Source organism: Clostridium saccharoperbutylacetonicum N1-4(HMT), assembly GCF_000340885.1.
GTDB classification, from domain to species: domain Bacteria; phylum Bacillota; class Clostridia; order Clostridiales; family Clostridiaceae; genus Clostridium; species Clostridium saccharoperbutylacetonicum.
On sequence record NC_020291.1, the window covers coordinates 6,240,001 to 6,297,671 of the forward strand.

Sequence of the window (57,671 nt, forward strand, 5' to 3'; positions counted from 1 at the left end):
TTCTCCCCCTTTTTCCTCTTGGTATGGTGGCAATATGCTTACTCCTCCATGAGTCCTATCCAAATCCCATGCCTCACCTATACCAATATGTGCATTTAGTTCTAACGGTTTATACTGAGTCAATACCCCCACTGTATATATTCCCGAATTAGAACAATTGCTTAACGGAAAATCTATGATTCTATATTTTCCTCCAAATGGTACTGCTGGTTTTGCCAATTTCTTTGTCAATACACCTAACCTTGATCCTTGTCCACCCGCTAATATCATTGCTACAATTTCATTTTTACCCATAATATTGTCTCCTCTCATATGTTTAGTTATCATCAGATAAATTATATATTTTATGTGTATATATTTAATAATATGCGTAATTTATTTTTTCTATGTGAGTAATTTATAGCATATTACATTATCATAGTTTGATCTCAAAACGTTAATTCACTAGAATTAACAATATAATTTTTATACCTAGTCTATTATATATTCTTTTCCATAAAATTCCAATATAAATTTGAAATGTTTCCCATTTTTTATTTATCCCTATAATTACATTTCTTTAATATCTTAAAATTATTTTGAAAAACTGTAACTATACTATCTTCACCCGAAAATTTATATTTCTCACTACCGTCAAATAAATTAATATAAACGCCATTAAAATCAACACTTTTAATCAATTTAATTTCTTTTGATACATTAACTAGAACTAATATCTTCTCATTTTCATAATTTCTTTCAAATGCCAACACATCTTCATCTGTTTTAAAAAAAGTAATATCTCCCTTTTTTAGAGATTCTTCATTATTTCTTATTCCTATTAGCTTAGAATAAAAATCAATAAGATTCTTATCTTCTTTTCCCCACGGATAGCTCTTTCTATTATCCGGTTCTTTTCCACCCTTTATCCCTGTTTCATCACCATAATATATTAAAGGCACTCCAGGTAATGTAAATTGAATTACCACAAGTAATCTTAATAATGCTATACTATTATCTAAAACCGTTAATATTCTTTCAGTATCATTTGTACTAACAATATTTACATTCCCGAAAAAGCTTTCAATTGGATAATTCTCATATAGCGACATAAACTTCTTTTTAAACTTATCAGATTTTATATACCCTTTAATAAAATTAATCAAACTTTCTCTTATCGGATAATTGGTTGCAGCTTGAACTTCTTTACCATTTAAATAACTTCTCTTTTTGGAGTAGCTAACTTTATTCGATGCATCTTCCCAAATATCTCCTATAAGTACAGCATCCCTGCCAAATTCATCCATTTCATTTCTAATGAATTCAATAAATTTATCTGAAAGTTCATCTATTACATTTAATTTCCATCCACTAGCACCTAAATTTATCCATTTTTTTATAATTGAATCATTATTTCTTGCAATATAATCAATGTAACCTTCCTGCATTGAGTCTATACTAGGTCTTTCATTTATCCCCCACCATGATTCATATTGATATGGGTATCTAGTAAACTTATACCAGCCATAATATCTCGAATTTGGAGAGTTATATGCTCCTACCTCATCATAATTTCCTAATCTATTGAAATACTTACTATCAGAACTTGTATAGCCTAAAACTATATCTAATATAATTTTAATCCCCTTACTATTCGCAACTTCACATAATTCTTTAAAATCATCATTTGTACCAAACATTTCATCAACAATTTCATAATTGGCTGTATCATATTTATGACAACTTGGAGATTTAAAAACAGGACTCAATTGAATTATGTTTGCTCCAAGAGTTTTTATATAATCCAATTTTTTTATAACCCCTTTTAAATTACCACCATAAAAATCCCATCTTACAATTCTCCCAAAATTATCCTTGATATACATAGGACTATCATCCCATCTTCCATATATAAACGAATTTTCTTTTGGAGAATTTATAGTCTTATCATCATTTCCATTATAAAACCTATCTAAAAGAATCTGATATATTACTCCTTCTTTATACCAATCAGGTATATGAGACTTTTCATATACAGTTATTTGATATGGTACAGGATTATGATTATATATTTGACCCACTCCACCTAAATGCTCATCATTATTTCCGTAATATAACCTATCATATCCATCTATTAGAATAAAATAATATTCTAATAGACCCAAAGCATCAGATGTATCAATTTCAACAGAATATCTAAATTCACCATTATTTAAATATTCCTTTTGCATGCCCATATTTAATCTAGTGCCATCAAACTGTATCAATTCTATTGCAACTACTATTTCTTTATCAACATTAATAGCTATTTTTACCTTTTGACCAACCTCTACAGCTCCGAAAGGTCTCCTAAATTTTATGCTTTGTGAGTCATGTATAACCTGTATCCCGTCCATTAAATTAATCCTCCTATAGATTTTTATAAATTACTTCAGATCCCCAAATTCCTGTTGCATATTCTTCAATTGTTCTGTCAGATGAGAATATTCCTGAATGGGCAATGTTAATTCCACACATTCTTTGCCACTTACTATTATCCCTATAAAGAGCATCAACCTTATCTTGCGCTTTTAAATATGAATCAAAATCTTTTAATACAAAAAATTCATCATTATAAGTTATTAGATTTTCATAAATGCTTTTAAATTTATCTTTATCGTTATGATATTTCCCATTTACTAAATCATCAATCACTCTTTTCACTCTTACATCATTATTATAAATATCGCTAGATCTATAGCCTCCATTTTGATAGTAATTAAGTACCTCATCTTCAGTTAATCCAAATATTATTATATTTTCCTCTGTAACTTCATCTCTTATTTCAATATTAGCACCATCTAAAGTTGCTACAGTAATAGCTCCATTCATCATAAATTTCATGTTTGATGTTCCTGATGCTTCTTTTGTTGTAGTTGAAATTTGTTCACTAACATCGGTGCCAGGAATTATTTGTTCTGCTAATGAAACTCTGTAATTTTGGATAAAAACTACTTTTATTTTTTGATTTACCCTAGAATCATTATTTATTTTATTTGCTACACAATTTATTAATTCAATTGTATTTTTTGCTAAATAATATCCTGGAGCTGCTTTTCCTCCAAATATGAACGTTCTTGGTACAATATCAAAATTTGGATTATCAATCAATTGATTATACAAATCCATTATTCTTAAGCAATTCAGAATTTGTCTTTTATACGCATGAATCCTTTTAACCTGAACATCGAATATTGAATTAGGATCTATAACTAAATTTTCATTTTTTAATATTACATTAGCTAATCTTTCCTTATTATATTTTTTAATTTTTCCTAATTGTTCAAGAATAACATTGTCATACAAATGCCTCTCAAAGTTTTTCAAGTCAATTGGATGCCTTATAAAGCTATCTCCTATTGTATCTTTTATTAACTTTGTAAGTTCAGGATTACTTTTTAACAACCATCTTCTATGAGTAATTCCATTTGTTTTATTACTAAATTTATTTGGATATAAATAGTAGAAATCAGTCATTTCTTTCTTTTTCAATATATCCGTATGAAGCTTTGCCACACCATTTACACTGTGGCTTCCTGCTATTGCCAAGTGAGCCATTTTTATTTTGTCATCTGCTATTATGGCCATACGTGCAATTTTATCCCAATTTCCAGGATACCTTGCCCATAATTCTTTACAGAATCTTTCATTTATCTCTTCAATTATCATATATATTCTTGGAAGTAATTCCTTAAACATATCTACTGGCCATTTTTCTAAAGCTTCTGCTAAAATTGTATGATTAGTATATGATACTGTATTGGTAGTTATCCTCCATGCAACATCCCATTCTAATCCTTCCTCATCCAACAATATCCTCATTAGTTCTGGTATTGCAAGGGTAGGATGAGTATCATTAATATGAATTGCAACTTTTTCATCAAATAATTCTATATCCTTACCATGCTTCTTAAAATGTCGTATAATGCTTTGCACCCCAGCTGAAACAAAGAAATATTGTTGCTTCAACCTGAGTATTTTACCTTCATAAAATGAGTCTTCAGGATATAAAACTTGAGAAATTGATTCTACTGAATTCTTATACTTTAACGCTTGAAGAAAATCCCCTCTGCTAAATGATGAAAAATCAAATTCCTTAGAAACAGCTTCAGCACTCCACAATCTCAATGTATTTACAATTTCATTTTCATAACCTACAATTGGTGTATCATATGGAACAGCTAGTACTGGTTCAAAATTCACATGTGTGAAGTTCAAACGTCCATTTATCTCTGAAACTTTTATTTCTCCACCAAACTTAACGATTTCTGATTTTTCGGCCTTTCTCTTTTCCCATACATTACCTTCCTTTAGCCAATCATCAGACACCTCAACTTGTTTCCCATCAATTATCTTTTGTTCAAAAAATCCATATTTATATCTTATTCCGCACCCATTTCCTGGTATATTTAATGAGGCCATTGAATCTAAGAAACACGCTGCAAGCCTCCCAAGCCCACCATTTCCTAATCCTTGATCTTGCTCAAAGTTCTCTAATTCTTCTAAGTTTATACTTAAATCTGCCAAGGCTTCTTTGCATACATCTCTAATTCCTATATTTAATAATGCATCTCCTAACAATCTACCTAACAGGAACTCCATAGAAAAGTAATACACTTGCTTTTCACCTGTTTTATTATATTTCTTATTAGTTTTTAGCCATTCTCTTGTAACATAATCTCTAACTAAACTACCTAATGCATCATATTTTTGTTGATTCGTTCCTTCCTTTAACTCAATCCCATGCATTTCTAAAAACTTATTAACATAAGCTTTTTTAAATGACTTTTTATCCATACTTAGCATTTAATCCCCCCTCTCATAAAATCAAAGCTAATCTATTCCAGTTAATTCACGATATAGATTTAAATAAACTTGTGCTGATCTATCCCAACTATTATCTGACTTCATTGCATTTTTAACCAAACTGTTCCACTTTTTCTTATTTTCATATATATTTAAAGCATATTGAATTATATTATACAATTCATCTGCATTATAATTCTGAAAACCAAATCCATTACCTTCTCCAGTATATTCGTTATATGCAGTAACTGTATCTTTAAGTCCTCCAGTTTCTCTAACTATAGGAATTGATCCATACCTAAGTGCTATTAACTGACCTAGTCCACATGGTTCAAAAAGTGAAGGCATTAAAAACATATCACTTGCTGCATATATTTTATTTGCCAAACTATTGTCAAATTTAATATTTGCAGATACCTTGTTCCCATATCTATAATTTAACCATTTAAAATGATCTTCATAAGGCTTATCTCCTGTTCCCAAAACAACTAATTGTATATTTTGTTGCAGTAACCTATCCGAAATATTCACTAATAAATCAATTCCCTTTTGCGGTGTTAATCTAGTAACCATAGCTATCATAGGAATTTTTTCATCAACAGTTAAACCAAGCTCTTTTTGTAATTCAGTCTTATTCATAATTTTATTTTTTAAAGAATTGACATCATAATTTTTATAAATATTTTTATCCGTTTTAGGATTAAATTCATCATAATCTATTCCATTTGTTATTCCTCTTAACGCATATGCTCTATCCCTTAAAACACCATCTAACCTTTGCCCATATTCAGGTGTTTGTATCTCATATGCATAAGTATTGCTAACAGTTGTTATTATATCAGAATAATATAATCCACCTTTCATGAAACTTACACCTGCATCAAATTTCAAACATGTATTAGTATATAGCTCCATATCAAATCCAAATAATTCTGGCAATATATTGGGATCAAAAACACCTTGAAAGGCTATATTATGAATAGAATATATGGTCTTCATATTCCAATAAAACATATCATTTCTTTTATATTGAAACTTCAGTAATACTGGAATCATTCCTGTCTGCCAATCATTACAATGAATTAAATCTGGCTGCCAATCAATCTGTCTTAGCATATCAAGAACTGCTCTATCAAAGAATGCAAATCTTTCTGCATCATCATAATGTCCATATGCTTCATCCCTATTAAAATATCTTTCATTATCTAATACATAGTAAGTCACACCGTTAATATATGCTTCCCATACTCCACAAAATTGTTCTCTCCAACCAACTCTTACATTAAACCATTTAACAAATCTCAATTTATCTCGAACTTGCCAATTAAGTTCTTTATATTTAGGTATAACTACTCTTACGTCTGCATTTTTTTGTGCAAGTGCCTTAGGTAATGCTCCTGCCACGTCTCCGAGCCCTCCAGTTTTTACAAACGGACCAGCTTCTGATGCTACAAATAAAACTCTCATTACTTTTCCCCCTCAGCCTATTAAACAACAAGTTATTCTTTATATGTTTTATTAAAATCTCTTTTTAAATCTTTTGCTTTAATTTATATTTCCTCTATTACTTCTTCATCTGTTCCAATTTCCATCTTAATTTCCTTAACCTTTAACACTAAGGCTGCCATTGGTGGTACTTTTATTTGTAATGAATATGGTTGCTTGTGGAATTGTACTTTTTCAGCAATTAATGTTTCATCCATAATTTGTCCTGAACCACCGTATTTCGTATCATCTGTATTAAATATTTCTTCATAACTACCTAAGAATGGAACTCCTATCCTGTAATCATAATAAACTGTGGATGTGAAGTTAATTACAAACAAAAGGGTGTCCTCATCACTTCTACTTCTTCTTGCAAAAATTAAAATACTTTGTTCATTATTATCTGCTTCTATCCAGTTAAATCCTTTATAATCATGATCTAATTCCCAAAAAGCCTTATTATTTAAATATAATTTATTCAAATCTTTAAAGAACAATTGTGTTTTCTTATGAATTTCTAAATCATCTAACAGATTCCAATCTAATTGTGAATATTCTCTCCATTCGACTTCTTGTGCAAATTCAGAGCCCATAAATAACAACTTTTTACCTGGATGACCCATCATATACCCAATAAAAGCTCTAAGTCCAGCAAACCTATTCCACTCATCTCCCCACATCTTATCTATTAAAGATTTTTTACCATGAACAACCTCATCATGTGATAGTGGCAATAAATAATTCTCTGCATAATTGTACATCATTGCAAAAGTTATATTTTTATGATTATGTTTTCTATACTCAGGATCTATTTGAACATATTCTAAAGTATCATTCATCCAACCCATGTTCCATTTAAAATTAAACCCTAATCCATCATAGATTGTAGGTTTTGTGACATTAGGCCAAGCTGTTGACTCTTCAGCTATCATAAGAGCTGTTGGATATTCTGTGAAAACTGCTTTATTTAGTTGTTTTAGAAAATCTATTGCTTCTAAATTTCCATTTCCGCCATATTTATTTGGTACCCATTCTCCATGTGATCTACTGTAATCTAGATATAAGATGCTAGATACAGCATCAACTCTTAAACCATCAATATGAAATTCTCTAAACCAATATAATGCATTTGATATCAAATAACTTTTTACTTCCGTTCTTCCTAAATCAAAATTACAAGTTCCCCAACCTTTATTTTCAGCTCTCCATTCATCTTGATATTCATATGTTGGTGTTCCATCAAACTTATATAATCCATGTGAATCTTTACAAAAATGCCCTGGAACCCAATCCATTATTACTCCTATATTTTCTTCATGTAATTTATTTATTAACTTCTTTAGCCCTTCAAGGTTTCCATATCTGCTTGTTGGTGAATAATATCCTGTACCTTGATATCCCCATGACGCATCTAGTGGATGTTCTACAAGAGGCATAATTTCAACATGTGTATAACTCATTTCTTTCAAATATTTAGGTAACTCTTTAGTAATCTGCTCATATGTTAAAAATCCACCCTCACTATTTGTTTTCCATGATCCTAAATGTATTTCATATATATTTATTGGTTGCTCTAATACATTTATTTTATTTCTTTTAACAATCCATTTTTCATCTGTCCACTTAAACTCCTTTGGTGTATATATGATTGATGCATTATTAGGCCTTAACTCTGTTTGTATTGCATATGGATCAGCTTTATATTCTCCTCTTTCACCACTTTCTTCTATAACACAATATTTATATCTATCACCAACTTTAGGCTCTGTAAAAAATCCCTTCCATATACCATTTTCCGTAATCTTTTCAAGTTTAAATTCTTCACTTACTTCAAATTCATTAAAATCACCAACAACATAAACACCTTTTGCATTAGGTGCCCAAGTTGCAAATTGTACACCTTTTTTCCCATTTTCAGTTTTAGCGTGGGCTCCAAAAATATTATATGCCTCATAATTGTTTCCTTGATGGAATAAATATGTGTTAAAGCTTGTTAATTCTGACTTATCCAATTTATCATCAACCTTTTTATTTGTATTTCTTGCTGGTTGCTTCTTCATTTGTGATTTTACTTCTTTAGATATTTGTTTTCCCTCTGCTTTTGCCGCAATTGTTTTTTTAGCAACTGCTTTTCTTGTAGTTGTCGATTTAGTACTGGTTGCTGTTTTTTTAGTTTTGCTTGCAACTATCTTCTCTTCTGTATTTTCATCTGTTGCAGATAATTTATTTGTTCTGTCACCTTGAGTTTTCGAGGCACTATCCTGAGTTTTTTGCGATCTTGAAGAAGATTTAACAGCAGTACTTCTTTTGGCAGTTGTTTTTTTAGCAGTAACCTTAGTTTTCTCTTTTAAATCCTTGTCATCTTCTAATACGCTAATTTCCTTTTCTTTAATACCCGGTTCTATTTTAGTTTCTTCAGTTGATAAAACTTTCTTTTGAGAACTTTGCTTAGTTTTTATAGCATTTTGACCATCTGCAATGTCTTTTTTAGTAAGACCTTTTATAACTTTCTCTTCTGATTTATCTATAATACTTGAAACAATAACTTCATTTTCACTCTTACTATTTTTAGAATCTTTTCTCATTTGCCAATACCCCCATCCATATTTATTCCCTCTCATTTTTTAATTTAATTTTGATTTAATATATATCCATTTTACCAAATTTTGTGCGTAATTTCACTTATTTTTTAGAATTTTTTATAAAATTTTTAATTTAATTTATTTTAAGAATATTCAGAATGTAGATTTTTACTAATCTAATATGTACATCTAATTTCACCTTTCTTATCATAAAAATCCCTTCATATTAACACTCCTTTTCTACAAACCGTTTACAATTAAAGTTATGTTATACTAATGTTAATATATTTGTAGTTGAGTTCTAAATTAAATACTTCAAACACAAAAAAACGATAGTTATAATAACTATCGTTTTATCTTACCTCGCAACGTCCTACTCTGCCACACAGTCTCCCATGCAGTACCATCGGCGCTATAGACCTTAACTTTCCTGTTCGGAATGGGAAGGAGTGTTACCTCTATGCCATCATCACGAGATGCTAGTTCATTCCAAATCTATGATTTGGTCTAATGAACTGTACTCAGCGAACGAATGTGAGTCGAGTTTCCTTTAAAAAAGAACTCTAATTCATCGCTTATACAATTTTTCAGTAATTTTGTAATTACTTTACTTGAAAGATTTGTTCTTTCAAAATTGCACATAGTTTTTTAATGTATTTTTACAACTTAACTTATTGGTCAAGCCCTCGACCTATTAGTATCAGTCAGCTAAATATGTTACCACACTTACACCTCTGACCTATCAACCTTGTAGTCTTCAAGGGGTCTTACTAGCTTATGCTATGGGAAATCTCATCTTGAGGGGGGCTTCACACTTAGATGCTTTCAGCGTTTATCCCTTCCCGACTTAGCTACCCAGCTATGCTTCTGGCGAAACAACTGGTACACCATAGGTCAGTCCATCCCGGTCCTCTCGTACTAAGGACAGCTCCTCTCAAATTTCCTACGCCCGCGACGGATAGGGACCGAACTGTCTCACGACGTTCTGAACCCAGCTCGCGTGCCGCTTTAATGGGCGAACAGCCCAACCCTTGGGACCTACTTCAGCCCCAGGATGCGACGAGCCGACATCGAGGTGCCAAACCTCCCCGTCGATGTGAACTCTTGGGGGAGATCAGCCTGTTATCCCCGAGGTAGCTTTTATCCGTTGAGCGATGGCCCTCCCACGAGGTACCACCGGATCACTAAGCCCGACTTTCGTCCCTGCTCCACTTGTAGGTGTCGCAGTCAGGCTCCCTTCTGCCTTTGCACTCTTCGAACGATTTCCGACCGTTCTGAGGGAACCTTTGGGCGCCTCCGTTACATTTTAGGAGGCGACCGCCCCAGTCAAACTGCCCACCTAACAATGTCCTGTCACCAGTTTCATGGCATCCAGTTAGAACTTCAATACTATCAGGGTGGTATCCCAACAACGACTCCACTAAAGCTGACGCCCTAGTTTCCCAGTCTCCCACCTATCCTGTACAGACAATACCGAAATTCAATGCTAAGCTACAGTAAAGCTCTACGGGGTCTTTCCGTCCAATCGCGGGTAGCGAGCATCTTCACTCGCACTACAACTTCGCCGGATTTGCAGTTGAGACAGTGCACAAGTCATTACGCCATTCGTGCGGGTCAGAACTTACCTGACAAGGAATTTCGCTACCTTAGGACCGTTATAGTTACGGCCGCCGTTTACTGGGGCTTAAGTTCATACCTTCGCATTACTGCTAAGTATTCCCCTTAACCTTCCAGCACCGGGCAGGCGTCAGCCCCTATACATCAGCTTTCGCTTTAGCAGAGACCTGTGTTTTTGTTAAACAGTTGCTTGTGCCTATTCTCTGCGACCTGCTTTCGCAGGCACCCCTTCTCCCGAAGTTACGGGGTCAATTTGCCTAGTTCCTTAACTGCAATTCTTCCGTCGGCCTTAGGATTCTCTCCTCATCTACCTGTGTCGGTTTGCGGTACGGGCACTACTTCTCTCTCTAGATGCTTTTCTTGGAAGCATGGAATCAGATACTTCGGTTCCGTAGAACCTTCCCCATCACGCCTCAGAATTGTTGGAACGGATTTGCCAATCCCAACTCCCTAAACGCTTAGACTAGCATCCAATAGCTAGCACATCCTATCCTTCTCCGTCACACCCTCGATATTAACGATGATAGTGGTATTGGAATATCAACCAATTGTCCATCGACTACGCCTTTCGGCCTCGCCTTAGGTCCCGACTAACCCTGAGAAGACAAACTTTACTCAGGAAACCTTAGATATTCGGCCTGTAGGATTCTCACCTACATCTCGCTACTAATGCCAACATTCTCACTCGTAATCAGTCCACCGCTCCTTTCGGTACGACTTCAGCCCGATTACGACGCTCCTCTACCGCTCACGCATAAGCGTGAACCCGTAGCTTCGGTGGTAAGTTTGAGCCCCGGACATTTTCGGCGCAGGATCTCTTGACTAGTGAGCTATTACGCACTCTTTTAATGAGTGGCTGCTTCTAAGCCAACATCCTAGTTGTCTTAGAAATCCCACATCCTTTTCCACTTAACTTACACTTTGGGACCTTAGCTGACGATCTGGGCTGTTTCCCTTTTGACCATGGAACTTATCTTTCACAGTCTGACTGCCGGACTGATAGTATATGGCATTCGGAGTTTGATAAGGTTCGGTAAGCGCTATGCCCCCTAGCCTATTCAGTGCTCTACCTCCACTACTCACATTTTCCGACGCTAGCCCTAAAGCTATTTCGAGGAGAACCAGCTATATCCGAGTTCGATTGGAATTTCTCCGCTATCCACAGCTCATCCCATGCTTTTTCAACAGCAACGTGGTTCGGTCCTCCACGAGGTTTTACCCTCGCTTCAACCTGGCCATGGATAGGTCACCCGGTTTCGGGTCTACAGCATGCAACTAATCGCCCTATTAAGACTCGGTTTCCCTTCGGCTCCGTACCTTAAGTACTTAACCTCGCTACATACCGTAACTCGTTGGCTCGTTCTACAAAAAGCACATCATCACACACGTAAGGTGCTCTGATCGGTTGTAGGCATATGGTTTCAGGTTCTATTTCACTCCCCTCCCGGGGTTCTTTTCACCTTTCCCTCACGGTACTGCTTCACTATCGGTCATCAGGTAGTATTTAGCCTTGGGAGGTGGTCCTCCCTGCTTCCCACAAGGTTTCACGTGTCTCGTGGTACTCTGGTGCAGAACTGTTCATTATTATTTTCACCTACAGGACTATTACCCCCTATGGTCCAACTTTCCAGTTGTGTTCGGTTAACAATAATTTCACGTTATGTTCTGTCCGCAACCCCAGAGATAAATCTCTGGTTTGGGCTCTTTCCTTTTCGCTCGCCGCTACTAAGAAAATCGATTTTTCTTTCTCTTCCTCCAGGTACTTAGATGTTTCAGTTCCCTGGGTTTACCTTCATAAAGCTATGTATTCACTTTATGATACATGGGGTTTCCCATGTGAGTTTCCTCATTCGGAAATCTTCGGATCTCTGACTATGTGCGTCTACCCGAAGCTTATCGCAGCTTATCGCGTCCTTCATCGGCTCCTGATGCCAAGGCATTCACCATACGCCCTTTGTAGCTTGACCTATTTATTAGTCATTTCACAAAGAATATATATTCTTGGCTTTGTTGTATTTTTTATACATCAAATCTATGTGCAATTTTCAAAGAACAATTTGCTTGCTTATTACCCCCAATTGCTTCGTCAGCTGCAAATTTTATTCATTCACATACGTGAAGTACGCTTCATTTCATAAAATTTTTGCTTCCTCGCACTTGTTGCTACTAAGCTACGCAACAATTTTGCTGTTTTTTAGCAAAATTTTTTTTGAAAGACTTAGTCTTTCAAAATTGAACAGAACAAATACTTTAAGCAACCTGTCGAGTAAGTATTTTAATTTTGATACATAAATGTATCTGTACTAGCCAAACATCATGTTGGTCTAGATTTCTCCATAGAAAGGAGGTGATCCAGCCGCAGGTTCTCCTACGGCTACCTTGTTACGACTTCACCCCAATCGCTGACCCTACCTTAGGTCGCTGCCTCGCTTACGCGTTAGCTCACGAACTTTGGGTATTGCCAACTCTCATGGTGTGACGGGCGGTGTGTACAAGGCCCGGGAACGTATTCACCGCGACATTCTGATTCGCGATTACTAGCAACTCCAGCTTCATGTAGGCGAGTTTCAGCCTACAATCCGAACTGAGACTGGTTTTAAAGTTTGGCTCCACCTCGCGGTTTAGCATCTCTCTGTACCAGCCATTGTAGCACGTGTGTAGCCCTAGACATAAGGGGCATGATGATTTGACGTCATCCCCACCTTCCTCCCGGTTAACCCGGGCAGTCTCGCTAGAGTGCTCAACTAAATGGTAGCAACTAACAATAAGGGTTGCGCTCGTTGCGGGACTTAACCCAACATCTCACGACACGAGCTGACGACAACCATGCACCACCTGTCTTCCTGCCCCGAAGGGCTTCCTCCATTACAGAGTAATTCAGGAGATGTCAAGTCTAGGTAAGGTTCTTCGCGTTGCTTCGAATTAAACCACATGCTCCGCTGCTTGTGCGGGCCCCCGTCAATTCCTTTGAGTTTTAATCTTGCGACCGTACTCCCCAGGCGGAATACTTAATGCGTTAGCGGCGGCACGGAGGTCATGACAACCCCCACACCTAGTATTCATCGTTTACGGCGTGGACTACCAGGGTATCTAATCCTGTTTGCTCCCCACGCTTTCGAGCCTCAGTGTCAGTTACAGTCCAGAAAGTCGCCTTCGCCACTGGTATTCTTCCTAATCTCTACGCATTTCACCGCTACACTAGGAATTCTACTTTCCTCTCCTGCACTCTAGATATCCAGTTTGGAATGCAGCACCCAGGTTAAGCCCGAGTATTTCACATCCCACTTAAATATCCACCTACGCTCCCTTTACGCCCAGTAAATCCGGACAACGCTTGCCACCTACGTATTACCGCGGCTGCTGGCACGTAGTTAGCCGTGGCTTCCTCCTCAGGTACCGTCATTATCGTCCCTGAAGACAGAGCTTTACAATCCGAAGACCGTCATCACTCACGCGGCGTTGCTGCATCAGGGTTTCCCCCATTGTGCAATATTCCCCACTGCTGCCTCCCGTAGGAGTCTGGGCCGTGTCTCAGTCCCAATGTGGCCGATCACCCTCTCAGGTCGGCTACGCATCGTCGCCTTGGTGAGCCGTTACCTCACCAACTAGCTAATGCGACGCGGGTCCATCTCATAGCGGATTACTCCTTTAATTGCTGTACCATGCGGTACTACAATCTTATGCGGTATTAATCTTCCTTTCGAAAGGCTATTCCCCTCTATGAGGCAGGTTACCCACGTGTTACTCACCCGTCCGCCGCTAATCCATTCCCGAAAGAATTTCATCGCTCGACTTGCATGTGTTAAGCACGCCGCCAGCGTTCGTCCTGAGCCAGGATCAAACTCTCAATAAAAAGTTTAATCTTAGCTTACTCAAATAAAAATTGCTGGTTTACTTAAATGTATTTATCTTATTCTGTTCAATTTTCAAAGACCATTTTCTTTCTTACAACTTTCGCTGTAATCTTTTGTTTGTTTTTGTCACTCGTAAGCGACTTGTTTATCTTATCACTTAGTCTCAAGCTTGTCAACAACTTTTCCAAAATCTTTTTTAGCTCTTTATTTATGAGCTATTTATTCATTTGCTTAAGTTGTTTACCGCTCTCAGCGACGTGTTTTATCTTAACATATATGTTTATTATATTTATCTAGTATTATATCATTTATGACATTTAAATCTATAATTCTTCTCTTTACTTAGTTTTTCTGAATAATTCTACTAATGATACGCTTGGTATAGTTACTTTATTTTTTCATTATCAAAGTCTTCTTTTACAATATAATAAGTTGCGTGATCTTCCCATTTACCATTAATTAAAAGATATTTTTCATTTATTCCTACAAGTTTAAATCCACACTTTGTCAGTACCATTCTTGATCTTTTATTATTTATTAACGCTGATGCCTCTATTCTATGAAGGTTACATTCAGTAAATGCATATTTAAGAAATATTTTAACACTTTCCTTCATATATCCATTCCCTTGTTCATCTTCATCGATTGAATAACCCAATACTCCGCTTTTTATTGATCCATGAACAATTCTTGAAAGCTTCATCTTGCCAATTAACTTTTCTCCTTTAAAAATTCCGAGTTCAACACTTATACCATTCAAAAGTTCTTTATAACTCTTAATTAAAAGCTTTTTTTGCATTTCTAATGTGTAAAAATCAGCATCCTTTCCTGGCTCAAAAGGAGCTAAATAATTTTTATTTTTTTGATAATATTCTAGAACTTCTTGTGCATCACCTGGTGTTAAATTTCTTAAAGTAATACCTTCTCCTTTTAATTCCACAAGCGAATATTTATTAAGATTATTATATTCTATTTTAGTAATACCAAAAGATAATTCATCATAATATTCACCTTTAAAATATTGGTTCTGACTAAATACTCCTTCTAATGTAAAGCCTAAATCCAAAAATGAATTAATATCTATATTTTCATTAACTTTAATATTAACCTTAAAAATATTTTGGTCATTAAATGTAGCCTTCAATATAAATGCTAGTGTATCACTCAATATTTCATAGGCTCCTTCTCTATAGAAACTAAGCTCTATATTACATGTTTTACTTGCAGTTCTTAATTCTGAGCTGATAAATCTCCCAACAATAATATCATTTTTATCCTTTACTAAATATTCTGTTTTATTTAATTTGTCTGCTTCTATTTTTACATTACCATGTGATCCCATATATTTCTCCCTTGCATTTTCATATACATATTCTTATTCAATAATATTCATTCAACATTTATTTTAAATTTCCTTTTGCTGATTTTATATGACTGAATGTATAAATTAATATATAATTTACATTTTAATAAAAGCGCCTATTAAATTTTATCCACACAAAATATATGATAATCAATGTTTATACACAAAACCCACATTATTTTTGGTGATAATTTTCATATCATCTTCAAAATTAATGTGGGTTTATTAAAAATTATTTTAATTATTTATTTATTGTAGAATTCCGCTAGCAACGCCTAAAATACCAATTGCAAATAATCCAAATATAATTAGTAGTGGATTAACTCTTTTCTTTAATAAATACATACACGCGAATGTTAATAATAAAGGAACCAATCCTGGCATTAAACTATCAAGAACACTTTGCACTGTTGTAATTACTTCTTTACCATCAGATTGTGTATATTTTGAAAGAACAAAAGGTATATTTATACTTGTCCATTTTGAAACAAGTCCTCCTATAACAAGTAATCCAAGCACTGAAGATCCTTCAGTAAGATATCTAAGTTTATTTCCGCTCATATCTGAAACTAATTGAGTTCCTTTTTCATACCCATAAAACATTCCATACCAATTTGTTGCAAGTCTAATTGCATTGAACCCTAAGAAAAATATTAACGGTCCAATAATACTTCCTGTAAGTGCAAATCCTGCTCCTAAAGCTGCAAGTACTGGTCTTAATGTTCCCCAGAATATTGGATCTCCTACTCCAGCAAGAGGTCCCATAAGTCCAATTTTCACACCACTTATTGATGCCTCACTAATATCTGCTCCATTTGCTTTTTGTTCTTCCATCGCAGCTGTTATCCCCATGATTGGAGTAGCCATAAATGGTTGTGTATTAAAGAACTCCAAATGCCTTTTCAATGCTGCACTTAATTCATCGCCTTTATATAACTTTTTTAAAGCTGGTATTAAAGTTACGCAAAATCCTATTGATTGCATTCTTTCAAAGTTAAATGACCCTAATAGAAAATTTGAACGAATAAACATGCTTACTATATCACTTTTATTTAATTTCTTATCACTCATTGTTATATCCTCCTTCTACAATTTACATTAATTCCGAATCATCTATATCATCAATTCCAACATTGCCTGCAACTACTACTTTTCCTTCATTAGCTATAGATTTTATATGGAATATAGCACAGATAACACCTATTGCACCAAAACCAATCAAGTTAAAGTTTGTAAATGCTGCAAGTAAAAATCCTATAAAGAAGAATGGCATTAATGATTTACTATTCATCATGTTTATTACCATTGCATATCCTACTACTACTATAAATCCACCTGATACTTGGAGTCCTCTTGTAATTACTGGTGGTATAGCCGCAAGAGCTGCATTAACCGCATCTGTACCTGCAAGTATTCCTACTATTGCTGCTGGCACAGCTACACGTATTGCTTGAAGTGATAATCCCAAAATGTGGCACATCTCTATTCCTCTAGTGTTACCCTGTTCTGCATATTTATCAGCTAAGTGTTGGAAAAATACGGTTATTGTTCTTACAAAGATAGTAAGTACTTGACCTGCTGCTGCAATTGGTACCGCAACCGCTATACCAGCTCCAATTGATTGTTTTCCAACTATAACAAGTATTGCTGAAATTACACTTGCAAGCGCTGCATCTGGTGCCATTGCCGCACCAACATTCATCCATCCAAGTGCTAACATTTCTAGTGTTCCGCCTAAAATAATTCCTGTTTGAATATCTCCTAATACAAGTCCAACTAATGTACATGCAATTAATGGTCTATGAAATTGTGCTTCATCAAGAACACTAGCCATACCAGCAATCGCTGCAACTATTACCAATAAAATTAATTGTAAAGTACTCATGAAAAAATCCCCCTATTTCTTAATAATTTAAAATATATATAAATTTAAATTTATAACTAAATAAGTTTTAATTCTCTTAACCTATCCATTAAATTTACTTTAGTATCTTTTGCTAATTTTCTTACTTCTAATTCAATGCCTTTTTCATTAAGTTTCTTAAAGGACTCAATATCAGCATCGCTCATACAAAGTGCACTTGTTATTTGTTTTGTGCCATCCTTATAGCACATTCCGCCAACGTTTACAGATTTAATATCAACTCCGCCTTCAACCATTCTAAGAACATCTGTAGGATTAGTGAATAAAAATAAAGTTTTAAAACTATCATATTTAGGATTTTTATACGCTTCAATTGCCTTTTCAACTGGAATTACATAAGCCTTAATTCCTGGAGGTGCTACTTGAATTACCAATTGCTTTCTCAAATCATCTGCAGCAACCTCATCGCTAACTGCCATTATTCTATTGCAACCACTATCTTTTGTCCAAACAGTTGCCACTTGTCCATGTATTAATCTGTCATCAATTCTTACAAAACTAATTTCCATAATCTTATTCTCCTTTTTATTGTTTTTTATATAAAGTTATATTGAATAATTCAATAATCATATAACTTGCTAACTTTATAATTCTTCTTCATCAATTTCAACATTTTTAGTCAATATTTTTATAGCATCTTTCCCTGAATTCAATGCAATTTGAACTAATTCTTGTAAATTTAAAAATTCTCTGCTTCCTAACACCTCTAGAATCATTGGAAGATTTACACCTGTAACAATTTCCATATTTTCATTTTTCATTGCAATAATACTAGCTGCATTAAATGGACTTCCACCAAAAAGATCTACCATAAATAAAACACCCTCTTTAGAATCTAATCTATTAATTAGGTTGTTATATTTTTCTACTAAACTATCTATACCTTCACCCGGATTGAAAGTGACACTACCAACATTTTCTTGAGAACCAAAAATCATCTCTGCTGACTTTAAGATCTCTTCTGAGAAAATCCCATGAGTACCTACTATGACTGATATCATTACTTAATCATCCCTTCCCGCTACATTTTTATTTTGTACTAATATACTAAGCAATTATCATGCCAAAAAAAGTGTGTCATCAAGCATTAGAGTAACAACAATAAGTTTTTAGTTATATTCAACATAAAAAACTCATCTTGACACTGTAAAGCTTTTTTTGACACACTTTTTTTATTATTTTTGACACTTTTATTTTTTAAATCTAGAATTTTTAACACACATTAATTGCATCAACTATATAATATATTTCATCATCGGTTAAAGATATGGATAACGCTTCTTTAAATATTAAATTTGCCTCTCTTAATGCTTGTACATATTTGGGATTTAATTCTGATTCAGATGAATCATAAACCAATCCATTATTTAAAAGCATTCTCTCTAATGCACACGCAACATGAAAAATTATTCTAAGTTTTGTTGGATTATCATACTGTACTTCTAAATATGCTTCAATGGCTTTTACAAATCTATCTAACAAAGGATATATTTTTTCTGGATTTATAAAAGTTACTATTTCCATTAAAGTCTGCTTACATAGATTCTTTAATACAATTTGATCTTCTCCTCTGGCACTTGACACAGTTAATTTACCTTCAATTATATTTCTTAATACATTTTCTCCAGCCCCGTTAATTAATTCTTCAATAGATATAAATGGAATTCCCAAGTTAGGATTGGTTATACCAACAAGGGCTAAAATTTTATGCTTTTCAGAAATATGTTTTATCGATTCATTTAAATTAATTATTCCTGTAGGAATAACTTTAACATTACTACTAATATATATATTTTTAGTCACAGCTTCGACTAATTCTTTAAGTTTAACAGCTGCTCCTTTGCCAGTTGAACAAATAGTAACTATAACATTATCATCACCTAAATCATTTTCTGCATGAATATTATTTGTATACCCTCTAAAATCAGTAAGTAAATATGAATATACAGAATCTAAATCTGTGTCAGTTAAAGAACATTTTCTAACTGCTTCTAGCACCAATGCTGTTGATACCATATCTATGCTTTTTACATTAATGTTGGTTCTTTCGGTAATTGTTTCACCAAAGGTATTTAAAGAGCCCATATCAACCAGAAGCAATACTCCTTTTCCCTCATCAATTTGCTTAACTTTTTCAATAACACTCTCCAAAATATCGGATGGTGTTCTTTCAAGTGGCATATCAACAGCTAAAATATTGTCAGCTTCAAAAAGTTTCTTAGCTACAGCAACCATGCTAGTAGCTGTACTTGTACCATGAGCTGCCACTACAATTCCAACTCTCTCTTGATGTGATAATTCCTGAATTGAATTTAGAAGCAACGCTAGATATTCTATTTCTATTTCTGGAATTGCTATATCATATCTATCTTCTATAAGTTTATGAATTTCTTTAGCAACTTCATACTCTTTAGTATTAATTGTTGATAAAGTTAATTTAATATTATTAGAAAAAGAAACAGTATTCTTTTTGATTCTATTAAACAGCGCACTAAAGTGAAGACTTATGGCATAAATAAATCTATCATTTAAACTTTTATCTAACCTCTCCTCAGCTAAAGCTTTTATTTCTTGCGCAAAATCAACAATATCCTTGTCTACAATTTTTAATAAACCATCTTTGCGATAAGTATCACCTTTAAATTTTGCATAAAATTGTTTTAAATGAACATTTATATCAGTAGTTATATATTTTTTTATATCTTGATCACTCATTCCCTCTTCTTTAAGAACAAATGCCTTGTCTTCTATAATATTATAAATATTAAAAGGTGGTTCATAACCATCTGTTTCTATAAAAGTTCTGTTGCCATCTGGCTTTATAGTAAGTAGCTTAGGAACCCTATTCCATACTTGTCCATCATCTTTTGATTTGTTTTCAAAATTAAGCAGTCCATCTCTTATGTTAGTTGGTAGAGAATTCAAATTTATATCTATATCTTTATCTGTATTCATGCAATTAAGAAATCCTGTCGCACAAATTAACTGTATATTAGATTTCAATTGTCCAACATTCCCATAAGACGTACTTCCAATCAATGCTTTTATAGATTCAGCAGAAATTCTAATAGTCTTATTTACCCTTTGAGCCTCTTTTGAAAGTAAATAATGTATTAGTTCAAGTTTATCTTCCATTGACCTTTCTTCAAAATTAGGAATTAGTATAGTTATAGGTATTCTTCTAATAAAAGTGTTTAGCAATGTTGAGCTTGGATCTTCTGTTGTAGCACCTATTAATAGCACGTTTGCCTTACGATGTCTATCTGTTTCTCCAAGTTTATTGTATGTTCCTGTATCCATAAAGTAAAAAATCATCTCTTGCCCTTCAGGAGGAAGTCTATGAATTTCATCCAAAAACAATATCCCTCCATCAGCTTTTTCAACAATTCCTTCTTTTTCTTTATCCGCACCTGTGAATGCACCTTTGACATGACCAAATATGTAGGATAAAAGAAGTTGAGGATTATTACTATAATCGGCACAATTAAATACTACAAATGGAGCATCTTCTTGCAATTTTTTTATGTATTTAGAATATTGGTACATTATATTAACAAATAAACTTTTTCCTACTCCTGTACTACCTATTATCAATGTATGAAGTCCATTTGGGGGATATAATAATGCAGCTTTAGCCTGTTCAATTTGATTTTTAAGACTAGTATGTGCTCCAATCAAATAATTAAATGGAGACTCTTCTTCACCACCAATAGATTTATCAACCTTTACAAAATCATCAAGGTCAGATATTTCTTCTAACTCTTTTGGCAACTTAATTGATAATATTTCTTCAAAACTGCTTCTATCAAAATAGAGAACAGGTCTATTCTTTATTTTGATTATTTTCCCATCTCTACATAAAGTATTAAGTTCTCTTGACACATTACTCCTTAATATATCAAGTTTTTCTCCAATTTCTTGAGCACTAAACCCTTTAATCTCCAGAAGCTTATTCTTTGTAAAATTCTTAGAATTAGTTTCAATATAACTATAAATTCTTTCAATACGCTTCATAACTATTCCCCCAAAATTAATTGCTTTTATTTATTGCTGCTTGTTAATTTCTAATATATCTTTTATAACTTCACCAGCAATTATCATACCAGCTACTGGTGGAACAAATGAAATACTCCCTGGTATCTGCCTTTTTTCTGCACACTTTTTAGTTCCCCCAGTACAAACACAGCCAGTCTTACATGTAACTACATCTTCATAATTTGGCTTAATTGGGACTTCTTCCGAATACACAACTTTTAATTTCTCTACCCCTCTTTTCTTTAGTTCATGTCTCATCACCTTAGCTAATGGACAAATCTTTGTTTTAAATACATCTGTAACTTTAAATTGTGTTGGATCTAATTTATTTCCTGTTCCCATAGAACTCATTATCTTAATATTCTTTTTATAACAATATTCTGCAAGTCCTAATTTTGCAGTAACAGTGTCAATTGCATCTACCACATAATCAGCATCCTCAGGAATTATTTCAGATATATTTTCTTGAGTTACAAATACTTGATGTGTTATAACTGTACAATTTCTATTTATAGATTCAATTCTTTCTTTCATTACTTGCACTTTAGGTTGACTTATAGTTTTATAGGTAGCATGCACCTGTCTATTTAAATTTGTTAAACATACTGTATCATCATCAATAATTATTAATTCTCCAACTCCTGCTCTCGCAAGTGCCTCAATGGTATAACTTCCTACTCCTCCAACTCCAAAAACGACTACTTTACTTTGTCTTAATTTATCTAATCCACCTTCACCTATTAAAAGTTCAGTTCTTGATAAAGAATGTTGTACTGACATATTCTTGCTCTCCTTATTATTATATTTTATATAGAATCATAGTAATTTCTATTCCGCTATTATTATATTCAAAATATCAAATATTACGTACAATGCCAATATATATTTTGCTTTAATATTTGATATTATATCATAATTTCGTGTCATTACTACAATACATTGTTTCCCAGTTATATTTATTCTTTTATCTATCAAATTTCTCAATTAAATATTATAATATAAATTAGTTTAATGTTTATTAATACATAATATAATTAATTTTATTTAGGAGGATAATTCATATGACTATAGGAATTATTGCTGCAATGGCAGAAGAATTAGAGATTTTATTAAACGACTTAAAACTTATTGAAAAAAGAGAAAAAGCTAACATGACTTTTCATAAAGGTACTTTATATGGAAAAGATGTTGTAGCTGTAGTTTGTGGAATTGGTAAAGTTAATTCTGCAATCTGTACTCAAATATTAGCTTCAGAATATAATGTAGATAAAGTTATTAATGTTGGAGTTGCAGGAGGAATCGGTAAAGAAATTTATCCTGGCGATATAGTTGTTGCAGAAAACTTAGTACAACATGACATGGATACTACAGCATTTGGAGATAAGATGGGACAAATTCCAAGACTTGATACTTTTGATTTTAAATGCGATAAAGAAATGGTTGCAATAGCTAAAAAAGCTTGCGAACAAATCTCAGAATTAAATAGCTTTACAGGCAGAATTGCTTCAGGTGATCAATTTGTAGCAAATATTGAAAAAATCCAATGGCTTGAAAAAGAATTTGGTGCTATATCTTGCGAAATGGAAGGAGCTAGCATTGCTCAAGTTTGTTACTTAAATTCAATTCCTTTTGTAGTTATTAGATCAATTTCAGATAATGCAAATAATGGAGCACATATGGATTATCAAAAATTTGTTCCTATTGCAGTTAAAAATTCAACTAAGATATTAAAACAAATGCTTGAACTGATGTAATTTCATTTCATGATTAAATAAAGATCATACTTAATCTAGCACTCTACGTGTCCCTATAAAGTACGATCTTTATTTTTTACCATTTACATGTCTTTGAAATTTCTATTTCAATTTAAATGTATTTATTAAATTAATCAAATGCTCTGACATATTATTTAAAGAATTTGCTGAATTAGTCACACCTTCCATTGTTGCCAATTGCTCTTCAGTAAAGGCAGATACACTTTGTGTTGATTCTGCTGCAGACTTAGAAATTTCTTCAATAGTTTCAAAGTTATTTACTAATTTATCTGTACTTTCACTCATTTGCTTTGACGCCATTGATACTTCTTCTATTGTTTTTCTAAAATCATTAATTGAACTCTCTATGGTATTAAAAGAGACACCTGCAGCATGAACAGCTTCAATTCCTTCCTTAACTTGTTGTTCACTTTCTGTAACAACGCTTATTGTTTTTTCAGTTTTTAACAATATCGCTCCAATTACCTCTGATACTTGTTTCCCAGAAATTGATGTTTGTTCTGCAAGCTTACTTACTTCAGCAGCCACTACTGCAAATCCTTTTCCAGCATCACCAGCTCTTGCAGCTTCTATTGATGCATTCAAAGCAAGTAAATTAGTTTGAGATGCTATATTGGTAATTATAGCAATAATATCATTAATCTTCTTAGATTCATTTCCTAATTCATTAACTATATTTGCGATATCTGTTACTGTATACTTAACAGCATTCATTTGTTCTACAGCCTTCTGAACTGATGTATTTCCTTCCATTACAACATCAGAAGTTTTTAATGCCTGATTATTTGCATTATAAGCTTTTGAATTTATTTCATCCGCTTCATTACTCATTTCTCTTGCTGCCTGAACACTCTTCTCAACACTATCAACTTGACGTTCTGTTCCAGTTGCAACATCTTGAGAAATATTAGCTACATACTTTGTTGCTTCTGCTGTTTGATGTGCTCCAGTTGTTAATTCATCAGATGATATTGCCACCTTCGCTGCTGCTTCTTCAACTTCTGTAAGTATTTTTCGTAAATTTTTAGTCATAATATTAAAAGCATTTATCAAATCACTTATCTCATCATTACTCTTAATTTGTATCTCCTCACCAGTCAAATCCCCATTAGCAATTTTAATTGCTGTTTTTGATATTGCTACTATAGGCTTAGAAATCAAATTGCTAATCCAGTAAGCCACTCCAAATCCAATAAATAAAATAATAAAAGTAAATACAATTATTAGGATTTTTGATGAACTTATCATGCTTTCAGTTTCATTAATTTCTTTATTTAATAGAGCTTCTTGATTTTCAATAAACTTATCAGAAGTATCACTAAACTTTTGTATTAATTGATTTTGTGCTTTTGCAGTTTGGGTATATTTATCTATATTATTTTTCTTCTTATAGTCTATCATCTGGTCTGCTGAAATAACATATTGTTCTTGAATTAAATCTAATCCTTGCAGAATTTGCCAACTATCCTGTCCTTTGATTAACTCTCCTATTTTCTTGCTTTTTTCATTATATGAATCAAAAGCCTTTTGATAAGACTTAAAATAATTTGTATCTCCTGTTATAAGATAATAATTAACACTAGCCTGTTCATCACTAATTGCATTATTTAAGTCTTTAATATAGCTTACTATTGTAGTACCATTATTCACCAAGTTTGTGTATTTAGCATTTACTTTACTTGTCAATACATAGTTAGCTATAGCCACAATAACTAAAAATAAAAGTACTGCTGCAAATCCACCATATAATTTTTGACGAATAGTAATTCTCATATTACTCTCCCCCTTTCACACCGCTCAGAATTTTGTTTGCACTTGTTCTAAATTGCTTTGCTGCATCTTCTGGCATAAGTGTGCCGGCTAAAATTTCATCAGTTAATCTTTGAAGAAGTGCATTAACATTACCTGCTGTATTTGGTGTTGGTGGATCTTGAGGACTTGGATTTTCTTTAATATATTTCAAAAATAAATACTGCTGTTTATCACCTTCACTTGCTTTCTTTTCTAAATTATCACTTACCTTTGCCGAAGTTGATACTCCTCTTTCAGCCTTTAATATATCATTAACCTCCAAATCATTTGTTAAAAAATCAATAAATTCCATTGCTTCTTTTTTATGTTTAGAATACGATGAAACACAAAGATACATTGATGGTCTAATACAGCTTGTAATTTTCCCTTTTGTTTTTGATGGCACTGATATTATTTGCATACTTGTATTAGAAGTTTTATTAAGACCAGAAACTTGATTAGATACTCCCCACCAAAGTGCAGATTTTCCAGATGAAATCAAGGCATTTTTGTCCGTAATTGTAACTGGTGCAATTAAACCTTCATCTAAACATTTCTTGTAAAAATTAAAATAATCTATAAAAATCTGATCATCTTTATAACCTAATGCTGTTCCTTCTGAATTAAAATATGTGCTGCCATAAGCTCTAACGAAATTATTGTAATCAACAAAGTTAGCTAATGGATAAAAGTTCGGATCATTTATTTGAGATTTAAGCTTTTTAAGAGTTTCATATAATTCATCATATGTATATCCAGACTTAAGCATATCTACTCCAGCCTTTTCAAATACTGACGGATTTACTGCCATACAGTACGCATTAATTCCCCATGGAAGCCCATATAACTGTCCATTATCAGTTCCAGCTTCTAAGCTTGATTTATCAACATCAGATAAATTCACGATATTCTTCTCAACATAGGGTTCAAATGGTTCAAATAAGTTACGATTTGCATAATTATGTACAAAGTCATAATTAGCTTGAATAATATCAGGCATATCTTCATCTGCAGTATTCATAGCTAAGTTAACCTTTACATCCGATGTACTTGCATAACTCTTCACCTCAAATTTTACATTTGGATGCTTTTTTTGAAACAATTCAATTGCTTGTTGAGTTATATTTTTCCTTTGATCATTTCCCCACCAAATAAACTTTAGATTCACTTCTTTAGAGTCATCATCAACTTTCGAATTTGTTTTATTAAGACCATTACAACCAACACTACTAAATATAATCGCTACGATAAAAACCCCTAAAAAAATGTAACTTAATATCCTTCTCATTACCATTCCCCTTATATACTATATTTAGGTTGATAAAGGTAACCTATAACCCTTGATTAACCGTATATTTGTACACACGTATTTTGTATAATAACTTTATTAGATAGAGTGCTGTCAACTTACCCTTCTTAATATGAACTTCTGTAATTAGCTTAACTTATTCAGTATCTAATAATATATTCTTGATTTATATATCGACATTTTTCTTGGAATCTTTATCATTTTTTAGCTTATTTTTTTATTTTTATATTAATTTCTACAGTTTTCCAGCAATTTCATCCTCTTTCATTATATATTTAACATAAATAACTTCCATACATGCCTAATAAAAAAACATAAAATATTGAATCTATAAATTTCCAAATTCAATATCTTATGCTTATATACTATCTTATTATAAAAACCTTCTTGATAAAGCTACTACTAAACTTGATGTATAGAATACCCCAAGAAATGATTCTAGACTCACAATCAACTTCATCCAATTAAGAGGAGTTATATCTCCATACCCAACTGTCGTAAATGTTATTATTGTAAAATACAGAGTATTCCCAAACTTACTTATTAAAAAATGTATATCAAAATTTGAATTTATAAACATCTCAAATACTGTCTCAAATAAATTTTTCGAACTCATTGGTGCATCTTTACACATTAATAAATTAGGAAAACAGCAATAAAGCATAAAAAATGCAACTATTATTACCCCCATAGTTAATAAAGTTCTTTCCCAACTTGTATAGTACTTAGTTGTTATTCCAATTAAATAATCTAATAAAGTAAATCTATAAGTTCCTTTATTTTTCTTTTCCAAACGTTCATATTTTTTGAAATAGAAAAAAGTTGTTAAAAATTGTTCTGTCCTTCCACTAGACTTATATATATCAGATACAATCAAAAAATTCCATTTAGTCTTTTTATAATTATCTTCAAAAATCAATGGCTTGTACTCTTTATTTGTTAGTAACTCGTATTCTAAATAACATTTATCAGAAAAATTTGTTTTGTATAAGCTTATCTTTCCATTTAATTCATCAAAATCTATTTCTGATTTTTTATAAAATGAACATTGGAGAAAATTCAATTCACCATTAACTGACAACTGTAATTTGCTTAATCCTTCAAACATACAATCAACAAAATCCAAATCCTTATTTGACATAACCTTATCCATAATAAAATCATTAAATATAGTAACCTTTTGAAAAAGTAAATTATCCATTATTTGTGAAGTATTAATATTTAAGGTTCCAATTTCTGAATTTTCAAATATAACATCTTCTTTGAAAATTACATTATTAATTCTTGATTTTTCACAATTTATAAATCTTATAAATATATTTTTTTGTATAGTTGATTCATTAATTTTTATTCTCTTATAATCGCCACCCAATAATTCTATATCTGAAAAAAACTCACAATTAGTAAAACTTAAATATAATGAATCATCTAATTTAGGTTTAGAATAGCTATCGATCTTAAATCTCTTTAAAAAAATAGCATTATCAAAAATACCACAAATATTAATACATTCAAAGGTTACTAATATTCTTTTCTTCCTCTCTCCTATGTCTGTACATCCTTCTAGATACTCTAATAATTTTTCTCGTGTATCGATAACCTCATACTCTTCTTTCTTACCATCCTTTATTATAGATACACTCCTTAATCCTTCTTCTATTTCTTTGGAATTTAATTCATTAAATTCTACTCTTATCCCAACCATATTATTACCCCTTTAATAATCCTTCAATTTCCAACTCCCTGGTTCATCTATAATTTTATAACAAAATCTTAATAGAAAAAAGAGCTTAGAACTTTATAGTTATTTATGATCTTTAACAGGTGTTGTAATCTCAATATGATTACCTTCACTATCTTTAAATTCAGCTACCCAATTCGAACCAATTTGAGTTAATGGAAATACTATTTCTAATTTTGATAATTTACTTTTTAGAATATTTAGGCTATTTACCTCTAAACTTGGTAGACAGTTGCTCCCAAAAGTATGTTGTTCATTCATCTTTTGATACGCAAATAATCCTAAACGAAATCCATTAACATCAAATACACTATAAATGTCATCACGAATAGCTACCTCTTGTTCTAATAAATTCTCATAAAAATTAATTGCTCTATCCATATCTTCAACACAGAAATATAATGATTTAATACTGCAATCCATCTATCATTACTCCTATCATTCAACATTATAACTTCAAAAAATCTTTAATTTCTTTAAAATACATAATATGATCAAAACTCCTTTTCATGTGATTTAAAAAAATCATAATATGTTCGTACATTCTCTAATTCTGTCCATCTTTTCACATCAACAGGATCTTCATCAAGATCATATATTTTTGCTCCTCGCATAGCAAGTAAGAAAGGTGAGTGCGTTGATATAATAAACTGACAGTTTAAAAAGCGAGCAGCTTCCTCAATAAAACTCATTAATTTCATCTGACGTTGTGGAGAAAGACTATTTTCAGGCTCATCCAATATATATAATCCATTCTCATCGATTTTTTCAATAAAATATCTATATGCACTCTCTCCATTTGAATACTCTCTTACATTACTCATTAATTTATCCCTTACAAAACGTGATTGAGTTTTACTTCTAGTGAGATTTACCTTTTTTAATTGCTCATAATCTGATATAGAGTTCATCTGAAAACGTGAATATTTCGTATCTAAATATTCTTCAAAGAGTTTTTCCCTTTTTTGATCAATTCCTTCATTTAAATTACGTATATTTAGCATATAGTCAAATACATCATCACTAGTAATAATTCTACTATTTTTAGGAATATCATTTTCAATATCAATTTTACACATATTAACATAATCAGAATAAAAACTAGATTTATTAAATATAGAATCCCGACTTATTCCCGTCGTTTCTGCAATAACATTTAATGCTGTTGATTTTCCTGAACCATTTCCTCCATATAAAATAGTAATTTGCTCAAAATCAATTTGTTCAAGGCCATGTGCAGATAATATCTTAAATGGATAAAACGAATCATAGCAAGTTCTCTGTATACTCATAAAGAATTTAATTTCCATATATTCATCAGGAAATGTAAATTTATTTAAATAAATCATTTTTTTCTCCTCTAAATAATATTTATATACCCTAATACTTTTCTATGTAAAATTTTTTGAATTAAAGAATAAGTTAGGATTACTTAATTCCATTTATTTCTGACTTTAACCTATTAAAATATTCATCCATAAATTTTAGTCTTTCTTTACCTATTTCCTTTGCTTTTTCTGTATACAATTTATTTGGGATTTTTTTAAATTTCACCTCATATTCAATGAAAGGAGTATGTTTTGATACATCCTTCAATCTTCCATTTTCAACTGTATTAGAATTCATATATTCATTAATAGAGTAATTATCTATCAATCTTTGCCCAAATTGTCCTGCCAGCATAAAAGTACGCGCAATTCCGCTTGCTCCTATAACATCAAGTTTATCTGCATCAAAAAGTATTTTTGCTTCTATTGAATTTGGCTCATTTCCTGTTCTAAACCTATGCGCCACAATACAGTGTTTAATTTTTTCTATCTTTTCCTCTTCGTATTCTAACTTTCTTAATATATCTTCAGCCATAATGCTGCCTAAAACTGCATGATCTATTTTTCCAGTTTTATCTTGACTCTCTTCCACTCTCGCAATATCATGTAATAAAGCTGATGGAATAAGTATTTCTAAATCAACATCTTTCTCATATTTTGCAAGCAATAAGCAAAGATTGTACACCCTAAATACATGGTCTAAATTATGTGCTGAACAAGTTAATTTTTGTTCCACAATTTCTATAATTTTTTTGTACCTCTCTTCAACCTCCATATATATTACCATCCTTTTATACAAAATAATTCCATATGCACAGATTATCAAACGTATGTTCTTTTGTCAAATCATCCTATAAAATTTATAGGAGACGATAAAATGAAAAGTTAAATTCCGTATGTAAGACAATTAATTTTGAATATAAAAAAGCATTTATAAATTAACATAAATGCTCTAAAAAATATTCCATCCTTTTTTTCTGAAGGTAAAGTTATGAATTAAACCTATACCCTGTTCCCCAAAGAGTTTCAATATAATCTGGGCTTCCAGGATCTTTCTCAATCTTTTTCCTTAACTTTTGTATATGAACAGCTACAGTTGCTGTATCTCCAAAATACCCTTCTCCCCATATCCTGTCAAATAGTTGATCTTTAGTAAAAACTATATTAGGATTAGAAGCTAAAAAAACTAAAAGTTCATATTCTTTTGTGGTTAAGATAACTTCTTTTCCATTTACGAAAACCTTATGAGAATCTGTCATTATCTCTAAAGCTTTGTGAGTAATAACACTGGCTTGAGTTTTATTTCCTGATAATCTTTCATATCTAATTATATGAGATTTTATTCTAGCTACTAATTCTGCTGGACTAAAAGGTTTGGTTAAATAATCATCCGCTCCAAATCCCAATCCTTTTATCTTATCAATATCCTCACTTCTTGCTGAAACAATTATTACTGGTATTTCATATTTTTTTCTAATTTCTTCTACTATTGAATATCCATCTTTACCAGGAAGCATTAAATCAACAATAACGAGATCAAATATACCCATAAGGGCTCTTTTTAAACCTTGATTTCCATCTTGAACTATTTCTACTTTATACCCATTTAATTGAAGATATTCTTTTTCTAATTCTGCAATGTTTATATCATCTTCAATAATTAATATTTGTTTCATAGACCTACTCCTTTTTGTTGCTTATTGGAAGTTCTATTGTGAAAATACTTCCTTGCCCCATAATGCTAGTTGCATAAATTTTTCCTTCATGAGCTTCTACCATTTCCTTTGCAATTGCAAGCCCTAGACCTGTACTCATAAAATCTTTTGTACGTTCAGTATCTATGCGATAGAATCTATTAAATATATTTGAAAGTTTATCCTCTGGAATTCCAGGGCCATTATCCTTTATTTCTACTTTAATCCATTCAGCTTCATTGTTTAATCTTACTTCTATTACAGCATTTTCTTGATCCCCATACTTTACAGCATTACCTATAACATTTCTAATAACTTGATACATTCTTTTTCCATCTATGTTAACCTCTAATTCTTCAGTTAACTTATCTTCAAATTTGAATTCAATATTTTTCTCTTTAAGAATAAAATCAAATTCTTCCATAAGATCTCTCATGAATGGCCTTATTTTAACTATTTCAAAATTAAAATCTAATTTCTGCATATCTAATTTTGAAAATAAGAACAAATCATCAATAAGATTATTTATATAAACAGTATTATTATGAATTATATTTAGATAATTATTTACTTTATCTGGTGAAGTAACCACCCCATCAACTAAAGCCTCAATATATCCGTTAATTGAAGTGATAGGTGTTTTTAAATCATGAGAGATATTTGCTATAAGTGCTTTTCTATTTTCTTCATATTCCAATTTCAGCTTTTCAGAATTCTTTAAGCTTTCAGCCATTTTATTAAAATCATATATTAAAAGTCCAATTTCATTATGTATTTCATTATCAATCTTTACATCATAATTACCTTTAGCTATCTGTTCCACTCCATCTTTTAATTTTTCTATCGGTCTCATAATTCTCTTTTCCATTCTCATGGTAATATATGTCTGAAAAATTTGATGAATGATAAAAACTGCTCCAAAAAATATAGTGATTGCTTCCACATTAACGAACTTAAATATGCAAAAAATTAATACAATACTTATTAATAGTCCTATAGGCCTCATCCATCTTAAATATCTGTGTATTTTTTTAAATTCATTAAATTGCTTATGATGTGATTCATGATACAATTTTCTATGCTCGTAGAATAATTCATTACGTATTTTATTTAATTCATTGAGTTTCTCAAAATATTCCTCATGCTCTTGGTGAAATTTATTCTGAAACTTGGAATACATTCTTCTTCTAAATCTTCTAATCTTGTCCACCACCTCAAAATTAATTTTAATTATTACAATAATTATAACATTACAAAACAATTTTAAATCGATTTATTTATCATATTATTATCGCTATTATAAAAATAAGGAGTATGCCTTTATAGAATTTCATACCTACTGGTATAAAAGCATGCCCCTTTCTATTTTACTTCTTTATAAATATATAGTTTTTACTATATATATCCAAATTAATAATCAAACTTATAAATGCATCATTGAGAAATTATAATAGTAACACTACACTAGAAATCAGATACATTTTTCTGGAAGCAGGCATGTGAAATTGAGCTGATGATGGTTATTAATGGGGGCTTGTTTCATTTACAGCTTGTCCAGATTTTACATCTGGAACACGCTGAAATGGAGACAAGCCGCCATTTAGAACCTTCCAGCAAAAATTTCACTAGTCCTGTGGAAGATAAATGTATCTGATTTTGGTGGTTGTTGCATAAGTCTAATTCTTGCTTTGGATATCTATATTACCAAACCAATTCTAATAATCCATTTACAGCATCTTCACCCTTAGATGAAATTTCAATTTTCTCAACTTCATTATTTTTATTAGCATATATCTTTAATACTGGATCACTGTTTTCAGAACATAATAATTTTTTTATAAATTCATGATGCTTATGAAAACCTCTTTCATTGCATTCCTTCATTTGTTTTATATGCTCCATTATCTTTTCTTCATCCATTCCTTTATGACAGTCCTTATGCATATCTTTAATTTCTTTAAATACTTCTTTTAACTCTAAAGATATAATAGATTTTTCATCTAATTCTTCAACTTGTACATTATTTAGTAAATTTAATATAAAAGTAACTTTTGAAAGCTTACTTTTTATTCCACCATGACCATGCATTCCATGCTTATGCATATGCATTCCTCTATGGAATCCATGATGCGGACAATCCTTTATATTAAATTCAGAAATACTTTCATGTTTTACTTTTTTACCTTCTGCATCTACATCAACATTTACATTAGCTTTTGTTTCTCCACTTTTAGTATTGGTTTCAAATTCATTAGAAAATGAAAATACCTTAACATCTCCTTTAGTTGCTTCCAATTTAAATTTTCCTTTAAAAACTTCCTTTTCCTTCATTGTTTTAAATACATCATGTAATACTTTAATTTTATTCATTTATAACTCCTCCTAAATTCATCAAGGAAACCTATCTTAAAAAACTCTTTTAAATTTAATAGTCTGTTATCTCTGTTTAAGCTTTTTAATGTTTTCCTTGTTGTTATGAATTCATTATAAAATCTAACTTTAAAAATCCTTTAAAGCAATTTTAAAAATTTTATAAACAATCTTAAAATAATATGAAAGTATCATCTATTATGTACTTCTTCACCACAATAATTCTATTATCAAGTACTTTTAGAAATTTATATCTTATGAAGTAACATACTTTAATTTAATCAAAAAAACAAGTCTCCCTAATATATAGCTATTAGAGATACTTGTCTTTATATTATTACTTCAACTTGAATTTACTTATTTTCCCTTTCAATTCATCTGAAATGCCTTCAAGGCTGCTTGCATATTGTGTAAGTTCATCCATAGTGGCACTCACTTGCTGAGCCGAAGCTGTAACTTCTTCTGATATTGATGCTGATTCTTCTGAAACTGCAGCTATATTTTCAATTTGGGCTTTTACCTTTTCCTTATTTTTATGCATTTTCTCATTTAATATTTTTATATCATCAATCGAAGCAGCTAAAGGTTGTATGGATTCTACTATCTTATTAAAAATGCCTTCTGTTTCTTTTATTGCTTCACCTTGAACTTGAGATATCTCTTTGCTTTGCTCCATAGAAGCTTTTGTATTATTTCCATTAACACTTATTTCAGAAACAATAGCTTTTATCTCATCAGTAGAATTTTTAGACTCCTCCGCTAACTTTCTAATTTCATCAGCAACAACTGCAAAGCCTTTTCCAGCTTCTCCTGCCCTTGCAGCTTCTATGCTTGCATTTAATGCTAAAAGATTAGTTTGCTCTGTAATACTTCCTATTGCATCAGAAATATAATTAATTTTATTTATACTTTCTATCATTCCATTAACCATCTCTGCTGATTTGATAGAATTCTCCCTAGCATTTGTAGCTTTGTCTATTAAATCCCTAAGTATGACTATTCCTTGGTTACTTAGATCTTTTGTCTTGTTTGATAGCTTATTAATTTCATGTGTATGATTATCAACTTCATCTATTCTATTTGATAATTCTTCAGCATTAGTAGATATATCAGTAGCAAATTGTGCTTGACTTGTAGCTCCATTAGCTACTTCTTGTATTGCATTTGATACTTCTGAAACTGAAGACATAGTTTCTTCCGACATGCTTGCTATATTAACAGATGCTTCAAATAAATGTGAAGTAGTCTCCTGAACACTTTCCAATAAACCTGATAAATTATCTAACATTTTATTAAAATCCTCACCAAGCTCTTTAAATTCATCCTTAGCTGTAATTTTAATTCGTTCTTTTAAATCTCCATTTGAAGCTTTGTTAATAATTTCTTTTAATTTATTTATTTCCTTCATAAGATATAGTGCTGCAATCACCCCAACAGCAATTCCAACAATAATTAACACAATTGAAACAGTAGCCATAGTTACATATATAGATGTTACATTGTCCTTTATTTCTTTGCTATCAATTATACCTATAAGCTTCCAGCCTGTTTTTTCATTAGTTTGTTGACATGCATAAAATACATTTCCGTTACTTGTAAAAGTGTACACACCTTTATCCTCTTTCTTAGCTGAATTCCAGAATTCTAAATTACTTATGCTATCTGCTATCTCTTTATTTTTATCATTATTTACTATAATATCTCCATCACTATCTGCTAATAAAACATATCCTGTTTTTAATAAATCAATATTGCTAACATACTCTTGTACTGCATCAAGTGACATATCAATTACTATAACACCTATAAATTGTCCTGCATCACTCTTAACTGCCTGTGCAACCGTCATTACTTTCTTTCCTGATACAGCATCCTTATAAGGCTTAATATATATTATCTTACCATTTGCTTCCTTGGCTTTTTTATACCATTCTCTTTCCTTATAATTTAAATCCTTTAAAGTTAATACACCACTATCTAATACTAGCTCTCCATTTTCCCCTGCAAAACCTGCATTAATAACACCACTTACTGAAGATTTAGTATCTTTAAATATTCCTTGAACATATTTAACTATAGTTGGATGCTCTGCCTGTGGATTTGATAAATCTTGTATATCCATATTCTTAGCTATTATATCTATCTGAGTACCTAATACTTGCAGATACTGTGAAAATCCTTTATCAACTTCATTAATTGTTTGTATACTTGTTCTTTTCAAGTTATCTTCTAATGAAGTCTTTGATTTATAGGCTGAAATTCCTCCTATCAATAATACTGGTACAACAATAAATGGAATAATTCCTGCTACAATTTTTCTGAATAACTTACTTTTTTTCTTCACGTATTAATCACCTTCAAATAATTCAAATTTTCAAACTAAATTTAGCATATAATATAAATAAACTACATATGCTCAAATACTATTATTTTACTACATTAATCAATAAATTTCACTTTTATATGATCCAATAATTTTCTTCAAAAAACGTTTTCTCTATTTCTTTCTCTAAATATCATGGACTAAGTCATAAATTTATTTTTTTCTCAAACCTTTATGACATAAAATTCAACACAAGATTGAGACTAAAAAAAGTTACTCTAATCAAAAGGCTGCTAAAAATGTACTTAATCATTTTTAGCAGTCTTCTAATTTAAAGTAATATCTCTAATATGTTTATTTCCAAGATATATCAGCATCTTTTCTTGGTACAGTTCTAGCATATTTTACATTTGGATATCCAATTATCATACAAGTAACTATTTGTTTATTTTCATCTATTTGAAGTAATTCTCTTATGCTTTCATTTCCTTCTGCTGCTAATGTAAAGAATCCACTGAAAAATGTTCCAAGCCCTAAAGCATTAGTCATAAGTTCCATATTTGAAGAAGCTAAGCTAGCATTCACCGTATTATCTGATACTACAAGTATTAATGCTGGTGCATTAAAGAATAATTTATCTCCAGTTGCAGGATTTTCTTTATAATCATTATACATTTTTATCCACATTTGAGCATATCTCTTATATGGTCTAGTTTTCTCATTTAAGTTATTTAATATACTTTCTCCTCTAGCCTTAAGACTTTCTAATACCATTTCTTTAAGTTGTTCTATGTTTTCTTTAACTACTATATAAGAAACATTTTGGCTATTAGTACCTGTTTGAGTAAACCTTCCAGCTTCAATAATCTTATTAAGCTTTTCTGCTTCAACATCTTTATCTTTAAATTGTCTTGTAGTTCTTCTAAATTTTATGAAATTTAATAATCTATCTGAATCTATTTTAAATTCATTTTCATTATATTCTTTTACATCTTCCATATTGTACTCATCTGTAGATACTGCTCCCTTAGGGCAAACAGCAATGCAGTGTCCACATTTAAAGCATGCAACATTTCTAATTTTAGCCTTATTATCAACTACTTCTATATCTCTAACAAAACAATCTTTAACACAAAGTCCACACCCAACACATTTTTCATTATCAACAATCATCATATTAAAATTACTCCTTTATACTTATTTATTACAATTTATAAGTTCTTTAACTAAATTTTCAATTGCATTTTCTCTTTGCTCTTTATTATAAAAATCAAAGCCCATTTCTTTTTTTATATTTTCAGCTTTTAAAAATATGTAATTTATATATCCAGCAATTAAATAATTTTTAGTCCATACCTTATGCATATCATTATTAAAAACTTCTTTAAGGCATTTATTATAGGATTCTTCAGAACTTAATAGATGCGCAGTTCCTTGATTATTTTCTAAATCATCTAAAATTGCTATTTTAGATATCTCTGGATTATCTGCAATAAAATTTATCACTTGTTTTAAAATAAAAGAAAGCCTTTCTGCTGGAGAAACAATTTCTTTAGCTCTTATTTTCTCTCCCAACTTTCTTGTTGCACATCCCATAACTTTTTTAATTGCCACACGAATTAAATTATCTTTACTTTGAAAGTGATAATTCACCATTCCATTTCCAAGTTCTGCTCCTTCAGTGATGTCTTTAACAGTAATTTCACTCGGCTTTTTACCTTCACATATCATTTTGATGGTTACATTTATCAATCTCTCTTTAGCATCATTATCTCCTATTTATCTCACCTCTTTCTTAACATTTAAAACTCATAACAAAAACTGAATGTCATACAGTACATTATACAGTATATCATTCAGTATTTTTCTGTCAAGTAATAAAATATATTAAACAGTATTTGCTTTTTCTTAATTAAAATATTGACAAAAATTTTTCTAAAATAATAAATTCAACTGTAGATAAAGTATGGACAATATTAACTGATTTTGATTCTTATCCTAATTGGAATCCATTTATTAAATATCTAAAAGGAACTCCAAAAGAAGGTAATAAAATAGAGGTAAAAATTGTTCCTCCTAACTCTAATGGTATGATCTTTAAGCCTACTATTCTAAAGTTTACACCTAACAAGGAACTCCGATGGTTAGGTCGTCTTTTCATACCAGGGTTATTTGATGGTGAACATATATTTGAATTAATATCTAATAACGATGGAACTACAACTTTAATTCAACGTGAAAAATTTCATGGTATATTAGTACCTCTTTTAAAGAATTCCCTTTATGATACAAAGGCTGGATTTGATTTAATGAACAAAAAAATCAAGGAAATTTGCGAGATAAATTTGTAGACACTTATCACGTAAGAACTATATTCCAATTTATAAACATCTCATCACATTTGAATAAAAAAATGAGCATGAAATCAAGAATACTAGAATGTGTTTTCTTGATTTTATGCTCTATATTTTTTCTTTATGCATTTTGTTATTCCATTACGTATTTAATATTTTTTGACGTGGACAGCTATTTCAATTGATGAATAAATAATCCACTTCTTAACTTTGGTTCAAACCAAGTTGATTTTGGTGGCATTACTTCTCCAATATCAGCAACATCCATAATATCATGCACCTCTGTTGCATACATTGAAAATGCTATTTTCATATCTTTATGAACTCTTTTTTCAAGTTCCTTAAGTCCCCTAATTCCACCAATGAAGTCTATTCTGTCTGATGTTCTTACATCTTCAATACCCAAAATAGGTGTTAACACATTGTTTTGAAGTATTGCCACATCAAGACTATCTATTGGGTCTTCTGGATCATATATTCCATCTTTTGCTTCTAACAAGTACCACTTATCCTCCACATACATCCCAAATGTATGCTTTTTAGCTGGCTTAAGTGGCTCCTCACTAGTTGATTCGGTAACAATAAACTTTTCTTGAAGTTTATCTATCAACTCATCTTTAGTCAAACCATTTAAATCTTTAACTACTCTATTGTAATCCATAACCATTAAATCATTATCTGGAAATGCAACTGCTAAGAAGTAATTAAATTCTTCTTCTCCTGTATAATTAGGATTTTCTGCTCTTCTCTTTAATCCAACTTTTACAGCCGAAGCTGATCTATGATGACCATCTGCGATATATAAATAATCTATTTCCTTAAATAAATCAGTTAATTCACTTATAATAATATCATTATCTATAACCCAAACTATATGAGTGATTCCATCCTCTGCAACAAAATTATATACAGGTTTTCTTTTACTTTCATTTTCAATCCATGCCTCAATTATCTCTGATGCAATTTGATCTTCTTTATAGGTCAAGAAAATAGGCCCTGTATTGGCATCACAATAGTCAACATGATTAATTCTGTCTTCTTCTTTATCTGCTCTAGTAAATTCATGCTTCTTTATAATATTATTCATATAATCGTCAATTGACGCACAGAATACTATCCCTGTTTGTGATCTTCCATTCATTATCTGCCTGTATATATATAAACAAGGTTTTTCATCTTGGGTGAATTCTCCTGTCGTAATCATTCTATCAAGATTTTCTCTTGCTTTTTCATATACCTTTGGATCATGTATATCTATTGATGGGTCTAAATCTATTTCTGGTCTATCGACATGAAGAAACGAGTGTGGATTTCCTATTACCATCTCTCTTGCTTCATCACTATTCATTACATCATAAGGTAAAGCCGCTATTTTTGATGCTAAATCTTGAACAGGTCTTATTCCTTTAAATGCCTTAATTACTGCCATCCAAAATTCCTCCTAAGCATTATAGATTAAAGAATTCCTTAACTACTGAAACTACTTCTTCACCAATTCTTGTTTGAGCTTCTTCGGTTGCAGCTCCAATATGTGGCGTAACACTAACTTTTTCATGGTTTATTAATTTTTCGTTTTTAGTTGGTTCTTCTTCAAATACGTCTATACCAGCTCCGGCAATTTCCCCATTATTTAGAGCTTCAAGTAATGCAGCTTCATCAACAACCTTCCCTCTTGCACAGTTGATTAGATACACTGTCTTTTTCATTAATTGTAATTCCTTCTTTCCAATTAATGAACCTGCTGCCTTATCATATGGAACATGAAGTGAAATAAAATCTGAAGTTTGTAATAACTCTTCAAATGTTATAAAATCATAATCTAAATCTTCATGCTTACCTTCAATTGTATAATATACAACCTTCATTCCTAAAGCAGTAGCTTTTTTAGCTAAAGATTGACCTATTCTTCCCATTCCAACTATACCAAGTGTCTTGCCAGCAATTTCAGTTCCTTCGTATTTCTTTTTATTCCACTCACCATTTCTCATAGTGTAATTAGCTATAGCAATATATCTTGCTAATGCAAACATATGACCAATTGCAAGTTCTGCAACAGAATCTGAACTTGCAGATGGAGTGTTTCTTACTGTTACTCCCTTATTCTCTGCTGCTGGAATATCAATATTATCTATTCCAACTCCAGCTCTAATAGCTAGTTTTAAATTTCCACCTTCTTCTGCCTTAAATACATCGGCAGTAAGCTTAGTAGCTGATCTTATAACTACCGCATCAAATTCCTTTAACTTTTCACCTAGTACATCTTGATTAAAATGTTCATTGACAACTTCTGCCCCAAGTGCCTTTAAATCCTCAATCGCTGTACTTTCTAATCCATCGTTGGTTAATACTTTAATCATTTTAAAAATCCCCCTTGATTTCTATTACTTATTGCTTTTTATTTGCATAAGATTTCAAGACACACAAAAATAAACTATTATAGAATTAGATATCCTATAAAACTTATCTGAATTACAGGCCTAAAAAAAATAGCATAAATCTAAATTTCACTATATTTCTTAATAACTTTTAAATTTCTGCAATTGTAATAAAGCCTTTATATATTATAAATTTTTAAGCCCCAAATTTATAATATTTTCTGTATATTCTTAAAACTTATTTTTTTATATTCTACTACTTATTGATCCCAAATTCAATAGTTTATCAGTTAAATTATGATTTTAATTATGTTTTTATATTTTAACCCCCATAAATATGCCTAATTATTAAAAAGAGTTACCTTATTATATATTAAGATAACTCTAGTTTCACTTAAGGCACATGAAAATAAATAACAGGTCAAAAATCGCTAATATAAGTTCCGTATTGCAGCATAGCTGCTCTTTATAAAGGTGCAGAAGTTCCTTTGTTGCAGCATAGCTGCTCTTTATAAAGGTGTGTATATTTTTTTATATTTATCGTCCAAATATCTTAAGAAGTATTTTGTTGAAATATCTTCTCCAGTTACATTTTTAATTAATTCTTCTGGAGTATATCTAGCTCCATACTTATGGATCTTATCTTTTAGCCAATTATCTATATATGATAAATCTCCATTTTCTAATTCCGTAATAGCTAATTCATTATCTTTTAAAATTTGATTTAGAAATTGGCCTGCATATATATTTCCTAATGCATAACTTGGAAAATATCCAAAATCTCCAGCAGACCAATGCATATCTTGTAATATGCCTTCACTGTCTGACTTTGCCTTAACACCTAAATACTCCATATACTTCTCATTCCAAATCCTTGGTAAATCTTTAACTTCTATTTCCTTATTTATTAATTTCTTTTCAATTTCATATCTTATAATTATATGTAAACTATACGTTAATTCATCTGCTTCTGTTCTAATTAAGGATGGTTTAACATAGTTTACTGCTTCATAAAATTCTTTTAATTTAACTTTCTTAAAGCCTGAAAATTCTTTTTTAATGTATGGTAATATTATTTTTAAGAATTCTTCACTTCTTCCTATTATATTCTCATAAAATCTAGATTGTGATTCATGAATTCCCATAGATGCTCCATGTTCAAGACCAGTTCCTATTAATTCATCAGAAATATGCTGTTCATATAATCCATGACCACCTTCATGTATAATGCTAAATATATTTGATAGCAAATCATCTTCGTGATAGTGGGTTGTTATTCTAACATCCTTATTTCCTAAGTCTAGTGTAAATGGATGCGTTGTCTCTCCCAATATTCCCGCTTCTCCATCAAATTTTATTAACTCCAACAAATATTTACTCAATTTTTTTTGCTTTTTAATTTTAAATTTATCATGAAGAAAATCTCTGTTTATATTTTTATTACTGGCTTCAATATATTTTAATAAATCTAGTATTCCCTCTTTTAATTCACCAAATATCTCATCTAACTTTTTAACAGTCATTCCTTCTTCATATCTATTAAGTAAAGCATCATATACATTTTCCTCATATCCATAATACTTTGCAAATTCTACATTAAAATTAATCATCTTTTCTAAATGGGGTTCAAATATTTTGAAATCATTCTTTTCCTTAGCTTCTTCCCAAGCTGCTTCAGACAAAGATTTAGCTATTGTATATTCCTTATAAGTTTTTTCAGGAATCTTTTTTGTTTCATCATATTCCTTCTTTAATTTTTTTATCATTGCTCTATTTGTTTGTGACAGTTGATCCAACTTAGGCATAAAGTAATCTAGAAAGCCTTTAACTTCCTTTCCTGTCGATAGTTTAAATATTTCACCTGCTAAATATCCAAGAGTATTAGATCTTTGCTCTAAGGCTTTCTTTGGCATAGAAATTTTCATATCCCAATAAGCAAGAGCAGATAACTTATTTAATTCTTCAATTTTTGTAATATGCGCTTTTACTTCGTTTAACTTTTCAATTATTTCTTCTCTCATAAAGTGTCCCTCCTATTTAACTTATGCTATCAAATAAGTTCTTATATCTATATCCATTATATTCTTAGTAACGAAGCTTATCTAGATATAAACTTATACATTTTTATAAAAAAAGAAAAGCCACTTTAAATATGAAATTTATATTTAAAGCAGCTTTCTTATTAATTTATATGAATATTATTTTTTACCTTGAATATAAGCATTAGTGAAGAAAATATTTCCAAGCATATCTTTTCTTATACCTTTAACATAATCTTTTACTCCATGTGTTCTATTTGAGTACCATAAAGATATAATTGGCATATCAGCCATTAACATATCTTCAGCTTGATGTAACATTTCATATCTCTTAGTTGCATCTGCTTCTTTCTTAGCACTGCTGATTAATGTATCGTATACTGGATTATTATATCCTGCATTATTTTGTGGTGATGTTGAAACAAATAAGTCTAAGAATGTCATTGGATCTGCATAGTCAGCTCCCCAAGCATCTCTTGCTATTTGATAGTTCTTTGCAGTTCTTGTATCTTGGAATACTTTCCATTCTTGAGTTTGAAGTTCAACATTTACGCCAATTTTCTTCCACATATCTTGGATTGGTTGCATTACGTCTGCATTTCCACCTTCTGGGTTGAAAAGTAATGTAATTTGTGGTAAGCCTTTTCCATCTGGATATCCAGCTTCAGCTAATAATTTCTTAGCTTCATCTACATTACCCTTAGGATCAAAGTATTTCTTATTTTCAAAATCTTTTCCATCTGGCCCAATGATTCCTTCTGGAACAAAACTATGAGCTGCAACTTGCTTAGCTTTAAGTACGTTGTCAATGATTGATTGTCTGTCTATAGCCATACTTAATGCTTGCCTAAACTTTGGATTCTTTAATGCTTTAGCTGCTTCAGGATCTACTTGCTTATCTGAAACATTAAAGTCTATATAAGCATTTCCTAATTCTGGGAATACTGTAGCACTCTTATCTGCTATAGCAGCTGCTTTTTCAGATGTTGGTACATCATATACCATGTCAAATTGACCTGATTTATAACTTGCCCATGCTGATGTAGGTTCAGTAACTAATTTCATTGTTACTTTGCTTAACTTAACATCGTCTTTAGCTTCATAATTGTCATTCTTTTCTAATACGATTTGGTCTTTAATCTTATAATCTGTGAATTTGAAAGGTCCATTAGAAACTAAAGTTTTAGCATCTGTTGCCCAATCCTTATTAGCTTCAACAATTTTTTGATCTAATGGCATATATGTTGGAGTAGCTGTTAAGTCTAAGAAATATGCACATGGTGCTGCTAAAGTAACTACTAATGTGCTGTCATCAGTTGCTTTAATACCAACTTGGTCAGCTGTACCTTTTCCTGTGTTATATTCTTGTGCTCCTTTAATATACATCATTTGGAATGAATACTCAGATGCAGTTTCTGGATTTATAACTCTCTTCCATGCATATTCGAAATCACTTGCTTTAACTGGATCTCCATTTGACCACTTAAGATCTTTCTTTAAATGGAAAGTATATGTTAATCCATCTGCAGAAACATCACACTTCTCAGCTTGACCTGGAACTGCTTTGTTCTTGTCATCTAACTTATATAGACCTTCGAACGCATTAACTATTACTATAGATCCATCCACTGATTGGTTTAAACCTGGATCTAAAGTCTTAGGATCAGATCCTAAATTAAACATTAATTCTTGTTTGTCAGTACCAGTTGCTGCTGATTTGTTGTCAGAAGTTTTAGAACCACAACCAGCTAAAACTGAAAGTCCAAGTGTTGCTGCTAAAGCTACTGCACATAATTGCTTTACTCTGCTTTTTTTCATTTAATATTTCCCCCTTAATTAATTATTATTTATTATAATACCTGTCTAAGTAATTATTGCTAAAATTGCTTAACAGTATACTATTAACTATTTTAATTAAATTCATTAAATTTTATTCAACTTATTTCTTGCTTTTTGCTAAATTAATCATATAAATGACATGCTACAAAATGTCCTGGTTTAACCTCTTTTAATTCTGGATCAATTTCTGAACATATTGGTTTTGCATGCTTACATCTACCTTTAAATCTACATCCTGGTGGTGGATCTATAGGTGAAGGAATATCTCCTTCTAAAATAATTCTTTGATTATTTTTAGCCACCTCTGGATCTGGTATTGGTACTGCTGAAAGCAATGCTTGTGTATAAGGATGTAATCCTTCTGAATACACTTTATTACTTTCCCCTTTTTCAACCATTCTTCCAAGGTACATAACTCCTATATGAGTTGATATATGCTTAACCATCGAAAGGTCATGAGCTATAAATAAATATGTCAATCCTAATTCTTCTTGAAGCTCTTCAAGCATATTTATAACTTGTGCTTGAATTGAAACATCAAGAGCTGATATCGGTTCATCACAAACTATAAATGCAGGTTCAACAGCTAAAGCTCTTGCTATACCTATTCTCTGTCTTTGACCTCCTGAGAATTCATGAGGATATCTGTTTATATGGTCACTTGCAAGACCAACTTTTGATAAAAGACTTCTTATTCTTTCTGTTCTTGCTTCGCCAGATAACAATTTATGAACATCAATTGCTTCTCCAATTATATCTCCAACAGTCATTCTAGGATCTAGTGACGCATATGGATCTTGGAAAATCATTTGCATTTCTTTTCTTAAAGGAATCATTTGATCTTTTGAATATTTTGTTATATCTTTCCCATTAAAAATAATTTGACCTGAAGTTGGTTCATAAAGTTTCAATATAGTTCTTCCTGTTGTTGTCTTACCACATCCAGATTCTCCTACAAGTCCTAAAGTTTCTCCTCTTTTTAATGTAAAAGAAACCCTATCAACTGCTTTAACATAACTTTTACCTTTAAATAATCCTTTATTCGCAGGGAAGTACTTGCATAAATCCTTAACTTCTAAAATTATATCGTTATTAGCTTCCACTACTTCATCCTCCTTATAGGTGATTCAACTTTTGGTGCATCTTCATGACACAACCAACATGCTGTATGATGTTTTTCTCCTACTTCAAATAGTGGAGGTTGCTTTTGAAGACATACCTTCATTGCATAATCACATCTAGCTGCGAATGGACACCCAACTGGTGGATTTAATAAATCTGGTGGTTGTCCTTCTATTGGAATAAGCTTTTCTTTAACATCTTCCTTAGGGTTAGGAACACTTCTTAAAAGTCCCCAAGTATAGGGATGCTTTCCTCTGTAGAAAATATCTTCTGTAGTTCCTGTTTCTACAATAATTCCACCATACATTACATTTATTTTTGTACATACATCTGCAACAACTCCTAAATCATGAGTTATTAGTATAATTGCAGTGTCAAGTTTTTGCTTTAAATCTTTCATTAAATCTAGTATTTGTGCCTGTATTGTAACGTCTAAAGCCGTTGTTGGTTCATCTGCTATAATAAGCTTTGGAGCACAAATTAAACTCATAGCTATCATTGCTCTTTGTCTCATACCACCTGAAAATTCATGAGGATATTGTTTCATTCTCTTTTCTGGACTTGGTATTCCAACTAGACCAAGCATATTAATAGCTTCTTTTCTTGCTTCAGCTTTACTTATTTTTCTATGCTTTAATAGGGGTTCCATTAACTGGTCTCCTATTGTATATACTGGATTTAATGATGTCATAGGATCTTGGAATATCATTCCTATATCATTACCTCTTATAGTTTCCATTTCTGACTCTTTAACATTCGAGATATCTTTACCATTAAAGAAGATTTCTCCTCCTGCAAGTCTTCCATTATCAGCTAATAATCTCATAATTGACATCATTGTAACACTTTTACCACAACCTGATTCTCCAACTATACCTAATGCTTCTCCCTTTTCTAGGTCAAATGATACACCTCTTACTGCATGTACTTCCCCAGCACTAGTTTTGAAGGAGGTTTCTAAGTTCTTTACTTCTAACAACTTTTCCATTTCTCTATATTCTCCTATCTCTTGTTCTTTGGATCTAATGCTTGGCTTAATCCATCACCAAAAAGATTAAAGCATAATATTATTATACAAATCATAGCTGATGGGAACAACAATTGTAGAGGATATGTATATATAGCTTGTTGCGCATCATTAGCTAATGTTCCAAGTGATGCTCTAGGTGCTGCGATTCCAAGACCAATGAAGCTCAAAAATGCTTCTGTAAATACAGCATCTGGAATAAATAATGTTAATGTAACCATTATTGATCCTATACAGTTTGGAATTAAGTGTCTTACTAATATTCTTGAATTTGATGCACCTAGTGATTTAGCTGCAAGAACAAACTCTTGTTGCTTTAATTGAAGTACATCTCCTCTTACAATTCTTGCCATACCAATCCAAGATGTAATTGAAAGTCCAAGTACTATTGTAAAAAGTCCACTTCCATTAGCTCCTGGCTTATTTAAAACAGCCATGAAGATTACAACATATATAGTCATAGGAATCGAAGATATAACATCAACTATTCTCATTAGTATATTGTCTACTACACCTCCAAAGTAACCGGCAATTCCGCCATATACTACACCAATACATAAATTAATAACTGCAGCTAATACTGCTATAAGTAGTGAATATCTTGCTCCGAAGAAATTTCTAACGAATAAATCCCTTCCTAGATTATCTGTTCCAAACCAATGTTCTGCTGAAGGTTTTAAATAAGTATTAGCTAAGTCATTTGTTGCATAATCGTATTTTGAAAACATAGGCACAAATATAGCTCCTATTACTACCAATACTATAGCTATCAATGAAACAAGTGCCATTTTATCTTTCTTTAATCTATTCCAAGCGTCTTTCCAATATCCAATACTCGGTCTTACTGCTACACTAACTTTTTTTTCTTCCGCACTTAGAGGAGCAAATAATTCCTTATCTATTTTTATTTGATTTTCCATTTCCTTTTCCTCCCCTAAGCTTCCGTGTCTTGTAATTTTATTCTTGGATCAATTATAACGTATAATATATCTACAAAAAAAGTAAAGAATATTAACATTGTACAATAGAATACTGTTACTCCAAGTAACATACTATAGTCTCTGTTTGTAACTGATTGTACAAATTCATTTCCAAGTCCAGGAATTGCAAAAATCTTTTCTGTTACAAATCCACCTGTTAATATACCAGCTACTAATGGTCCTACATATGTAACTATTGGAATCAATGAATTTCTTAATGCATGTTTAAAAATAACAGTAGTTTTACTTAAGCCTTTAGCTTTTGCAGTTCTTATATAATCTGACTTTAAAACATCTATTAATTTACTTCTTGTAAGTCTTGTAATAAATGATAATGATGCTGCTGATAATGCTATACATGGCATTATATCATTTTTCCACTCACCAAACCCTGTTGGTGGTAATAATGCAAATTGAACGCCTAACACATAAATCAAAACTGTTCCTATTACGAAACTAGGTATTGTAATGCAAAGTGTTGCAAAAAATACTACTACCTTATCTGGCCATTTTCCACTTTTAAGTGCTGCAAGTGTTCCTAAAAGTATTCCTCCTACTATAGCAATAACTACTGCTATTGCACCAACTTCTGCAGATGCTGGGAATGATTTTCCTATAGTATCTGATACTTGTCTACCTTTAAACGTCATCGATTCACCAAAATCTCCATGAACCAAATTTCCCATATACATAAAATATTGTGTTGATAAAGGCTTGTCCAATCCATATTTTGCCTCTATATTTGCTTTAATTTGAGGTGTTAATTTATCCCCGTCAAACGGACCTCCTGGCATAAGTTTCATTAGAAAAAATGTTACTGTTATTACAACCCATATTGTTAACAGACTTATCAAAAATCTTTTTCCAATATATTTTAACATGTAGTCCTCTCCTTCTTTTTCACTGTTGTTTATATTTATATAATAAATTACAAATTTATTTTTAACAAAATTTTACTTTTATTCATTAACTATCCAGGTAGCGCTTTCATATCCATAAAAACCCTAATATATTAATGGAGTCATCAAACAAGAATATCTGTCTGATAACTCCGTTGTTATCGTAAATTTACTAAAATTTAATTTTTTTGCAATAAAATTTAATTTATTACTAATACAATATCAATATAATAATATTTTTATTTATATATGTCAAGATTTTATTTCAATTTGTTAATACAAAATTAACATATAGTAATTCTCACAAAATTTCTTCTTTACTTTTGTTATTTATACTGTTTTAGTATGTTATACATGTGAATTTAATTGTCTTCATAAAAATATAGTACTGATTCAGTTTCCCTGCAATATTTAACACACATGCATTGCGCCAATTTTCTTGGGCATTTGTAACATAAGCAATTCAAGTCTTTCCCATCACATTTCCCACTTTTTAATTCCACGCAATCTCCACAATTTACTCCATTTCCTGCTGGCATAATAAAATCACATCTCCTTAATCCTTCATTTATATATCCTCTACCAAATTGCTACTCTATCCTCTGGTCTAATATACATTCCATCTTTTTCTGTAATTCCATAAGTATCATAAAATTGCTGAAATTGAGGTAGTACAGCATTTACCCTTACCTTATTAGGAGAATGAGAATCTATCAACATAGCATAATCTGAATATTCTTTAGTAGTTAATTGTCTCCAAGTAACAGCATAACTTTGAAAAAATGTTTTATAATTAGGGTTGTCCATCGTCTTTAATATATCTAACAGACAAGATACCCCTCCTATGTCAGCAATATTCTCACCTGCTGTAAGATTTCCATCCAACATTTGACCCGGTGCAACTTCAATTTGACTGTAAAAATCTTTTACTTTCTGAGTTTTTTGCTGAAATTCCTTATAATCATCATCACTCCACCAATTATTAAGATTTCCATCAGCATCATATTGAGCACCAGTATTGTCAAATGCATGACTTATTTCATGACCAAGAATCACACCTATTCCACCTAAATTTGTCTCCTTGCCTCCATTTGGGTCATAGAAATGTCCCTGAATAATTCCTCCTGGAATTATAATCGAATTATCTGTTGGACTATAAAAGGCATTAACTGTTTGAGGTTCAACTCCATCTTTTTTCTTATCTACTGGTTTATTTAATTTGCTAAACATTTCATCTTGTGCAAATCTTCTTAATGCTATTACATTGTCAAAAAGATTACTTCCTTCTTCATAAGATTTTATATTTAACTTTGAATAGTCAACCCAAGTATCCGGATAACCTATTTTTATATTTAATTTATCCAGTTTATCAATTGCATTCTTCTTCGTTGAATTACTCATCCAAGTAAGATTATTTATTCTCTTTTTGTAAACCTCTATAATTTTTTTAGTTATATTCTCAACATCTTCTTTTACATTCTTTGAAACATATCTTTCTGAATAAATCTTTCCAATTGCCATACCCATTAAGGAATTCACTGTATCCACAGCATCATCTTCCTTTGACCCCGCCCCTTTTATTCCTAAGAGGTTATTAGAAAATTCTGTATTAGCATCTTCAAAATCTTTACTTAAATAATTTGATGCATAAATTAAGTTAACTATTTCTAAATAATTTTTTATAAGAGGTAAATTTTCCTGCGTATAGATTTTATTCAATGCCTTTAACCACTTTGGATCTTGTAACACTATCTTATTTGCATTATCTATTCCAAGTCCCTTCATAATAATTGGCAAATTCAAATTGGGTGCTAAATCCTTTAGTTCATCTAAAGTATATACATTATAAAGAGAATCAATTAAATTTGGAGTTAATGCTTTTTCACGCTTTCCCATAATATAAGGTGCTATCATTCCTTCAAACTTAAACATATTATCAGTTTTTAGCTCCGCTTCATCTTTTGTATATCCACTTAACATTAAAAGCTTATTATAATAATTCACAGTTAGCTTTTTATTTTTTGCTGTACTTTCTGTTGGGTGAGTATATTGATCAGAATCTCCCAAACTAAGTCCTGTGTGATTAATATATAGAATATTAGTCGTAACATTTTTCACATCTTTTTCCACAGCAAATTGTATTGTTGAATTAATTATTGATCTATCACTCCACAATTTTGTAATATCATCTATTGTCTGAGCAGACTTAATTTTATCCAAATTTTCTTTAACAGGTTTTAATCCTTGATTATTTCTTTCTTGTACATTAAGAACATTATTATATAAATTTATTATTTTTCTTTCATCAGTATTAGCTTCATATTTTTCTTTTTCTGATACTAAGCTTTCAATTATGCTTTTTACTTGCCCCTTCACTGTTTTCTCTACATCATCAAAAGTTGATGTAGTTGATTTTCCTTCTTCAATTTTTACTGTACTTAGCCAATCATTATTTATAGCATCATAAAAATCATCTTGCAGTCTTACCCCTTTATTATCCGAAGCTTGATTTTTAGAACTTATATCCTCTGCTCTAACCACAGTATATGATTCTGGTGACATCATTAACATGAAGAATGCCAAACTCAATATAGCACTTAGCCTTCTAATTTTTTTCATCTTTAAACCTCTCTTCTAGCATGGATTTTTAATATAAACATTATGTATAATTAATAATTTGGCTCGTCCAAATAAATATATCCATATAAATAACTTGTATCATAAATTTCTCTATAATTAAATGCCACTCCATGCCAAGTCGACTCAGATATGTAAATTTTTCCATTTTCTATTTTTTCAATAACAGCTACATGTCCACTTCCATCTGATCCCGGCAAGCTTGATTTCCATACTGCAATAGCCCCTACTTTAGGTTCTGAACCATATTGATACTTTCCACTCTTTTTGTTTGCTGCCCACCATTCATAAGCATTTCCTATAAAACCTGCATCATCTGGCTTATTCCCAGTAATCTCCCAAGCACGTCCCCATGCATACCAAGTACAATTCCCTTTAATTACCTTACCTCCACTAGAGAATGGAGGAGACAATTTCACCTTATAAAATAAATTTTCGTCTGAATAATAATATTTATTATCTAAGCTTGGCTTTGTATTTCTTATATCTCCCAACTTAACTGGTTCCAAATCCTTTTTAGGTTTTTTAGTCTTTTCATCTATTAATGATGAATCTGTATTTGTTGTATTTTCTACATCACTTGCTTGTTGATTTGTAATTAGTGGTGTTGCTATAACATTTTCTGATTTCTTTACATTAATCCATTTTGAGCTTACCCATCCTGTCTTCCCACTTAAAATTATAGGATAGAATCCATTTTTCTCATCATCAACTATCTTAACTTCAGCTCCTTTTGCAACAGTCCCTATTATGTCTGACGATAATGTCGCATCAGCTCTAACATTTAAAACGTCACTATTAGTTGATACATAACCTGTTTTTGAAGTTTCAAGATCTTTTGCATTAGCTGTACTTCCAGAAGTAGTCCTTTCTTGATTATTTGAAGTGCTGCTTAACAGTGCTCCATCATCTGAAAAAGTATAAGTCTTCTCATCTATTTTAATAGTTCCAGTCTGCATTTCACCATTTAAATTTGTAAAATATTGAACACCATTATCATTAATCCATCCAATCTCCATTTGCCCGTCTTCATTAAAATGATACCATTTCCCATTGATAGATTTCCAACCAGTAGTAATTTCTCCACTATCAGATAGGTTGTACCAAATCCCCTTATCCTTTACCCAACCTGTTTTCATTAAGCCATCTTCATTAAAATAGTACCATTTACTATCAATTTTCTTCCATCCAAATGCTTTTTCTCCATCTTCAATCCAATTCCAACCACCATTTGAATCTTCACTCCATTTAGCTGAAGCCGATATACTATACATATTCGTAAATATTAACGTTGCCATTACGCTAACAACTATCTTCTTAAGAAATTCCCTTTTCACCTATCGTGTCCCCTTTATCAATATTTTTTATCTCATTAACTCCAAGCAAATTACTCTTCTTATTTTAAATATTAACTTAAAACTTAATAATTAACAATGAAAATTCAACATAAAAAATCAAACGCCCGTCCATTAATTATAAAATTTATCATTTCATAACTAACTAGATTGGCGTGTTGATTTACTACTATTAAATTTTGTAACACTTCAAATTCCTCGAAACAAAAAATCTTAATAACTACAAAAACAATCCTATTATAATTAAAACAATAACACCAGGAATCCCAAAAAATCCTGCAATAAGAGCTGTAATTGGATTTATTGCTAATGAGAAATTAGTATTAATTCCAATCAAGCCAAGATGCGCTATGATAAAATTTGCTACGTATAATGTTATAACTCCTATTATCCCATTTATAATTATTTTTATTGGCCATTTTAATAATTTTAGTACTAAATACAGTACTGCTATTCCGACCAATCCATAAACCAAATATTGTAATTCCATTTTTAGCTCTCCCTATTTCAGTTATTCTGCAATCCGTACATTTTTCTCTGCTATATAACTACCATCTACACTTATGCCATTTTCTCTTGCTATTGATAATAAGTAATCATATCTTTTCCTTGCAACATTCTCCGAATATATTGCTACCTCTATTAATTTGTCATCGTTAACATTATTAAACATACTGCGAGCAGCATTTATCTCCAACTTTGCAACTTCCATATCTTCTAACAATCTTGCATACATATCAGTGTTATCAGTCTTGCTAATCAGGTATTCTACAATATTATTTTTATTCATGTAAACCCCTCCAAAAACTTCTTACTACCATTTTATCCATTAAGAGGCAAAAATATACATATTGTAATCTGATATTTTTTTGTAAGTCTGCAACACCTTTATATATTCTTTATATAAGAAGCTTTTCACTCATGCTTTAAAAAAACTTCTAACTCCCATATAACTAGCACTTTTTTCTAGGAACCTAATTATTTTAAGGTTCCATTTTTTATATTTCTTTTCTACCCTCTAATGCTTTGGATAATGTAACTTCATCTGCATAATCTAAATCTCCACCTACAGGTATTCCTGCTGCAATTCTAGTTACTTTAATATCAAGTGGCTTAAGTACCTTCGAAATATACATAGCAGTTGCTTCACCCTCTATATTAGGATTTGTTGCAAGTATTACTTCCTTTACATTTTCATTCATTCTAGCAACAAGTTCTCTAATCCTTATATCTTGAGGACCTCTTCCCTGCATTGGTGATATATTACCATGCAATACATGATATACACCATTATATTCTTTAACTTTTTCCATTGTCATTATATCCTTCGGCTGCTCAACAACACATATTGTTCCCTTATCTCTACTTGGGTTCCCACATAATGGGCAAGGATCTTTGTCTGTAAAATTTCCACATATTGAACAATATTTAATCGTTCCTCTTGCTTGAACTAAGGCGTTTGCAAATTCCTTTACTTCATCATCTGGAAGATTTAAAATATGTAAAGTAAGTCTTTGGGCAGTCTTTTGACCTATACTTGGCAATTTCGCAAACTCTTCAATTAATTTTTCTATGGCTACTGGATAAAATTCCATCATAATTTAATTTTCTCCTTATCCTTAAATATATGTATACTTAATTATCAATGTTCAATGCTCAATTATCAATAAATGTTTATTTCCTTGGAAATCTTTAATTTTTGAATAATTCTCATTACAACATGTATATCAATTATTATAAACTAAATCTTCTTTTATTTAATTAATTTTTCTTAATTTAATTATATATAAAAAAAGCATACAGCTTGAAGAATAATCCAGCAATCTGTATGCTAAGTAATTTCTTAAAATAATCCTGGCATTCCGCCTGTTAGCTTACCCATTTTGTTTGCAGTTTCATCTTCTGCTTTCTTTATTGCTTCATTAACAGCACTCAATACTAAGTCTTCAAGCATTTCCACATCATCTGGGTCTACAACCTCTGGTTTTATATTAATTGCTGTTATTTCTTTTTTACCATTTATTTTTACTACCACAGCACCACCACCAACTGATGCTTCAAATTCTTTTAACTCGATCTCTTTTTGCATATCTTCCATTTGCTTTTGAAGCTTTTGTGCTTGCTTCATAAGGTTATTCATATTACCTCCACCAAAGCCTCCTGGAAATCCACCTTTTGCCATAAAAAAATCCTCCTCTTTACTTGAATTACATTTATTAATTATAAAACATCTTTTTGAAATGTACAATGATACAATTCATCATTCTTCATATACTTCAAAAGGTATTCCATCTATTTTTTCCTTTAGTATCTGCTCATTGTCTACATAATCTTTGTCTGCTTTTACTACATAATCTACTATTACTTTTTCTTTAAATGTTTCCGAGAAAACTGAATTTACAATTTCTCTATACTCTAACTTTTGCAATCGTTCCTTATTAAATGCATATGTTGCATCATATTCTAATGTCACAACCCCGCCTTTAACATTATATGGTCTAGCCGTAACAATAGATGCATAAACAATCATTGCACGCTTTGCTTTAAATTTTTCTAATATCTCTGTCCATGCTCTACCAACATCATCAACTGTTATTTTTGAATTCGGATTTACTTCTGGCTTTTTTTCAGCAACAGTATTAGTTTTAACTGTATTCTGATTATTTATAGCACCAATATTAGTATTTGCATAATTTGAATCTTCATTAATTTTTTGACTTTGAACTATTTGTATTTTTCCGCCCTTTATTGATTCTTCAAGTTGATTTATTCGTGACAAAATAATTTCATTTGAAGTATCATATTCTATTTTACACATCTTTATTATTGCAAGTTCTAAATATAACCTGCTTTGTTTACTTGCTTTTGAATTTATTTCTGCATCCTGAAGTATTCTAATGTCCCTCATTATCTCTTCAACTCTAATTTTCTTGCCTTGTTCTTTAACCAAATAAATATTCTCAAGAGACATATCTAAAACTTCTTCTGGATTATTTGTGACTTTTACCATAAGCAAATTTCTAAAGTGTGCTATTAAGTCTTTAATAAACAATTGCATATCCTTACCCGAATAAACAAGTTTATCAACTATTACCATGGATTTTTCAATACTTCTATCAATAATTGCATAAGTAATATCAAATAAGTATTCATTAGTAACTAACCCTAATATACTTATTAAATCTTCATAATTAATTTGTTTTTCTCCCATTGCAATTGCTTGATCTAGTATACTCAATGCATCTCTCATTGCTCCATCACAAACTCTTGAAATCAAATCCAAACTTTTTTGTTCATAAGCTACATTTTGTGCTTCAGTGATTTTCTTAAGTAAATTAGAAATTTCCTTTTGATTAATTCTTTTGAAATCAAATCTTTGGCATCTCGACAAAATTGTTATAGGAAGTTTTTGTGGATCCGTCGTTGCTAATATAAATATTACATTCTTAGGTGGTTCCTCTAACGTCTTTAAAAATGCATTAACAGCTCCAACTGATAGCATATGAACCTCATCTAATATATATATCTTATATCTAGCTTCTTGTGGCGGATACTTTGTATCATCAATAATATCTCTTATTTTATCAATACCATTATTAGATGCTGCATCAAGCTCTATTACATCAATTGCTAAGCCATCATTTATCTTTTTGCACATTTCACATTCATTACATGGTTCTCCATCATGTAAATCCAAACAATTTAATGCTTTTGCCATAACTTTTGCAGTTGATGTTTTACCTGTTCCCCTTGTTCCACAGAAAAGATATGCATGAGCAATTCTATCATTCAAAATTTCGTTTTTTAGTGTGGTCGTTATATGTTCTTGACCAATAACGTCTTCAAATTTTTTCGGTCTACATTCTCTATATAGTGCTGTATAACCCACAGGCTATCACCTCATTATTTCTTAAATATAAAACCATTATACACTACTAAACAAATAATTTGTATAATAGGCCTTTTAAAATTATAATATTCTTTAGACTTTGCTAAAGTATTATTATATACTAAAATAGTTAATATTAATAAGAAAAATATCTGGATAATTTAGGAGGAATACATAAAATGAGTTTATATGATGACAAATATTTATCCATTGCTAATGATATATTAGAAAATGGATATTTTGATAACAATAGGACTGGTGTACAAACTTATAAATTACCACACCAAATAATGCAATTTAATTTAGAAAAAGAATTTCCTATATTAACAACAAAATTTGTAGCTTTCAAAACTGCTGTTAAAGAGCTTTTATGGATATTTAAAGATCAATCAAACGATGTAAAGGCGCTTCAAGCTCAAAACGTTAAAATCTGGGATGAGTGGATGATGGAGGATGGAACAATTGGAACATCTTATGGCTGGGTAGTTAAAAAGTTTAACCAAATAGATAAATTAATAGATGCTTTAAAAAATAATCCCCAAGACAGAAGGATGATGCTTAATTTATGGCAAATTCCTTACTTAGATGGTGGAGCTTTATATCCATGCTGCTTCCTTACAATGTGGGATGTAACAGACGGAAGACTTAACTGTATGCTTGTTCAAAGAAGTGGAGACTGGGGACTTGGTGTTCCATTTAATACTTCTCAATATGCTGTTTTGGTTCATTTGTTAGCCCAAGTTACGGGTCTTAAACCAGGTTTATTCACTCATGTAATAAATAATGCTCATATATATGAAAACCAAGTTGAAGGCTTAAAACTTCAAATAACTCGAAAAAATGAAGCTTATGACGCTCCGAAACTTTGGATTAATCCTGAAATTAAAGATTTCTATGATTTTGCACCAGATGATATAAAACTCGAGGATTACAAGCATCATGAAACAATAAAAATGCAGGTATCAGTTTAATAATTATCAAACACGGTTCTTAATTTTAAGTTGATTATCTATATTTTAGACTGTGTACAATTAATCTTTATATTTAAAGGAGGAATATTAAATGCTATCAATAAGCGTTGCTGTCGCAAATAATAATGTCATTGGAATAGATAACAAACTGCCTTGGCACATTTCAGAA

44 protein-coding genes and 3 rRNA genes (2 of these 47 only partly in view) are annotated in these 57,671 nt (G+C 31.2%); 4 read left to right on the top strand and 43 right to left on the bottom strand.

What is annotated here, in order from left to right; all coding sequences use genetic code 11:
- From CSPA_RS27145 to CSPA_RS27215, 15 genes are all read right to left on the bottom strand, one after another.
- Positions 1-294, bottom strand: partial view of a glucose-1-phosphate adenylyltransferase gene (locus CSPA_RS27145; RefSeq protein WP_015395617.1) — the 5' end (the start) only. 867 nt of this gene lie to the left of the window's left edge; only the first 294 of its 1,161 coding nucleotides appear in the window; its start codon is at positions 292-294; its stop codon lies off the left edge, out of view.
- A 239-nt stretch (positions 295-533) separates the two neighbouring features.
- On the bottom strand, positions 534-2,375 hold the full coding sequence (locus tag CSPA_RS27150) for a glycoside hydrolase family 13 protein (RefSeq protein WP_015395618.1): 1,842 nt from the start codon (positions 2,373-2,375) through the stop codon (positions 534-536).
- A gap of 13 nt (positions 2,376-2,388) precedes the next feature.
- The gene (locus tag CSPA_RS27155) at positions 2,389-4,824 is read right to left on the bottom strand and encodes a glycogen/starch/alpha-glucan phosphorylase (RefSeq protein ID WP_015395619.1); all 2,436 of its coding nucleotides are present in this window, start codon (positions 4,822-4,824) and stop codon (positions 2,389-2,391) included.
- A 27-nt stretch (positions 4,825-4,851) separates the two neighbouring features.
- On the bottom strand, positions 4,852-6,291 hold the full coding sequence (gene glgA, locus CSPA_RS27160; protein WP_015395620.1) for a glycogen synthase GlgA: 1,440 nt from the start codon (positions 6,289-6,291) through the stop codon (positions 4,852-4,854).
- Between the two features lie 83 nt (positions 6,292-6,374).
- Positions 6,375-8,930, bottom strand: coding sequence for a 1,4-alpha-glucan branching protein GlgB (gene glgB / locus CSPA_RS27165; protein WP_242838573.1), 2,556 nt, complete (start codon positions 8,928-8,930; stop codon positions 6,375-6,377).
- A gap of 321 nt (positions 8,931-9,251) precedes the next feature.
- A 5S ribosomal RNA gene (gene rrf, locus CSPA_RS27170) occupies positions 9,252-9,368 on the bottom strand.
- A gap of 197 nt (positions 9,369-9,565) precedes the next feature.
- Positions 9,566-12,475 (bottom strand): 23S ribosomal RNA (locus tag CSPA_RS27175).
- A 373-nt stretch (positions 12,476-12,848) separates the two neighbouring features.
- Positions 12,849-14,361, bottom strand: a 16S ribosomal RNA gene (locus tag CSPA_RS27180).
- The 16S, 23S and 5S rRNA genes sit together here, the layout of an rRNA operon.
- Positions 14,362-14,747: 386 nt before the next feature.
- Complete coding sequence (locus CSPA_RS27185; protein WP_015395622.1) at positions 14,748-15,704, bottom strand: GNAT family N-acetyltransferase; 957 nt, start codon at positions 15,702-15,704, stop codon at positions 14,748-14,750.
- A 270-nt stretch (positions 15,705-15,974) separates the two neighbouring features.
- On the bottom strand, positions 15,975-16,796 hold the full coding sequence (gene manZ / locus CSPA_RS27190; protein WP_015395623.1) for a PTS mannose transporter subunit IID: 822 nt from the start codon (positions 16,794-16,796) through the stop codon (positions 15,975-15,977).
- A gap of 22 nt (positions 16,797-16,818) precedes the next feature.
- Positions 16,819-17,610, bottom strand: coding sequence for a PTS mannose/fructose/sorbose transporter subunit IIC (locus tag CSPA_RS27195; RefSeq protein WP_015395624.1), 792 nt, complete (start codon positions 17,608-17,610; stop codon positions 16,819-16,821).
- A gap of 56 nt (positions 17,611-17,666) precedes the next feature.
- Positions 17,667-18,158 carry a mannose/fructose/sorbose PTS transporter subunit IIB gene (locus CSPA_RS27200; protein WP_015395625.1) on the bottom strand — a complete coding sequence of 164 codons (492 nt, stop codon included), beginning with the start codon at positions 18,156-18,158 and terminating at the stop codon, positions 17,667-17,669.
- Between the two features lie 75 nt (positions 18,159-18,233).
- The gene (locus CSPA_RS27205) at positions 18,234-18,650 is read right to left on the bottom strand and encodes a PTS sugar transporter subunit IIA (RefSeq protein ID WP_015395626.1); all 417 of its coding nucleotides are present in this window, start codon (positions 18,648-18,650) and stop codon (positions 18,234-18,236) included.
- Between the two features lie 211 nt (positions 18,651-18,861).
- The gene (locus CSPA_RS27210) at positions 18,862-21,663 is read right to left on the bottom strand and encodes a sigma-54-dependent transcriptional regulator (RefSeq protein WP_015395627.1); all 2,802 of its coding nucleotides are present in this window, start codon (positions 21,661-21,663) and stop codon (positions 18,862-18,864) included.
- Positions 21,664-21,693: 30 nt separating this feature from the next.
- A complete protein-coding gene (locus CSPA_RS27215) occupies positions 21,694-22,464 on the bottom strand; it encodes a tRNA threonylcarbamoyladenosine dehydratase (RefSeq protein WP_015395628.1) in 771 nt (256 codons plus the stop codon).
- 281 nt (positions 22,465-22,745) lie between these two features.
- Here CSPA_RS27215 and CSPA_RS27220 point away from each other — a divergent pair, with 281 nt between their 5' ends.
- Positions 22,746-23,438 (top strand): 5'-methylthioadenosine/adenosylhomocysteine nucleosidase, encoded by a 693-nt coding sequence (locus tag CSPA_RS27220; RefSeq protein WP_015395629.1) that lies wholly within the window; start codon positions 22,746-22,748, stop codon positions 23,436-23,438.
- A gap of 102 nt (positions 23,439-23,540) precedes the next feature.
- Here CSPA_RS27220 and CSPA_RS27225 read toward each other — a convergent pair whose 3' ends face one another.
- From CSPA_RS27225 to CSPA_RS27280, 12 genes are all read right to left on the bottom strand, one after another.
- Complete coding sequence (locus CSPA_RS27225) at positions 23,541-25,232, bottom strand: methyl-accepting chemotaxis protein (protein ID WP_015395630.1); 1,692 nt, start codon at positions 25,230-25,232, stop codon at positions 23,541-23,543.
- Between the two features lies 1 nt (position 25,233).
- Entirely contained in the window at positions 25,234-26,538 is a 1,305-nt protein-coding gene (locus CSPA_RS27230) for an ABC transporter substrate-binding protein (protein ID WP_015395631.1), read from the bottom strand.
- A gap of 394 nt (positions 26,539-26,932) precedes the next feature.
- A complete protein-coding gene (locus tag CSPA_RS27235; protein ID WP_015395632.1) occupies positions 26,933-28,264 on the bottom strand; it encodes a potassium channel family protein in 1,332 nt (443 codons plus the stop codon).
- 99 nt (positions 28,265-28,363) lie between these two features.
- Positions 28,364-28,723: a VOC family protein gene (locus tag CSPA_RS27240; RefSeq protein ID WP_015395633.1), complete on the bottom strand. Its 360-nt coding sequence runs from the start codon at positions 28,721-28,723 to the stop codon at positions 28,364-28,366.
- Between the two features lie 71 nt (positions 28,724-28,794).
- Positions 28,795-29,649, bottom strand: a complete 855-nt coding sequence (locus tag CSPA_RS27245; RefSeq protein ID WP_015395634.1) for an AAA family ATPase — start codon at positions 29,647-29,649, stop codon at positions 28,795-28,797.
- A gap of 79 nt (positions 29,650-29,728) precedes the next feature.
- Positions 29,729-30,403, bottom strand: a complete 675-nt coding sequence (locus CSPA_RS27250) for an HD domain-containing protein (RefSeq protein ID WP_015395635.1) — start codon at positions 30,401-30,403, stop codon at positions 29,729-29,731.
- 214 nt (positions 30,404-30,617) lie between these two features.
- Positions 30,618-31,304, bottom strand: a complete 687-nt coding sequence (locus tag CSPA_RS27255; RefSeq protein WP_015395636.1) for a response regulator transcription factor — start codon at positions 31,302-31,304, stop codon at positions 30,618-30,620.
- Between the two features lie 4 nt (positions 31,305-31,308).
- Complete coding sequence (locus CSPA_RS27260; protein WP_017810913.1) at positions 31,309-32,502, bottom strand: sensor histidine kinase; 1,194 nt, start codon at positions 32,500-32,502, stop codon at positions 31,309-31,311.
- Positions 32,503-33,023: 521 nt separating this feature from the next.
- Entirely contained in the window at positions 33,024-33,692 is a 669-nt protein-coding gene (locus tag CSPA_RS27265; RefSeq protein WP_015395638.1) for a hypothetical protein, read from the bottom strand.
- A 337-nt stretch (positions 33,693-34,029) separates the two neighbouring features.
- A complete protein-coding gene (locus CSPA_RS27270) occupies positions 34,030-36,036 on the bottom strand; it encodes a methyl-accepting chemotaxis protein (RefSeq protein ID WP_015395639.1) in 2,007 nt (668 codons plus the stop codon).
- Between the two features lie 333 nt (positions 36,037-36,369).
- Entirely contained in the window at positions 36,370-37,191 is an 822-nt protein-coding gene (locus CSPA_RS27275; RefSeq protein ID WP_015395640.1) for a nitroreductase family protein, read from the bottom strand.
- Between the two features lie 21 nt (positions 37,192-37,212).
- On the bottom strand, positions 37,213-37,767 hold the full coding sequence (locus CSPA_RS27280; RefSeq protein WP_017810912.1) for a TetR/AcrR family transcriptional regulator: 555 nt from the start codon (positions 37,765-37,767) through the stop codon (positions 37,213-37,215).
- Between the two features lie 191 nt (positions 37,768-37,958).
- Between CSPA_RS27280 and CSPA_RS29635 the strand changes: the two genes are divergently transcribed.
- The gene (locus CSPA_RS29635; RefSeq protein ID WP_144053546.1) at positions 37,959-38,366 is read left to right on the top strand and encodes an SRPBCC domain-containing protein; all 408 of its coding nucleotides are present in this window, start codon (positions 37,959-37,961) and stop codon (positions 38,364-38,366) included.
- Between the two features lie 175 nt (positions 38,367-38,541).
- On the opposite strand, the gene CSPA_RS27290 is transcribed toward CSPA_RS29635, so the two are convergent.
- From CSPA_RS27290 to dnaX, 16 genes are all read right to left on the bottom strand, one after another.
- Positions 38,542-39,798, bottom strand: coding sequence for a DUF1015 domain-containing protein (locus CSPA_RS27290; protein WP_015395643.1), 1,257 nt, complete (start codon positions 39,796-39,798; stop codon positions 38,542-38,544).
- A 19-nt stretch (positions 39,799-39,817) separates the two neighbouring features.
- On the bottom strand, positions 39,818-40,726 hold the full coding sequence (locus CSPA_RS27295) for a D-2-hydroxyacid dehydrogenase (protein WP_015395644.1): 909 nt from the start codon (positions 40,724-40,726) through the stop codon (positions 39,818-39,820).
- A 527-nt stretch (positions 40,727-41,253) separates the two neighbouring features.
- The gene (locus tag CSPA_RS27300) at positions 41,254-42,765 is read right to left on the bottom strand and encodes a carboxypeptidase M32 (protein ID WP_015395645.1); all 1,512 of its coding nucleotides are present in this window, start codon (positions 42,763-42,765) and stop codon (positions 41,254-41,256) included.
- A 177-nt stretch (positions 42,766-42,942) separates the two neighbouring features.
- Complete coding sequence (locus CSPA_RS27305; RefSeq protein WP_015395646.1) at positions 42,943-44,601, bottom strand: peptide ABC transporter substrate-binding protein; 1,659 nt, start codon at positions 44,599-44,601, stop codon at positions 42,943-42,945.
- A 143-nt stretch (positions 44,602-44,744) separates the two neighbouring features.
- Entirely contained in the window at positions 44,745-45,725 is a 981-nt protein-coding gene (locus tag CSPA_RS27310; RefSeq protein WP_015395647.1) for an ABC transporter ATP-binding protein, read from the bottom strand.
- Entirely contained in the window at positions 45,725-46,732 is a 1,008-nt protein-coding gene (locus CSPA_RS27315) for an ABC transporter ATP-binding protein (protein ID WP_015395648.1), read from the bottom strand. Before CSPA_RS27315 ends, CSPA_RS27310 begins: the two co-directional genes overlap by 1 nt.
- Before the next feature lie 14 nt (positions 46,733-46,746).
- Complete coding sequence (locus tag CSPA_RS27320) at positions 46,747-47,691, bottom strand: ABC transporter permease (protein ID WP_015395649.1); 945 nt, start codon at positions 47,689-47,691, stop codon at positions 46,747-46,749.
- Positions 47,692-47,705: 14 nt separating this feature from the next.
- On the bottom strand, positions 47,706-48,632 hold the full coding sequence (locus tag CSPA_RS27325; protein WP_015395650.1) for an ABC transporter permease: 927 nt from the start codon (positions 48,630-48,632) through the stop codon (positions 47,706-47,708).
- A gap of 380 nt (positions 48,633-49,012) precedes the next feature.
- Positions 49,013-49,189 (bottom strand): hypothetical protein, encoded by a 177-nt coding sequence (locus tag CSPA_RS30375; protein WP_015395651.1) that lies wholly within the window; start codon positions 49,187-49,189, stop codon positions 49,013-49,015.
- Positions 49,190-49,229: 40 nt separating this feature from the next.
- The gene (locus tag CSPA_RS27335) at positions 49,230-51,269 is read right to left on the bottom strand and encodes a M13 family metallopeptidase (RefSeq protein ID WP_015395652.1); all 2,040 of its coding nucleotides are present in this window, start codon (positions 51,267-51,269) and stop codon (positions 49,230-49,232) included.
- A 50-nt stretch (positions 51,270-51,319) separates the two neighbouring features.
- Complete coding sequence (locus tag CSPA_RS27340) at positions 51,320-52,624, bottom strand: CHAP domain-containing protein (protein WP_015395653.1); 1,305 nt, start codon at positions 52,622-52,624, stop codon at positions 51,320-51,322.
- A gap of 238 nt (positions 52,625-52,862) precedes the next feature.
- A complete protein-coding gene (locus CSPA_RS27345) occupies positions 52,863-53,132 on the bottom strand; it encodes a pro-sigmaK processing inhibitor BofA family protein (protein WP_015395654.1) in 270 nt (89 codons plus the stop codon).
- A 21-nt stretch (positions 53,133-53,153) separates the two neighbouring features.
- The gene (locus tag CSPA_RS27350) at positions 53,154-53,432 is read right to left on the bottom strand and encodes a YaaL family protein (protein ID WP_015395655.1); all 279 of its coding nucleotides are present in this window, start codon (positions 53,430-53,432) and stop codon (positions 53,154-53,156) included.
- A 208-nt stretch (positions 53,433-53,640) separates the two neighbouring features.
- Complete coding sequence (gene recR, locus CSPA_RS27355; protein ID WP_026106470.1) at positions 53,641-54,237, bottom strand: recombination mediator RecR; 597 nt, start codon at positions 54,235-54,237, stop codon at positions 53,641-53,643.
- Between the two features lie 248 nt (positions 54,238-54,485).
- Entirely contained in the window at positions 54,486-54,824 is a 339-nt protein-coding gene (locus tag CSPA_RS27360) for a YbaB/EbfC family nucleoid-associated protein (protein ID WP_015395657.1), read from the bottom strand.
- A 78-nt stretch (positions 54,825-54,902) separates the two neighbouring features.
- Complete coding sequence (gene dnaX, locus CSPA_RS27365) at positions 54,903-56,531, bottom strand: DNA polymerase III subunit gamma/tau (protein WP_015395658.1); 1,629 nt, start codon at positions 56,529-56,531, stop codon at positions 54,903-54,905.
- 179 nt (positions 56,532-56,710) lie between these two features.
- Between dnaX and CSPA_RS27370 the strand changes: the two genes are divergently transcribed.
- Entirely contained in the window at positions 56,711-57,502 is a 792-nt protein-coding gene (locus CSPA_RS27370; RefSeq protein ID WP_015395659.1) for a thymidylate synthase, read from the top strand.
- A 91-nt stretch (positions 57,503-57,593) separates the two neighbouring features.
- A protein-coding gene (locus tag CSPA_RS27375) for a dihydrofolate reductase (RefSeq protein WP_015395660.1) crosses the window boundary here: on the top strand, positions 57,594-57,671 show its 5' end (the start). 414 nt of this gene lie beyond the right edge of the window; the window shows 78 of its 492 coding nt (coding positions 1-78); its start codon is at positions 57,594-57,596; its stop codon lies off the right edge, out of view.

Coding starts and splice junctions, on each gene's coding strand:
- CSPA_RS27150 (WP_015395618.1), bottom strand. CDS start 2,375: ATGGACGGGATACAGGTTATACATGACTCACAAAGCATAAAATTTAGG.
- CSPA_RS27325 (WP_015395650.1), bottom strand. CDS start 48,632: ATGTTAAAATATATTGGAAAAAGATTTTTGATAAGTCTGTTAACAATA.
- glgB (WP_242838573.1), bottom strand. CDS start 8,930: ATGAGAGGGAATAAATATGGATGGGGGTATTGGCAAATGAGAAAAGAT.
- CSPA_RS27275 (WP_015395640.1), bottom strand. CDS start 37,191: ATGATGATTGTTGATAATGAAAAATGTGTTGGGTGTGGACTTTGTGTT.
- CSPA_RS27250 (WP_015395635.1), bottom strand. CDS start 30,403: ATGGAGGTTGAAGAGAGGTACAAAAAAATTATAGAAATTGTGGAACAA.
- CSPA_RS27265 (WP_015395638.1), bottom strand. CDS start 33,692: ATGAATAAAATTAAAGTATTACATGATGTATTTAAAACAATGAAGGAA.
- glgA (WP_015395620.1), bottom strand. CDS start 6,291: ATGAGAGTTTTATTTGTAGCATCAGAAGCTGGTCCGTTTGTAAAAACT.
- CSPA_RS27200 (WP_015395625.1), bottom strand. CDS start 18,158: ATGGAAATTAGTTTTGTAAGAATTGATGACAGATTAATACATGGACAA.
- CSPA_RS27230 (WP_015395631.1), bottom strand. CDS start 26,538: ATGAGAAGGATATTAAGTTACATTTTTTTAGGGGTTTTTATCGTAGCG.
- CSPA_RS27195 (WP_015395624.1), bottom strand. CDS start 17,610: ATGAGTACTTTACAATTAATTTTATTGGTAATAGTTGCAGCGATTGCT.
- CSPA_RS27235 (WP_015395632.1), bottom strand. CDS start 28,264: ATGGTTGGGATAAGAGTAGAATTTAATGAATTAAATTCCAAAGAAATA.
- CSPA_RS27245 (WP_015395634.1), bottom strand. CDS start 29,649: ATGATTTATTTAAATAAATTTACATTTCCTGATGAATATATGGAAATT.
- CSPA_RS27155 (WP_015395619.1), bottom strand. CDS start 4,824: ATGCTAAGTATGGATAAAAAGTCATTTAAAAAAGCTTATGTTAATAAG.
- CSPA_RS27335 (WP_015395652.1), bottom strand. CDS start 51,269: ATGAAAAAAATTAGAAGGCTAAGTGCTATATTGAGTTTGGCATTCTTC.
- CSPA_RS27210 (WP_015395627.1), bottom strand. CDS start 21,663: ATGAAGCGTATTGAAAGAATTTATAGTTATATTGAAACTAATTCTAAG.
- CSPA_RS27345 (WP_015395654.1), bottom strand. CDS start 53,132: ATGGAATTACAATATTTGGTTTATGGATTGGTCGGAATAGCAGTACTG.
- recR (WP_026106470.1), bottom strand. CDS start 54,237: ATGGAATTTTATCCAGTAGCCATAGAAAAATTAATTGAAGAGTTTGCG.
- CSPA_RS27320 (WP_015395649.1), bottom strand. CDS start 47,691: ATGGAAAATCAAATAAAAATAGATAAGGAATTATTTGCTCCTCTAAGT.
- CSPA_RS27205 (WP_015395626.1), bottom strand. CDS start 18,650: ATGATATCAGTCATAGTAGGTACTCATGGGATTTTCTCAGAAGAGATC.
- manZ (WP_015395623.1), bottom strand. CDS start 16,796: ATGAGTGATAAGAAATTAAATAAAAGTGATATAGTAAGCATGTTTATT.
- CSPA_RS27240 (WP_015395633.1), bottom strand. CDS start 28,723: ATGGATTGCAGTATTAAATCATTATATTTCTGTGTTGAAGATATGGAT.
- CSPA_RS27215 (WP_015395628.1), bottom strand. CDS start 22,464: ATGTCAGTACAACATTCTTTATCAAGAACTGAACTTTTAATAGGTGAA.
- CSPA_RS30375 (WP_015395651.1), bottom strand. CDS start 49,189: ATGCCAGCAGGAAATGGAGTAAATTGTGGAGATTGCGTGGAATTAAAA.
- CSPA_RS27315 (WP_015395648.1), bottom strand. CDS start 46,732: ATGGAAAAGTTGTTAGAAGTAAAGAACTTAGAAACCTCCTTCAAAACT.
- CSPA_RS27360 (WP_015395657.1), bottom strand. CDS start 54,824: ATGGCAAAAGGTGGATTTCCAGGAGGCTTTGGTGGAGGTAATATGAAT.
- CSPA_RS27370 (WP_015395659.1), top strand. CDS start 56,711: ATGAGTTTATATGATGACAAATATTTATCCATTGCTAATGATATATTA.
- CSPA_RS27350 (WP_015395655.1), bottom strand. CDS start 53,432: ATGAATAAAAATAATATTGTAGAATACCTGATTAGCAAGACTGATAAC.
- CSPA_RS27185 (WP_015395622.1), bottom strand. CDS start 15,704: ATGGGATCACATGGTAATGTAAAAATAGAAGCAGACAAATTAAATAAA.
- CSPA_RS27305 (WP_015395646.1), bottom strand. CDS start 44,601: ATGAAAAAAAGCAGAGTAAAGCAATTATGTGCAGTAGCTTTAGCAGCA.
- CSPA_RS27255 (WP_015395636.1), bottom strand. CDS start 31,304: ATGAAACAAATATTAATTATTGAAGATGATATAAACATTGCAGAATTA.
- CSPA_RS27295 (WP_015395644.1), bottom strand. CDS start 40,726: ATGATTAAAGTATTAACCAACGATGGATTAGAAAGTACAGCGATTGAG.
- CSPA_RS27220 (WP_015395629.1), top strand. CDS start 22,746: ATGACTATAGGAATTATTGCTGCAATGGCAGAAGAATTAGAGATTTTA.
- CSPA_RS27300 (WP_015395645.1), bottom strand. CDS start 42,765: ATGAGAGAAGAAATAATTGAAAAGTTAAACGAAGTAAAAGCGCATATT.
- CSPA_RS27260 (WP_017810913.1), bottom strand. CDS start 32,502: ATGTATTCCAAGTTTCAGAATAAATTTCACCAAGAGCATGAGGAATAT.
- CSPA_RS27290 (WP_015395643.1), bottom strand. CDS start 39,798: ATGGCAGTAATTAAGGCATTTAAAGGAATAAGACCTGTTCAAGATTTA.
- CSPA_RS27225 (WP_015395630.1), bottom strand. CDS start 25,232: ATGAGAATTACTATTCGTCAAAAATTATATGGTGGATTTGCAGCAGTA.